The following is a 57,671-nucleotide window of genomic DNA, read 5'->3' as shown; positions in this document are numbered from 1 at the left end:
CCAAACGATGTATTGGCTGAAATGGTCAGGGGTCTCGAGCCCGGTCAGGCCATTTTTAAAGGTGAGGAAGTGATAGCTTTCTTTACACAGGATACGCAGGAGGAAGTTGATTTTGATGCTTATGAAATCACGGAGTTCCATGACGATTGCCTGACGGTCGCCCATCCGTGGGATATATTTGCGAAAAATGATGCTGCACTGCGCGAGGATTTTGATCTGATTACAGAAGACCGCCAGTCGCAGCCGATTCCAAATAGTGTGAACGTCATCGCCGCTGAAAATATATTTATTGAAGAGGGGGCGAAACTGGAATTTGTAACACTTAATGCATCAACAGGGCCAATATACATTGGAAAAAACGCTGAGATTATGGAAGGCTCCATCATACGCGGGCCATTTGCCCTCTGTGAAGGCGCGCAGGTGAAACTCGGTGCTAAAGTGTACGGTGCAACCACTGTCGGACCATTTTCGAGAATTGGTGGCGAAGTCAGCAATTCCGTTTTATTTGCTTATTCCAATAAGGGTCACGATGGGTTTTTAGGGAATTCGGTTTTGGGCGAATGGTGTAATCTTGGTGCCGACACGAACAATTCCAATCTTAAGAACAATTACGAAGAAGTAAAGCTTTGGAGTTATGAAACGGAAGGTTTTGCCAAAACCGGATTGCAATTCTGCGGACTGATGATGGGTGACCACAGCAAGTGCGGGATCAATACGATGTTTAATACCGGAACCGTTGTGGGCGTGAGCGCCAATATTTTTGGAAGCGGATTCCCGCGCAATTTCGTCCCTAGTTTCTCCTGGGGCGGTGCGTCCGGATTTACCACTTATATTACCAAAAAAGCTTTCGAGACTGCTAAAATCGTCATGTCACGCCGCAACGTCGAGTTTGACGAAAAGGAAGCCCGGATTCTGGAGCACGTATTTGAGGAAACCAAAAAGTGGCGGAAAGAATAAATAGACGATTGCCATTGAAACCTAACCATTCGATCAGTTTGTGCACACCTTTCCCAACAAGCCACTATGGAAATCATTGATTCGGTGGTACTGGTCGGCCTGAACTTGTTTATCGCAAAATTCCTTTTAAAAAGAAACCCGAGGCTTTTGGTGTATGCGCTATGTTGCGCTGCCGGCTTTGTGCTGATCAATCTTTTTTCAAATCTGCTGGCGTTCCGATTGACCCTCGTGGTGTTGTTTTATTCGGTTTCGATCCTGGTCATTGATTTGCTGAGCAGCCGTGCGACAGTGGTTAAAAACAGTTCCCATATTTCCGAACCGGCACGCCTGAAATTCATCAAAATAAAATCTTTCATCATTACGGTCTTGTTCCCGATAATGATTACCGTATTTCAAATCATTGTGCTGTACGACAAAGAGATACAAAAAGGATTGCTCGAATAAGTGAATGAATGGAATGGTTATGCCGATTGCTGACCGTATTGTCTCTTTTACAAAGGTTTGCCTTTCTTAACCCGTTTCAAATTCACCAAATTCAACGGGTTGATGCCCAATCCCTGCACATTTTTCAAGGTAAACCGCGCCACCTTATCATAAAATAACGGGATTACCGGTGCTTCGTCAATGACCAGTTTGTCCATTTGTTCATAAAGCGCATAACGTTTTTCGTTGTCGGTTTCCTTTGATGCGAGTTCGTACAGGCGATCAAATTCCGCACTTTTGAAATGGGTGTAATTGGGGCCATCAGGAGCGAAGTTCTTGCTGTAAAACAGCGACAGGTAATTTTCGGCGTCAGGATAATCTGCAATCCAGCTCGCGCGGAAGAACGATACTTTTCCGGTGGAGATTGCGGTGCGTAAAGTGGCAGGCGGACTCACATCAACCTCGACGGTCAAACCGGTTTTCTGCCATTCGCGCTGCAGGAACTCGCCGATGTCAATATAAGACGCATTAGTGCTTAACGTAATTTTCGGGTTTTTGTCACCAGTTGTTTTTTTATAATCTGCCACCAACTGACGTGCTTTTTCCAGATCATAATCATACCCTCTAATATTGTTGAAACCCGGAAGACCAGCGGGAATCATACCGTTTACTGCCGGAATTCCCATGTTATTGCGCAAATACAAAAGCATTTTATGACGGTCAAAACCATAATTCAGCGCTTGGCGGATGCGTTTGTCTAAAACTGCCTTATCGCCGCCATCCATACGAAACCCAAGATATTCGGTATTGAGATACGGGCTCGTCACAAGATTGACCTTGTCTTTATATTTTGGCTGCAGCTGTCCTTTCTGGGTCAGGATTTCATTGGTGTAAGAAGGATCGAGACCCGAAGTAAAGTCGATGTTGCCCTGCACGAATTGCAGGAAACCGCTTTGGCGGTCGGGAAGAAATGTAATCGCGACGGCTTCGAGGTAGGGGAGGCGGACGCCGTTTTCATCCTTTTCAAAATAGATCGGGTTTTTGCGCAATACGAGTTTCACATTTTCCTCCCAGAATTTAAACCGGAACGGGCCGGTGCCCACGGGATGTGAACGGAAATCACTACCGTAATGTGCCACCGCTTCTTTGGGTACAACAGATGCATATTTCATCGCAAGCAAACCTAAAAATGCCGGAAATGCTTTCGTCAGTCTGATTTCAAAAACGGAATCGTTAACGGTTTTAAGGCTTTCGACATTTTGCATGATCCAGCTTCCGGGTGAGGCGACTTTTTCGTCAGTCAGTCTTTTCAGGCTGTATTCAAAATCTGCGGCTCTGACAGTGCGGGTGGAGTCTTTGCCAAACGCAGCATCTTTATGGAAATACACATCGTTGCGTATTGTAAAAGTGTAGGTTTTGCCATCGTCTGAAATCTGCCATGATTTGGCAATATCGGGCTGGATGTGCAGGCTGTCGTCGAGCTGTACGAGTCCGTTGTATAATTGATTGCACGGCCAGATCATGGCCTGGTTTTTTGAAAAAGCCGGATCGAGTGAGCTGATGGTCGCAATTTCGTTATACCGGAAAACGAGGAGGTCTTTTCCGGACTGATCGGTTTTGTTGCAGGCGAAAAACGTTAAGGTGATACAAAATATTGATATGTAACGGATTATAAATTTCATCAAACCGATTTTTGTGTGTAAATTTGCCCGCTTTTCAGCGCGTTGTAAATATAGTAAAATCGGACTGCAAAATGTCAATTTTTGCAGGGACCGCGTGAGGGATAGAGGCAAGGTACCGCGTACCGCCGAAAGCCCGACCTCGTTGCTGCAGGGATTTTAATTTGGATTGGCGGATTTCCGCAACGAGGGCACGCCCGCATTAAAATATGGAAAAGAGGAAAGTTGCTTTTTATACTTTAGGCTGTAAACTGAATTTTTCGGAAACGTCTACTATTGCCCGAAGTTTTCAGGACGAAGGTTTTGAGCGTGTTGATTTTGAGGAAGTTGCTGATATTTATGTGATCAATACCTGTTCGGTTACGGAGAACGCCGACAAGCAGTTTAAGCAGTATGTGAAGAAGGCGATGAAGCTGAATGACAAGGCATTTGTCGCGGCTGTTGGCTGTTATGCGCAGTTGAAACCTGAGGAATTGGCGGCTGTAGATGGCGTTGACCTGGTGTTGGGAGCGACTGAAAAATTTAAGATTACGGATTATATCAACGATTTGTCCAAGAATGATATGGGCGAGGTGCATTCGTGTGAGATTGCCGAAGCCGATTTTTATGTGGGCAGTTACTCGATTGGCGACCGTACGCGTGCGTTCCTGAAAGTACAGGACGGTTGTGATTATAAATGTACCTATTGCACGATTCCGTTGGCGCGTGGGATTTCGCGCAGCGATGCTTTGGAAAATGTGCTGAAGAATGCAAAAGAGATTTCTGAGCAAAATATTAAGGAAATCGTGCTGACGGGTGTCAATATTGGGGATTATGGTAAAGGCGAGTTTGGGAATAAGAAACACGAGCATACGTTTTTAGAATTGGTGCAGGCTTTGGATGACGTGGACGGGATTGAGCGGCTGCGTATTTCCTCGATTGAACCGAATTTACTTCGGAATGAAACCATCGAATTCGTTTCAAAAAGCCGCACTTTTGTGCCGCATTTCCATATTCCCCTGCAATCCGGAAGCAATGACATCCTGAAGAAAATGAAGCGCCGTTATCTGCGCGAGGTGTACACGGAGCGGGTGAATAAAATCCGTGAAGTGATGCCGCATGCGTGCATTGGCGTGGATGTGATTGTGGGATTTCCGGGTGAAACCGATGAACATTTCCTTGAGACGTATCATTTCCTGAATGACCTTGATATTTCGTATTTGCATGTTTTCACTTACTCGGAGCGCGACAATACGGAAGCGGCTTTAATGGATGGCGTCGTTCCGGCAAATGTACGGGCAAAACGCAGTAAGATGTTACGTGGTTTGTCTGTCAAAAAACGCCGTGCTTTTTATGAAAGTCAGCTTGGCACTTCAAGAACGGTCTTATTCGAAGGCGAAAATAAGGAAGGTTACATTCATGGCTTTACCGAAAACTACGTCAAGGTGAAAACCCCTTGGAACCCGGAATTGGTGAACACTTTACACGACATTACGTTGACGAGGATTGACGAGGACGGTAGTGTAAGGATGGAGTTTAATGAGGTTTTGCCCTAAACGCCCGAAGGGAAAGGCGACACTAATACCTGTAGTGAAACCTGATTTTCGTAATCCGGAAAACAGTTTGCCCGTACTGTTCGACAAATTCAAATGAATTCCTTCCCGGCTGTTTAAAATCGATGATGATGCTGGCCGAAATCTCATAATACATTTTCTCCCCTTCCATCATCAACCGCGCGCCGTTGTTGCGATAGGCAGAGCGCACGAGCGTAAATTCAGAAAGGTTCCAGGTCGTTTGCTCGGCTTCAAGATTGCCGTTATCGGTGTACAATCCTTCCGTGATTTCAGTTTTACAGCCGTAATATTTGCTGATGTTTTCGAAAAAATCGATAATCTTATTCCGGCTTTCTTCCGAGATCATGAATGGGAATTTTGTTGGGTGAAAATACAAAAAAGCCGCTGTGTATCACAACGGCAAAATGAGGTTTAAATTTTTATGCCGGGCGGCAGCAGCTCCTTATAAACCGGATTTTTCCTAAAGAAGGCAGCGATTTTCGGTAATATGGGAACCACGCGGAATTTTCGTTCTGCGGCATTTTCAAGTATCGCGCGGAGAAAGTCATCGATAAATCCTTCGTTATTATAGCCCTCGGGCGCAATGATCTTTGTGAGGAAGATCTTCTTTTCCTGGAAAGAGTATTCCACCGAAATCAATTTTCCGTCATCCGAAGCCTCAAATTGCCTTAAAAAAGTGTTGTCCTTGATGTCCATATTGTAGCGTTTAATTCATGGGTACTTCAACCATTAATATTTTGCATTGCTGGGTGGTATTCGCCGTAAAACTGTCCGTCCCAGTAATTCCCGCGGCATCACGCCGTCCCAATAATTTGCCCTCGATCTCCAGTTCGCCCTCGATCAGGAATAGATACACACCGTGGTTTGGCGAATGCAGTTCGTAGCTCAGTTCCCGGCCGGCTTCAAAAATCCCAAGGCTGAACCACGTTTGCTGGTATACCCACAGCGAATTGAGTTCGGGTTTGTCATGCGGACTGACCACCGTCGTCAGTTTGTTTATATCTTGCTCAAGATTGAAAGCCTTCTGGTCATAGCGCGGTTCGACATTTTCCATTTCAGAAAAAATCCAAAGTTGGAGCGTTTTGGCGATTTCAGTGGCGCTGGCATTCATTTCGGAATGTAAGATACCGCTTCCGGCGCTCATTACCTGGACTTCTCCAAATTGTATTACGCCTTCATTTCCGATGCTGTCTTTATGCTTCAATCCGCCTTCGAGCGGGATGGTGACGATTTCCATATTGTCGTGCGGATGTGTCCCGAAACCTGCGCCGGGTGCAATGCTGTCATCGTTCAATACACGCAGCGCGCCGAACTGTATTTTTTCCGGATTGTAGTAATTTCCGAAAGAAAAAGAAAAATTGGCCTTCAGCCATCCGAAATCAGCTTGGCCTCTTTGGGCTGCAGGGAATAAGGTAACCATCATGGTGTGGGTAAAATAAATTTGAAAGAAAATTGTTTAAGGTTAAAAACAATTAATTTTATACAAATTTCGTAAGAATTCGCCGAAGTTGCTGTTAGCAGAGCGTTAAAACAACAAAATGAGTAAGATACCGGTTTACTTTATGCCCGGATTGGCCGCCAGTCCTGCAATTTTTGAAAGGATTGCGCTTCCCGAAGCGGAATTTGAAGTCGTGCTGCTCGAATGGGAAATTCCGCTTGACCATGAAAGTCTGGAAGCTTACGCCAAAAGGATTTCGCGCAGGATTGTGCACCCTGACCCGGTTTTGATCGGTGTATCCTTCGGTGGCATCCTGGTTCAGGAAATATCGAAATTTGTGGCGGCGCGTAAAGTCATCATCATTTCCAGTGTGAAGTGCAACACGGAGTTCCCGCGCCGGTTTAAAGTCGCCAAAGCCACAAAAGCATACAAACTCATACCGATGGATTTGCTGATTAATGTGGAGAAGCTCGCAAAGTTTTCGTTTGGCAGCAAGATCAACCAGCGGCTCAAATTGTATGAAAAATTTCTTTCGGTGCGGGACAAGCGCTACCTTGAGTGGGCGGTTGAAAATGTGATTTTGTGGGAGCGCTGCGAGGCTGATCCCAATGTGATTCACATCCATGGCGATGCCGATGAGGTGTTTCCGATAAAATATATTTCAAACCCGATTGTGGTCAAGGGCGGTACGCACATCATGATTCTCAATAAATACAAATGGCTGAACGAAAATCTGCCAAAAATCATAAAAGCATAGCATAGCAAAACAGTTTTTTGTAGGTTTACAAATATGAAAATGATTATGAAAACACTTCACAGATTCGGGTTGATTTTTTCACTGGTGCTGGTCAGCGGATTGCTTGTATATGGGATTTCAAAAGAAAAGGGGGACGTCTCCGCGCGTAAAGGTACCGCCATGTATTTTCCGGAAAGCGTCGATTTTGCGGGCGAAAACACGCCATTGAATATCAGCGATGTAAAAGAGCGTTTCGAACGCGAATTATTGGTGAATGCGAATTTAGACGCTACGACTTTGCTGATCATAAAAAGGGCAAACAGGGCATTTCCGGTGATTGAACCGATACTAAGGCAATACAATGTTCCGGATGATTTCAAATACCTTGCCGTGATTGAAAGCGGACTGGTCAACGCGGTTTCTCCTGCGGGCGCGCGTGGTGTCTGGCAGTTTATGCCGCAAACCGCCAAAGAATACAATATGGAGGTCAATGACATCGTAGACGAACGCTATCATTTGGAAAAATCTACCGAAGCGGCCTGCAGGTATCTCGTAAACGCCAAAGCGAGGTTCGGGTCATGGACACTGGCCGCAGCATCCTACAACGGCGGCGTGAGCGGCGTTAACAAGCAGATTGAAATCCAGAAAGTGAAAAATTATTATGATTTGCTGCTGAACGATGAGACTTCGCGCTACGTGTTCCGGATACTTGCCCTTAAGGAAATCATGAAAAATCCGCAGTTGTACGGCTTCAACATTTCCCCAACCGACCTGTATGCAAACATCCCTACACGCAAGATAGAGGTGGATACGACCATTAATGACCTGGCCTCATTTGCTCTGGATCAGGGCATTAACTACAAAATCCTGAAAATCCACAATCCGTGGCTGCGCGACCGAAAATTGCTTAATGCCTCAAGGAAGAAGTACACCATCGAAATCCCAACCAGCGGTTATTAAAACATGAAAGGTATGACTACAGGCGTTTTTTTAGTGTTGATCTGCATCGGACTTATAGCCGGGATGCTCAGCGGATTGATCGGTATCGGAGGCGGGATCATCATTGTACCCATGCTGCTTATCATTGGGCTCACGCAACAGCAGGCTCAGGGCACGAGCCTTGCCGTAATGCTTCCCCCGATTGCGTTTCTCGCCGTCTTAAATTACCATCAGGCAGGTCAGATCAACTGGAAATACGCCATTATCATTTCGCTTTGCTTTATTATCGGAAGTTATTTCGGCAGTAAGATCGCGATTACAATCGACCAAAAGATGCTCAAGCGCATATTTGGCGTCGTGTTGCTGATTGTGGCAGGAAAAATGCTCTTCGGGAAATAGATCAGTGGGTCGCGAGGATCTCTTTCCTGATCCCTGATTTGACAAGCAGGCTGCTCAACGCTTCGTTATACACATCAAATTGCTGCTTTATCGCCTCTTTAAGCGGTGTCTTCTTTGGGGTTTGTACCAAAGCGCCTTTTTTTATCGAAATGACTTTCAGGTTTCCGTCAATGTAGTAGGAGGTCAGGAAACCGATGGCGTATTTGAGCGTGGCGACCATCGCCTCGTCTTTTTTGTAATTTTCATTGGCATAACATACTTCGATATACCCGTTAAACTGTGACGCGAGGCTTTTGGCTGCCTGCTTCCTGTCCCAGAACACGACAACAATCTGGAGGTCCTTATGGTATTTGCGGGCGAGCTTATTGAGTGCAGGTATCTCGCCTTTGTTCATGACGCACCAGGAAGAGTACGTCTGGATCATGATGGGTTTTTTAATGCTGCTGAGCTTGAGTTTCCCGCCGCTGAATCTTTTTAGCGTGTAATCCTCGAATTTGGTGCCTGCGAGTTGGTTTGAGACTAAAGTATCAAACAGGAACTGGCCCTGCTCGATATCGCCGTTTTCGTAAGCCTTGTTACTTAAGGTATTATACTTCTTAATATTCTGCTTTACGGCAACACTGAAAGTTTTTTCCTGCGGCTGCGCGTGAACAGCACACGACAAAACTATCACAATCATAAAAAATAAAATATTTTTCATTTCGATAGTTAAATATTTTCAGATTATTTCCAAAAATAGGAAAAAATAGTATTCAATTTTGATTTGTAGCGAAAATACGTCTTTTATCCATAAAAAAAGCCGTTTGTGATAAACGGCTTGTTACTATTGGGTTGTAAGAAGGTTAGATTTTTTTAAGCTGCTCCTTCATCATTTTGATCTGATCTTTCAATAAGCCCTGCTTGTCAAGTTTTTTGGCTTCGTTCATCAGGTTCGTCGCTTCCAGTTTTCTGCGGCGACTCATCGCAACACCTGCCAGGTTAAGTTTGGCGATGGCCAGGTCTGTGTCCATGGATAAGCCGAGTTCCACCGCTTTCTTAAAATGCTTTTCGGCCTGCATCAGGTTGGTCTGCGACAGCATCAATCCGTGGAGGTATTCATAATAGCCCTGCTGTTTCCTCACCAATGCGGCCTGCGGGTCCTTGATTTTGGAGAGCCATTTCTGTGCGCCCGGAAAGTCCTGCTTACGCAATTTGAGGAAAGCAAGGATGATGAATTCGTTTTTGAAATAGAAAAGTATGAAAATCAGCGACAAAAGGATCAGAAAAATACCGTTTCCAATCTCGCTTTCCGTAAATTGCCATACTGCAGTTCCGAAGAGGGCTGCGGCAAGGATTAATTTTATATTTTTGTTGTACATCCGATGGTTTTTTAAGGCTGCAAAGATAGTAAAATCAATTAAAAATATTTTTTCAAAAGCACTTGCCAGAAAAAAAAGAGTTTGTATATTTGCACTCGGTTTCAGAAAGACCTGTTTAAAAGAGAATAACAAAGTTTAAAGATATCACACAATGAGCAAAAGAACGTTTCAACCATCGAAAAGAAAAAGAAGAAATAAGCACGGATTTATGGACAGAATGGCTTCTGCGAATGGAAGAAAGGTGCTTGCTCGCCGTAGGGCCAAAGGCCGTCACAAACTGACTGTTTCCTGCGAACCACGACACAAGAAATAATGATTTGAAATCAGTCGATATCAAGCCGCTACTATTTATCAGTAGCGGCTTTTTTTTATATTTTGCAATATAAATGGCATGAAATTTTGTTTTAAATATTTAGTATTCACTGGTATTATGTTTACCGGTTTTTTTTCTCTTTCGCAAGAAAAGAAACAGATTGCCATTTACTTTGAATTTGATAAATATGAGATTACGCCAAAAAGCAAAATTACGCTTGACAGCATCATCAGCCTGGCTAACAATTCCCGTGGATATAGTATTGTCATTAATGCTTATACTGACAGTAAAGGGACAGAACAGTATAATAACACGCTGGCTTATAATAGAAAGAAAATTGTTTTTGACTATTTCCTGCTCAACCAATTAAATGCAAGGCGAATTTCGTATTCAAATTTTACCGAGAATCTGGCTGATGTTCCGGACGATTTAAGAAGAAAAGCGATTATCGATTTTGAATATATCAGGCCTAAAACTTTTTATGGCAAAAATGGGACTGAAGTGATCGCCGGGGAGAATGACGATCTAACCATCAGCGAGTATTTTTCAGCCAAGGATATGATCAGGGATTCTAAGTTTGCTATAGACGAAAATGACCAGATCATCAGAAGTGACGGAATGTTTACTATTTGTTATGGAAAGGCAACACTTGATGAGACTGGGAACTTTTACCTGATAAAAATGCCAAGCAGGGCGGGACAGGTTAATCCTTCAATGAATGTTTACTTGGAGATTACCAATGAAAACGGGCAGAGAAGATGGCGGCGAACCGAATTAAAGCCCGAAGCAGACCAAACCAATAAATTCTATATATTTAAAATTCCGATAGAAAGTAAGGGATGCGTTACCTTTAATGTTGATTGTGCATTGCCGGATGATGATAAAATAACCTTCATATCCACAAAAGAAAGTTATGACAATGTTGAGGTGAAAGATGCTGAAAACAAACTGCTTTTTTCTGCTTATAGTAATAGGACGGGTAACCAATATGTTTTTTTGAGTGGTGGTATACAGACCAAGAATATGGTTTTTTATGGCTATGTTGATAAAAAGAGAACAGTGATGAGGTTGCGCGACCTTAATTACGACAGCGAGCCAGCAAAAGACGGTGTACCAGCAAAAGAATATTACACTCCGATTCTCGCTGCCGGAAAACATGAATCCGATGGCAGGGAAGAAAAAAGAGGTTTCTGGCCATGGCTAAGGAAAGTATTTACCGGAAAGAAAACTTATATCACAAAAGACAACGATAAACAACTAACAATAAACTAACTACTAGATAAATGCCAAAAGACAACTCCATCAAATCCGTACTCATCATCGGGTCAGGGCCTATTGTGATAGGTCAGGCCTGCGAATTCGATTATGCCGGTTCACAGGCCGCGCGTTCCATCCGCGAGGAAGGAATCGAAGTCATCCTGATCAACTCAAATCCCGCGACCATCATGACCGACCCTTCAATGGCCGATCATGTATACCTGCTGCCGTTAACGACAAAATCAATCATACAAATCCTCAGGGAGCATCCGCAGATTGATGCCGTTTTGCCTACGATGGGCGGGCAAACGGCATTGAACCTTTGCCTTGAGGCGGACGAAAAAGGCATCTGGGAAGATTTCGGCGTCAGGCTGATCGGGGTCGACATCAACGCAATCAACATTACCGAAGACCGGGAGCAGTTCAAGCAACTGCTGGAGAAAATCGGGGTTCCGGCTGCACCCGCTAAAACGGCAACATCGTTCCTTAAAGGAAAGGAAATCGCGCAGGAGTTCGGATTCCCGCTGGTCATTCGCCCGTCGTTTACATTGGGCGGCACCGGGGCGGCTTTTGTACACAGAAAAGAGGATTTTGACGAATTGCTTACGCGTGGCCTCGAGGCGTCGCCGATTCATGAAGTCCTGATCGATAAGGCATTGCTGGGCTGGAAAGAATATGAATTGGAACTTTTGCGGGATAAGAACGACAATGTCGTAATCATCTGTTCGATTGAAAACATGGATCCGATGGGCATCCATACCGGGGATTCGATTACCGTCGCCCCTGCAATGACATTATCTGATACTACTTTTCAGAAAATGCGCGACATGGCGATTTTGATGATGCGTTCCATCGGGAATTTTGCCGGGGGCTGCAACGTGCAGTTTGCCGTGTCACCTGATGAAAAGGAAGATATCGTTGCCATCGAGATCAACCCGCGTGTGTCCAGATCTTCGGCATTGGCTTCAAAAGCGACCGGTTATCCGATTGCAAAGATTGCCTCAAAATTGGCTTTGGGCTACCACCTCGACGAATTGCAGAATCAAATCACCAAATCCACTTCGGCCTTATTTGAACCGACGCTGGATTACGTGATCGTCAAAATACCACGCTGGAACTTCGATAAATTTGAAGGCGCGGACCGGACTTTAGGGCTACAGATGAAATCTGTAGGCGAAGTCATGGGCATCGGGCGTTCTTTTCAGGAAGCGTTGCACAAAGCCACGCAGTCGCTGGAAATCAAACGCAACGGAATCGGGGCAGACGGAAAGGGTTACCGCAATTACGAGCAGATTATCGAGAAACTGACCTTTGCGAGTTGGGACCGTGTCTTCGTCATTTACGATGCGATTGCCATGGGCATTCCGCTAAGCCGCATCCACGAGATTACAAAAATCGACATGTGGTTTCTCAGGCAATATGAAGAACTGCACGTGCTTGAGAAGGAAATATCCACTTACAAGATCGACACGCTTCCCAGGGAATTGTTGCTTGAAGCCAAGCAGAAAGGATACGGCGATAGGCAGATTGCACACATGATGGGCTGTCTGGAAAGCCAGGTGTACAAACTCCGCGAGCAGATGAATGTGAATCGCGTGTACAAACTCGTCGATACCTGCGCGGCTGAATTTAAGGCGCAGACGCCTTACTATTATTCTACTTTCGAGGCTGAAATCGAAACGGCGGACGGTAAGAGATATGTTGCCAATGAAAGCATTGTTTCCGACAGGAAAAAAGTTGTCGTGTTAGGATCAGGGCCAAACCGCATCGGACAGGGCATCGAATTCGACTATTCCTGCGTGCACGGCGTTTTGGCTGCAAAAGAGTGCGGTTACGAAACAATCATGATCAACTGCAATCCCGAAACTGTTTCCACAGATTTTGATACGGCTGATAAATTGTACTTCGAACCCGTATTCTGGGAGCATATTTACGACATCATCCGACATGAAAAACCCGAAGGCGTTATTGTACAATTGGGCGGGCAGACTGCGCTGAAGCTCGCAGAGAAATTATCCAAATACGGCATTAAGATCCTGGGCACGTCGTTTGATGCGCTTGATTTGGCCGAAGACCGCGGGCGTTTCTCGGAATTGCTGACCGAATTAAAAATTCCGTTCCCACAGTTTGGTGTGGCTGAAAATGCAGACCAGGCTTCGGCATTGGCTGATGTACTTGATTTTCCACTGCTCGTAAGGCCTTCTTATGTATTGGGCGGGCAGGGCATGAAAATCGTCATCAACAAGCAGGAACTGGAGGAGCATGTGATTGATTTGCTCAAGAACATTCCCGGCAATAAATTGCTGCTCGACCATTATCTGGACGGTGCCATCGAAGCCGAGGCGGATGCGATTTGTGACGGTGAAAACGTCTACATCATCGGAATTATGGAGCATATCGAACCGTGCGGCATCCATTCAGGTGATTCTAACGCGACGTTGCCACCATTCAACCTCGGCGAGTTTGTCATGCAGCAAATTAAGGACCATACGAAGAAAATCGCACTCGCCTTACGGACCGTGGGCTTAATCAACATACAGTTTGCCATTAAGGACGACACCGTGTACATCATCGAGGCCAATCCAAGGGCGTCGCGCACCGTGCCGTTTATTGCGAAGGCTTATGGTGAGCCTTATGTGAATTATGCGACCAAAGTCATGCTGGGTGCCAAAAAAGTCACCGATTTCACTTTCAATCCGCAATTGAAAGGCTTTGCCATCAAGCAACCGGTGTTCTCATTCAGCAAATTCCATAATGTAAACAAGGCTTTAGGCCCTGAAATGAAATCGACTGGTGAAAGCATTCTTTTTATTGATGATCTGAAGGATGATCAGTTTTATGAATTGTATTCGAGAAGGAAGATGTATTTGAGTAAGTAAACAGTCGCAGTCACAGTTTTCAGTATAAAAAAATCCCTTCGTCATGTAAGGGATTTTTATTTGAGATAGTTTATAGATTGGTTGATTCTCAGCGAAATATAATTTTCAATGGACGGCAGACAATCCGATTAGAAAAGTTACTGTTTGATAAACTTGATTGGGTTGTAAGATTCGGTGAGTAGGAAATAAATTCCTTCTGCCAGGGTTTCAACCGCTATTCCTTGGTTCCCGAAAAATCCATTAGCAACGATTCTGCCATTGAGGTCAGCAATTTTATAATGCTCGTCGAATGCTGGGAGGGGATTGAGATAAAGTACTTTTGAAACTGGATTTGGATATAAAGTAATGACAGGTTTATTTTGGGATTCTGTATCCAGTCCAACGTCGTTAAGTAATCGCAAAACATGTATATTAGAACCTGCTCCCTGTCCAAACCCTGCACCGATAATCTTACCATTTGCCAGCATTACTATTGAACTAATAACTTCCTGATTATTAGTATCTATAATGAATTGACCGTTTATCCCGAAATTCTCATCTAAAGTTCCATCACTATTGAAACGAACAATCAGGCCATCAGAAGAGTTGTCTGCTATCAGTCTTTTCTGTCCCGAAAAGATAATCTTACCGTCAGGTTGTACAATAGGGTAATAATTAATACCCAGGCTATATTCGGGTAAAAGGTTCCAGTAGGCTTTCCCGTCGATACCATAGGTCATGTCAGGTGTACCATCACTATCAAATTGTGCCAATAGATAAGTTCTCACGTAAGGAGCAGTAGTTGGGTTGGGTATAGAGAGCCCTCCGATCAATATTTTATTATTTGGCATAAATACTATGGAAACGGCTGCGTCATCCGAAATATTGCCGTTTGGATTGTGCACATAAGAATAGCCATTTGTTCCAAAAGTAGTGTCTGTGCTGCCATCCGCATTAAGGCGCATAACTACCATGTCCTGGCCTGTGCCCGTTGAATTGATCTTTCTGTATCCTGCAACAAGAATTCTGTCATCTGCAAGCACTCTTATAGTGTTTACTAAACTACTGTCAGAAGAAGATGTTAATGGACTGATAGTGTTAAGGAGTTGAATCGTAGTGCCTTCCGGATTTAGTTTAAGGATCATCCCGTTAAGCGGGCTATACCGGTTTGCACCTATAATAATGTTGTTGTTACTATCCAATGCCAAGGTAACCGCATCAAAATAACTGTAGAGCTCGCTGATAAACATCCCCTCATTACCAAATGTACTGTCAAGGGTCCCATCCCCATTAATTCTAAATACCATAAGGCTTTGTGAAGAAGGGTTTTCCGGGTGATTATGAATGGTTCCTGCAACAATAATTTTCCCATCGGCCTGTAGTAATGTAGCATTTGCAAACTGACTGTAATTGTTATAATCAAAAATAACAGAACCGTTATTGCCGAATGAAGTATCTATAGAACCATCAGCATTGAACCGGGTGAAAAAGGTATCAAAACCGTTAACCGCGCCGCCTGTGTAACCACATGTAAAAATCTTATTGTCATCATTTACTATTAAGGAACTTACAAACTGCTGATTCAAGGGGTTGACATCTGCAATTGTTACGCCATTGGTTCCAAAAGTTATATCAGGTGTTCCGTCTTGGGCCGATGTGATACAATATGAAGTCAGGATGAAAAGAGTGGGAAGTAATCTTAGTTTCATTGTTTTTGTCTTTTCGGCTAATATAATGAGTTTACAGTCGCAGTCACAGTTTTCAATATTAAAAAATCCCTTCGTTATGTAAGGGATTTTTTTTCGGTTGGGTTGATGGCAAATATCCGAGAGGGCGAAAACCCGTACGATATTCCATTCAACTGTGTAAATATTGTAAAAATATCCGAAGTCCGTGATACGCATTTTTAAACAAAAAATGTAACTTGTGCTACTTGTTGTGTATTGAATTGATTCCTGGAATTTATAAAATGGCCCAAAAACCTGTTTTAACGAATGACATTTTCCATAGCCTTTTCCACTCCATGGATGAAGGATTCTGCGTGCTGGAAATGCTGTATGATGACAATAAAAAACCGGCAGACCTGCTTTATATCGAGGCCAATCCGGCTTTTGAGCGCATTGCGGGCATGCCCGTCACCGGTAAAAAAGTCAGTGAAATTGTAGGCGACCTGCAGCCATTTTGGTTTGAAACTTACGAAACCGTCATCCAGACCGGCGCGCCTTTGCGAATAGAATATCAGGGTTCCCAAACGGGGCATTGGTATTCGGTATTTGCTTCACGTATCGGCGGGGACGGCAGCATACGCATTACTGGAATTTTCAATGATATCACTGAACGAAAGCGCGCGGACGAACGCCAGGCGTATTTCCTAAAGCTCAACGACGCGATCCGTTACATACAGGATCCCGTGATGCTGCAACAGGCGGCGATGCGGGTATTGGGTGAATATCTGGATGTAAACCGGGCATTTTACGGAGAGCTTCAGGGCGATGACTTATTGGTTATCGGGCCGGGTTATGCCAATGGATTGCCTCTGATTGAAGGCCGACTCAGCGTCGACGATTTCGGGCAGGAACTGATGGGTATCTTCCATTCGGGGCAAAATGTCCTGATCAATGACCTGCATGCTGACGCCTCAATGTTGCCGGCAGTCAAGGCATCGTTCGAGGGGATCGGTATACGCGCGGCCATAGGGGTGCCATTGGTGAAAAATGGAAAGGCGCATGCCGTGCTCAGCGTTCACCAATCCGCGCCGAGGCATTGGACCGAAAACGAAATCAAACTTGTCGAGGAAACTGCAGAACGTACCTGGGCCGCTGTAGAATGGGCCAAAGCCGAAGAAGAACTTCGGGAATCAGAAGAAAAATACCGCACGCTGTTTGAAACTATTGACGATGGTTTTGCACTTTTTGAGCTTGAGCGTGATGCTTCAGGCAAAGTCATCGATATCATTTACCGGGAAACCAATGCCGCATTCGCTGTACACACGGGATGGAAGGATGCGGTCGGGAAACGGGTCACCGAATTGCTGCCGAATATGAGGCATGGCGTATTGGAACGAATACAGGCTGTGGCCGACACCGGACTGCCGCAAAGACACGAAAGCTATCAACCCGATCTGGACCGTTGGTACGACGTGAGGCATTCCAGGGTAGGCGGCCCCGGAAGTTCGTACGGGGTTGCTGTGTTCAGGGATATTACGGCCCGCAAGAAGGCGGAAGCGGAGTTGAACGAATTCAACACCATGCTTGAAAGCCAGGTAACTGAACGTACCGCGACCATTCGTAAAAATGAAGAGGAGTTGCGAGACACCAACAAGCATTTGCAACTGATTATTAACCAGCTGGAGTCGTTCAACCACATTGCAAGCCACGATTTGCAGGAACCGTTGCGTAAAATACAGATTTTCGCAAGCCGCCTCGGTGAAACAGGACAGGATGACCTGCGCAAGGCCGTGTTTCTTGAAGGCATACAGAACGCGTCAGGCCGGATGCGCAACCTTATCGACGACCTGCTGGCGTACTCACGGCTGGGCAGTAAGGAAACCTTCAGGCGCGTAGATCTCAATAAGATACTGGAGCAGGTCCGCAACGATTATGAATTGCTGATTGCCGACAAGAAAGCCATTATCGAAAGTGATGATTTGCCCATTGTCAGTGCGGTGCCTTTCCAGATGCGCCAGCTTTTCTCGAACCTGGTATCCAACTCGCTTAAATTTTCGATGCGCCACCCCGTAATCACAATCAGGTCGAAAGTGGGCAAAGGGCAGGATTTTACGACGGCATTTCCACTAAAGGCAGACATGGAGTATGTAGAGCTCATTGTTGCTGACAACGGCATTGGTTTCGATAACGAGTATAAGGACAAGATATTCAATCTTTTTCAGCGTTTGCCCGCACAGGAAAAGATTTCAGGTACCGGTATTGGCCTGAGTATCGTAGAAAAAGCGGTAAAGGAACACAAAGGTTTTATCGACGCTTCGGGTGAAAAGGGCAAAGGCGCCGTATTTACGATTTACCTCCCCCTGAAACAGTCAAAATAGGGTCAGTGAAAATGGTTCACCTGTTCTGTTCCCTGTACGCTGAAATAAACGCTGCAGATTCTGGATCATAATCCTAAAAAACCTATTTTTGGGAAAGCTTGATCGCGTATGGACAGAGACTACACAACCATCCACAACGGCATCGCCACACTGCTTCTCGTATCGGGTATCGTTTTTGTGCCTTCCGCTTTGCTGGCCACAATACCCGCTACGGTTGGATTATGGGTAATCGGTAAGGTCCTGACAAAATACGAAGTGCGCATGCACGACGCCTTTATTGCAGCCTTTTGGGCGGCGTTTACCTACCTGGCGGTATCAATGCTGATGTCAATCGTGCTGTACTTCCGTGCGGTCCACCTGCAGGATTATAAGTTGTCATTTTACCCTTCGTGGCTGCTGAATTACTATACGCCGCGGCACGTACCCATATACTACAAAATTATGCTGGCGCTGCACAGCGTTTGTATCCTGGCTTCAGCCTTTGTGCTGTCACGCAAACTGAAGTCGAGGACGCGCCAGCGCATCCCATACCTGTATTCGGTGTTGTGGGTGATGGCGGTATTACTGCCCTGCCTGCTGTTCGGGTTGTACTGTGTCGTGATTGCCATGAACCTGTTCTTTCCGGTCCAGATGCAGTCTATAATTAACTACGCATTAATCAAATAAGATGGCCAGACTGCTTGCTATAGATTACGGACTCAGGCGCACCGGGATTGCCATTACGGATGAATTGCAGCTCATTGCGTCCGGACTGACCACGATTGCATCAGACACGGTGATTGATTTCCTTCAGGGTTATTTTGCGGAAGAGAAAGTCGAGAAAGTCATTATCGGAAAACCTTTGCAAATGAATGGGCAGCCTTCAGAAAGTACCGAAATCATCGAGAAATTTGTGCTGATGTTCCAGAAAAAGTTTCCCGCGATGCCGGTCGTGCGCGCCGACGAAAGGTTTACCTCGAAGATGGCTTTCCAGACGATGATAGACAGCGGGCTTAATAAAAAACAGCGCCGCAACAAGGCCCTGGTGGACGAGATTGCCGCGACGATTATGCTACAGGGCTACATGGCAGCGAATTAGTGCTTCTCTTCAAGTTTCAGGATGGCTTTCACAATACTTTCCGATAAATTGATCAGCCATACCAGTTGTTCAATAACGAGTTGGGATTCCTGCATTCTCAGATAAAACTCGTCGTCATCATTGGCGAGGGCGCGCAGCTCTTTCGCACGCAGGTTCTTAAGTTCCGTGAACCGAAGGTCGAGTTCATGATCCCTTGATTCGGTGTTCACCGACGACGGGGCTACTTCATGGTTGAGCACCTTGATGGCATTGTCGAGGTTCCGGATGACGGTGTTCATCACGACGTTAAATGCTTCCGACGATTTCGTGGTATGGTGCGTCTGTATGTAAGTTCCAATCGATGCGGATGCCGACAGCAGGGTGTGGTTCAACTCCACGATCTTGTAGAGCAGCTGGATCTGTTTTTGCTTTGATTTGGGTTCCTGGGACATGCGCTGGAAGGATGCCATCAAATTGCCCGTTTCTACGAAGGCATTTTTTCGCGCAACCCGGTAAGCCGGGGTAGTATCACCCTTAGCGGCGTAGTAGGTTTTGATTTCACGCAGGTAATTTGCATTGGCATTGACCGATTTGCGGATGTAGGCCGGAAGGCTCAGGAACTCCCACGACGGCCATAGCAGGTAATTTGCGATAAACGCAAGGGCGCCGCCAATCGCTGTGTCGAGGATTCGGAACTCGGCCACTTTGGTGTTTTCGGGCATCAGCAAGGCATAGATAAAGACCACGTACATCGTGACGAACGTGGCGCCTACCTTATAATTAATTTGCGTAAACGCAAAACCCAATAGCATCGAAACCACCGCAATTGTCCCGATTACGGCGTGGTTGTGTATGAAATGCAGCGCGGCAAAAGCAATCACGCCACCAAGGACCGTACCGACGATGCGGTTGTAGGAGCGCTCTTTGGTGAGTCCGTACCCCGGGCGCATAATTACGATGATGGTCAGCAGGATCCAGTACGGATTCTGCAGCGGCAAAAGATTACCGACAATCAGGCCGAGCAGGATGGTGGCGGTTATCCGGAGTGAATGCCGGAAGATGAGCGACGAAAAACTCAGGTTCTCCTTAAAGGTATTGAACGGATAATATACCGGTGTGATGAGTTTTTCGAGTTCGCGGTCCTTAACCGTGAGCTCCCTGACGTCATTTTTGGTCGAAAAGGCGCGTTCGATAACCCGTATCTTCTCAATCTGTTTTTCGGCATAGTGCAGCATGTTGGAAAGCATCAGTACACCTTCGGATGCTGCGGTTTCGCCGAATTCAGTCCGGTAGGAAGCAATCACCTGTTCCAACGCTTCCAGCGCATCGTTGAGCGTTTGCCGTTGTTTTTGCTGGTATTGTTTGTTGTTGGAAATGCTTTTGGAGATCCGCTTCAGCGTTGCCGCAAGATGGTAGGCCAACTGTTGGTACGTGGGCAGCGCTTTGGGGAAGTTGCTGAATTTTTGGTGCAATTCGTTGTGGTTGAACGCGGTTGACAAACCCAGTTCCAGGATTTCGACGCAGGATACAAATACAAGCAGCATTTTGCGGTTCTCATTGGACGCGCCGGATTGCGAACGGTACCGGATCAGGATTTCGCGTAAATTTTCGTGGATGGTATTGAGTTCGACCTGAAGGTGCAATTGCTTTTCGATGATTTTGGTACGATCGGCACCGACATCCCACAAGTCGCCGCGCAGTTTCATGTATTTTGCCGTAAGTCGGATGCATTCCGCTATCTGTTGCTGCACGTAACGGTGCGGCCAGATCAGGTCGTAGGCTATGGAAATGAGCAGGTAAAAAAGCCCTCCGGCAAGCATCAGCCCGGCATTGACCAGCATGTCAGTTCCTTTGTGGATGTGTGCGAATGCCAGCGACAGCGCAAGCAGGCCGGAAAATGATACCATGTTAGCCCGTTGCCCATACACCGAAATCATGGCCAGGAAAAAGATGAGGAACGTGAAGACCGGATACAGCAAATACGGGAAAGGATGCAGGACATTGACCAGCAGGTTTGAGCCGGCGACAATCAATGCCGCAATAGAGACCCCGCGGATTTTGTGCGTCTTGTTGCTTGGGATGTCCGACGGATAGGTAAGCAGCGCCCCGACGGCGATGGTAAAACCGTATTCAAAATACCCGACGCCGTTCAGTAAAATAACCGGAATGACTGCGGCCAAAGTAATCTTCATCGCATTTGCAAAATTCATGCCGCCCGTAAATTCCCTGATTTTCGCTATCATTGGTATCGATTCCTTACAAAGGTAAAAAATGTTAAACCGATAAATGATGCCTGTCCCGGCTTTTACGCTGAAATTGTAAAAAAATGTCAATTATGCGCGCGGCTTTAGGTGATGATGGATTTTTCATTATTTTTGCTGACCCAAAAGGAATCCATTGGTTGCTCAGGGATTAAATGTAAGAACATGATTTTACCAGTCGTAGGTTACGGTGACCCGGTTTTACGGAAAGTGTGTGAAGAGATTTCAGCCGATTATCCCAACCTGAAGCAGCTTGTCGCCGATATGTTTGAGACCATGTATAATGCATCGGGTGTTGGACTTGCCGCGCCGCAGGTCGGACTGGCGATACGTTTGTTTATAGTAGACACGGAGCCGTTCAGCGATGACGACGATTTGCCCGAGGACGAACGCAAAAGCCTGGGCGATTTCAGGAAAATCTTTATCAACGCCAAAATGCTCAAGGAAGAAGGTGAGGAGTGGGCTTTTAACGAAGGCTGCCTGAGTATACCCGATGTGCGTGAGGATGTCTACCGGCATGAGCGCATCACCATCGAATACTATGATGAGAATTTCGTAAAGAAAACGGAGGAATTTGATGGTATGGCGGCCCGTGTAATCCAACATGAGTATGACCACATCGAAGGCATACTGTTTACCGATCATGTATCGACGCTGAAAAAGCAAATGATTAAAAAAAGGCTCCTCAATATTATGGAAGGAAAAATCAGGGCCGATTATAAAATGAAATTCTTTGCCAAAAAAGGCAGATAAGATATACCGATTTTAACGATTAACATATAAAACATGAATTTAGAGAAAATATTGGCCATTTCCGGAAAACCGGGTTTATATGCACTGAAGATCCAAACCCGAACAGGTTTCGTCGCTGAGTCGTTGCTGGATGGCAAAAAAATTACTGTCGGCCTACGTAGTAACGTCAGCCTGCTTTCCGAAATTTCAATGTATACACATTCCGAGGAGAAGCCTTTGGCAGAAGTCATGCGCAGTATCGCGCAGAAGGAAGACAATGGCCCGGCGCTGTCCCACAAGGAAGACAACGACAAGTTGGTGGCATATTTTGCTGAAATCCTTCCTGATTACGATGAAGACCGTGTGTATGTTTCTGACATCAAGAAGGTTTTGAATTGGTACAACCAGCTTCAGGCAAAAGGTTTGGTTTCCAAGGAAGCGCCTGTAAAATCAAAAGAGGAAGCGGTTTCGGAAGAATAGTTAACATCTTTTTATAAAATATAATCCCGTCATTCAATTGCAGTGGCGGGATTTTCTATTTTTATGCAAAACTAAATTTATGGCAGACCGGCAGTTACAACTTCAGGCGTTCGGGAGATTGCTCGACATCATGGACGACTTACGCGAAAAATGCCCGTGGGACAGGAAACAGACGTTGCAGTCGTTACGCCACCTGACCATTGAGGAGACGTACGAACTTGGTGACGCCATCCTCGACAATAATCTGCAGGAGGTAAAAAAAGAGTTGGGTGACCTGTTGCTGCACATTGTTTTTTACGCTAAAATCGGCAGTGAGACGAACGACTTTGACATCGCTGAGGTGTGTAATGAAATCTGTGACAAGCTCATCCACCGCCATCCGCATATTTATTCCGATACGGTAGTGAAAGATGAAGAGGAAGTGAAACAGAATTGGGAAAAACTTAAGCTCAAAGAAGGGAAAAAATCGGTTTTGGAAGGTGTTCCCAAAAGTTTACCCGCATTGGTGAAAGCGAGTCGTATCCAGGATAAGGCGAAAGGTGTAGGGTTTGACTGGGAAGAACCGTCGCAGGTTTGGGAAAAAGTGCAGGAGGAATTGCAGGAGCTGTCCGATGAGGTACAGGCTGGCAATCAGGATAAGATGGAAAGCGAGTTCGGAGACGTGTTATTCTCGATGATCAATTATGCCCGGTTTTTGAACATCAATCCTGAGGACGCCCTGGAAAGGACCAATAAGAAATTTATCAAAAGATTCCAGTATCTAGAGGGCAAGGCTAACGCATTGGGCAAACCGCTGAGCGACATGACATTGGCCGAAATGGATGTGTTCTGGAATGAAGCGAAGAAAATTTAACACGTTCGCGCGATAAGTCCGAACCGTTGTTCCGTACAAATCGTTATAAATTATGATTTGGTGTGGATTTTACGCAATGGAGTTATTCCGGGAATTTGTATCTTACCTTCAGGGAAGGGGAAAATGCGTCCCTACGAATTTCCCGAATGTATCTGTTACTGAAAATGCCTACCAATTGTTAAAATTGAATTTATTTTAACTTGCATTGAAACCCATTGCCATGACATATATAATATTAATAAAAGCTAACCAAAAACATGCCTGAAACAAAACACCATTTGCAACGTTCACTCGGACTCGTCGATGCCACCAGCCTGGTTGCAGGATCGATGATCGGTTCGGGTATTTTTATAGTAACCTCGGCCATGGCGCGTGACATTGGGTCAGCAGGCTGGATCCTGTTGTTGTGGCTCATCACCGGTTTTCTCACCATGACGGCGGCCTTAAGCTACGGCGAGCTCGCTGGCATGATGCCGACGGCAGGCGGGCAGTTCGTCTACATACAGCGTGCTTACGGCAGATTGCTGTCTTTCCTCTACGGATGGACCGTTTTCACCGTCATACAGACTGGGGTAATCGCTGCAGTGGCGGTGGCTTTTGCAAAGTATACCGCCGTATTTTTTCCTGAACTTGATACCGAAATCTTTGCGATCGGAGCGGCTTGGACGTTTACGTACAAACAGATTTTGGCGATGATAAGCATCGTCTTGCTGACCTACATCAACACCAAGGGGGTGAAGACCGGCAAAACGATTCAGTTGATTTTTACGCTGGCCAAACTGGTGGCCCTATTCTCTATTATCATCTTCGGTTTGTACGTCGGTTTGAAATCCGATGTGCTTTCCCAGAACTTCGCCAACATGTGGGAGGCTTCCAAAACCGTCGTCAATCCCGATGGTACAATTACCGTCACCAAGCTTGCAGGCATGGCCGTACTCGGTGCTGCCGGCGCGACAATCATCAATTCGCTTTTTTCGAGCGATGCGTGGAATAACGTTACTTTCATTGCAGGGGAAATCAAAGATCCCAAGAAAAATATACCAAGAAGCCTGTTCCTTGGAACCTTGATTGTCACCATCATTTACATCCTTGCAAATATCGCCTATCTTGCCTTACTGCCAATCGGCGGTTCAGTCGACGGGGCGACGGTGGTCCAGAAGGGGATTGCATTTGCCAGTGAAGACCGCGTTGGCGCCGCTGCAGCAAGCGTTTTTATGGGCAATATCGGTGTGTTTGTCATGGCGGGCCTGATCATGGTATCGACTTTCGGATGCAACAGCGGGCTGGTTTTATCAGGCGGCAGGCTGTTTTATGCAATGGCCAAAGACAGGCAGTTTTTTAAGTCCGCCGGACAGCTCAATGCACACGACGTGCCGGCAAAAGCGCTTTGGGTACAATGCCTGTGGGCTTGTGTCCTGTGTGTTTCAGGAAAATACGGCGATTTGCTGACCTACGCGACGTTTGCCTCATTGTTGTTTTACATGCTTACGATTGGAGGTATATTCATTTTACGAAAAAGGGAACCGGATGCGGAACGCCCGTACAAGGCATTCGGCTACCCGTTCATTCCTGCGCTCTATATTGTCGTCACTACGGCCATTTGCGTGGCGCTGCTGCGGTACGATACGTTGAATACCGGATTGGGATTGTGTATTGTTGCGCTTGGGATTCCGGTGTATTACCTGTTTATGAAGAAGGGCGAAATATAGCACCCACTTTTATCCCATAAAAAAATCCCGCCGGAAAGCGGGATTTTTTTATTTTATGAAAAAGCGGTTATTCCTGGTTCAGGCTCCTGACTTTTTTAAGTTTATCCTTGAGAACCGAAAGTTCTTCTTTGTGCTTTTCAATGTTTTTCCTAACTTCAAGCACGATGGAATTTTCTTTTTTGGCATTCTTGGTATTGGTAAAAAACTGGATGTTGTTTTCCAATTGGAATATTTCGGACTGCACTTCCTCGATCTTGCGCATCAGGAAAATCTTCTCGTTGTCAATTTTCCGCGTGTCATTCGATTCTGAAAGCTGCTCTACCTTATTGGCGAAACGCATCATATCAGTATCTTTCTTGCTCAGGCTTAATTTTTCAAACAGGCCGTCGAGTACCTTATTGAATTTTCCATCGATATGTTTTCTCGAAAATGGCACTTTTCCAAGGGTCTTCCAGGTTTCGATATGGGTTTTAATAGCATCAAGGTCAGTTTTATGGTTTCCGGTAAATTCGAAATCCTTCATGCTTTCAACGTACGCTTTCTTTTTCTCAAAAGCTTCCATTTCCTCCTCATTGGCCTCGTTTCTTTGAGCTTTCAGCCTTTCAAAATAACGGTTGCAGGCATCCTTGAATTCCTTCCATATCTTATCCGAATATTTACGTGGCACGTGCCCAACCTGTTTCCATTCTTCCTGGATCTGCTTCATGATTGGAGTGGTGGATGCAAAATCTTCACTTTCCTGAAGCGCTTTGGCCCTTTCCACCAGGGCTTGCTTCTTATTGAGATTGTCGTTCTGATCTTTCTTGATGTCCTTGTAAAACGAATTTTTCAGCGCGTTGAAATTGCGTACTGCGGTTTTAAAAGCCGACCAGGTTTCCTCATTCACTTCTGAAGGGACTTTGCCTGCCGAGAAGAACTCGTTGCGCAACGCCTCAACTTTTTCAACCTGTCCCTGCCATGATGCATGCGCTGACATTTTTTCCTGCGCCAATGCTTCAATTTTACCGATGATTTCCTTTTTCTTTTCCAGGTTTTGGTTTTCGCGTTCACGCTGGCTTTCAAAAATCAGTTCGCGCTTGTCGTGCATTTGCTTGGTCAATGCGGAAAAACGGTTCCAGACTTCCTCTCGGTAATCTTTAGAGACCGGCCCGATGTCCTCTTTCCAGATTTTATGCAGGTCCTGCAGCTCGCGGAACGCCTTGTTCACATCCGGCTCGTTGACCAATTCTTCAGCACGTGCAATGATTTTAAGCTTCTGTGTCAGGTTGTGCTTAAAGTCAAGATCGCGTGCATCGCGGTCCAAATGCAGGTAATCGTAGAAATTTTCAAGGTGGAAATGATAATTGTTCCAAACGTGGTTGTATTTATCTTTCGGTATCGGACCTGCATTTTTCCAGCGCTCGCGCAACTCGTTGAAATGCTTGAGTGTGTCCTTGATATTTTCCTGCGCATTGATGAGTTCCTTAAGCTCATTGACTATAGCCAGCCTTTTTTCAAGATTTTCCTGCAGGTTATTCTGCAGGCTCTTGAAATGGACATTGCGCTTGTCACGGAACTGATTGTACAGTGTGTCAAACTTTGCCTTCAACGGATAGTGGTAATGGAATTCTTCCGTCGTGTCCGGGTTTTCGGCAAGAAATTCTTCTTTTTTCTCGTCTATGAAATGATTGTATTTTGAAAGGAATGCAGTTTTTACCTGCTCAACATGGTCTTTCACCGACATGACCTTTTCAACGGCTACGAGTTTGTCAAGTTCGGAAACCAGCCTGTCCATAGGCATTGCCTCATAATCCTCCATCGGGATATCGTGGCGTGCCGCTAAGGTTTCGTCTTCGCCTTCTTCAGCATTGGTCTGTGCAATCGCGGCCACGGCAGCCTGATCTGAATCGGCTTCAGGTGCCGGTTCAGCCTGGGTTTCAGCCACCATCTCCTGTTCGGCGCGGGCAGCCTCATTGTCTTCCTCAGCAGCAATCATAGGTTCGTCTGCAACCGATTCGCCGTTTTCATGTTCGGCCATAATAGCCTCTTCAAGGGTATTTTGCTGCGCATCTGCGTTTTCCTGGTTTGTTTCAGGCTGTTCAGGATCGGCAGCTTTCTCAGATGAAACAGCATTTGCAGGCGCTTCGTACCTGGCATTGGTGTCAAGCCCACGGTCATAATCTACCGGCTCTTCTTCCTGCAATTCCCCATTTTCATGCTCAGCCACAATCGCCTCCCCTAACGGTTCTTCCGTCTGTGGTGTAACTACATCCTCAGTCGTTTCAGGCGAGCCGTCATTTTTTATGGCATTTTCCTGATTTTGATCCGCTGTGCTTCCGTCTGCTTCGTGCAGGTTGTCATTCTTTTCTTCTAACATTTTTTAAAATGTATAACGTTCGTAATTTTTGAGGGCGTAAGGTAGTAAAGGCAGTTCAAAATTCAAAGAAAAACCTTGATATAAAAGCCTCAGGCCCTACATTTAATCAAATTCTTACAGGCAAACAAACTCAGGCCGGATCACGAATTCCAGATTTCCCATGCTTTCTCCGCCTGGAAAACCAACATGTCATAACCATTTTTGGTCACCGCCCCGAACGCGGCCGCTTTCCTGAGAAATGTCGTTTCGGAGGGGTTGTAAATCAGGTCGTAAGCGATATGCGAGGGCGTGAAACAATCATACGGTATGTTAGGATACTTATCCACTTCAGGGCTGGTGCCCAATGGCGTGCAATGGATTACAAGCAGGTATTCGCCCATCATATAAGGCGATACTTGTTCATAAGTTATGGTATTCGGGCCTTCGTTGCGGGATACAAATACATGCCCGATGCCGAGATTTTCCAAAGCAAACGAGACCGCTTTTGCAGCGCCTCCGGTGCCCAGGATCAGGGCCTTTTGATGTTCGGGTTTTAGCAGCGGTTCGATGGACTTGGTGAATCCGTACCAATCGGTGTTGTACCCCTTGAGTTTCCCTTTTTTGGTAAATTTTATCGTATTGACGGCACCGATGGCATTGGCCTTTTTCGACAATTTATCAAGGAATGGAATAACCGATGATTTGTAAGGTATCGTGACATTGAGTCCGCTCAGGTCCGGGTTGTTTTCAATGACATCCTGGAAATCTGTAATGTCAGGGATGTCGAAGTTTTGATACGTGTTGCCCTCGAGGCCTTCGCTGAGGAACTTTTCCGTAAAATAGGATTTTGAAAACGAGTAATCGATGTTCCGGCCAATAAGGCCGAACTGCCTGAAATCTGACATGGTGATGGGCTATAAAAAAACTATCCTTTGGCTAAGGATTCACCAAAGAATAGTTCTCAATGTATAAAAATATTATTTTCTGTATTTGTTGATGGCATTCTGCACGATTTTCCGCGTCCAGATCACCGGGAAAAGCTCCTCAAGCATGACATGATTTTCGAAGCTGTGGCGCAAGGCGTTTGCGATGTGGAATTTACCTTTGGTGTCCTCATGCAACATAAAATACAATCCGGCGAGGCGGTATTCCACTTCATAAGAGTCGGTGAAATACTCCGAAGCCTGCAACAACGTATCAATAGCAGTCTCAAATTCGCCAAGGAACTGCAGTATGTCTACCCAAAACAGCCAGGTGTCCAGCTCGGTATCGCCAAATTCAACTGCTTTCCGGTACCCGAATTCTGCCTCTTCAAAGAAGTTCATTTCCCTGTTGATTGTGGCGTAACGCTTCCAGTACAGGCGATTCTGGTTGTCGATATTCAGTGCCTTATTGACGTAGAACAACGCTTTCTGGAAATTTTTCTGGCGTACGTAAAAGTCGGTGATTGCGATCCAGCCTTTGTCCAGCAGCGGATCTTCATGCACGGTCTTGTTGTAAAATTTCAATGCCAGTGCCTTATTGCCCAGCCGTTCATGGCACTTGCCGATGCGCAGCAAAGCATAAGATGTCGGATCTTCCAATTCGATAGTGCGGCTATATGCCTCAATCGCCTCTTCGAAGCGCTTAAGCCTTTCAAGCGATTTGGCCTTTTCCATGAACGCGCCAAGGAATTCGTCATCAATCAGCGTGGCATAATCGAATGCGCGCAATGCCTTTTCATACTCCTTGAGTCCGTAATGGAGCCGGCCCGTCTGATGCCAGGCGATTTCACTGTATGGATTGCGTTCGATATATTTGGCAAGATAATCAATGGCCTCCTGGTTTTGATCCAGGAATTCGAAGCAGTACACCACATTATACAAGGCGGCCTGGTCTTCAAAATCCTCCTCAAGGCATCGGATAAAACTGTCTTTTGCCATTTCAAGGTTGTCCATAAAAAGGTATTCCATGCCCATGAGATTGTACACATCGGCATAGTCGTCAGTATATTGCAGCGCGGTTTTTAGAAATTCGACCGCTTTTTCGTGATCATCGCGTTTCGAGTAAATGCTTGCTTTCTGTATATAGATTTCTTCGTTATGCGGTTCAATCGCAAACAGTTCGTTCAACAGCTTTTCGGCTGCATCGAGTTTATCATCATAGACCAGCATTTCTACCTGCACAAGCTTGAGGCCTGTGGATTTGGGATGCTGTTCCAGTGCTAATTTTAAGGCTTTTTTTGCTAACGACGCTTTACCCATGTCGAGGTAATGAAGGATAATTTCTTCAAATTCCTCAGAGTCAAAAAAGAGTACCTTGTTGGTTTTCAACATTGACTCGAATCTGGATAAGGATAAATTGTAGTCTTCTTCTTCGTTGCTTAATTGCATACTTCTTATCTTTAAAATTATCCTAACTAAAAGTAGGTAACGATATCGTTAAAACGGTTTTGGAAATTTATTGTTGTGAACAACTTAATTAACAACATCGTTCATTATCTCATCCAATGTGTCAAGGATGATGGCGCAGCCTTTACGGATTTCCGCCTCTGATATCGTCAACGGCGGTGTAATCCTGATCGCACGTCCTTCAAAGAGCAGCCAGAACAGAATGAGCCCTTTTTCCTGGCAGCGTAAAATTACGCGGTTGGTCATCTCAGCCGATGGCGTCATCGCGGCGAGCATCAAACCTTTTCCGCGTATCTCTGTTATCAAAGGATGGACCAAAAGCGACCGTATCAGGGTTTCTTTTTCCAAAGCCTGCGGCATCAGCCCGGTTTCGGTGATTTCGCGGAGGGTGGCGAGGCAGGCTGCCGCTATGACAGGATGTCCGCCGAAGGTCGTGATGTGTCCCAGCTTAGGGTCATGGCTCAGCAAATCCATCATTTTTGAAGAAGCGACGAAACCGCCTACAGGCATGCCGCCGCCCATTCCTTTACCAATAATAATTACGTCGGGGACGGCGTCATAGTTTTCAAAACCGAATAATTTCCCCGTGCGGCCAAACCCGGGCTGGATTTCATCCACGATCAGGATTGCGCCCACCTCGCTACAGCGCTCACGTACCTTTCGCAGGAAGCCGTTTTCAGGCTGTATAAAACCGGCACCACCCTGTATGCTTTCGAGGATGACGCCTGCAGTCTTGTGTGTAATTTTTTGCAAATCCGCTTCGCTGTTGAAATTGATGAAATCGACGTCGGGAACCAATGGCCTGAAAATCTGTTTTCGTTCTTCGAAGCCCATGACGCTCATCGAGCCCATAGTATTGCCATGGTAGGCATTGTGGCATGAGACCAGCTGGCTGCGCCCGGTGACACGTCGGGCGAGTTTTAAAGCGCCTTCCGTGGCTTCGGTACCTGAATTGACGAGATAGACTTTATCGAGAGTTGCGGGCAGGTGGGAGACGAGCATTTTGCAATAGGCTACCGCCGGATCCTGCGCGTATTCGCCATACACCATGACATGCGAATACTTATCGAGTTGCGCTTTGATCGCGTCATTCACACGCGGGTTCCGATGCCCGACGGAAACCGCAGACACTCCGGCGACAAAATCGAGAAATGGCTTGCCGTTTACATCATATATATAGGAACCGTCGGCATGCGACACTTCCATCCCGAGCGGGTATGGGGAGGTTTGTGCCTGATATTTGAGGAAATCATTAAGCATGGTGATCGTAATTAAAATAGGTAATCGTCAGAAAATAGGGCAGCCATTATTTTGTGGCTGTATTGTTAGCCTGTATCGATAGGTTGATAACCTGCTGTTTCCTACGGCTGTTTGGGATTGTTCTTGTCATAATCCTTCGTCTCCTTCCGTACTTTCATGGGCTGGTCAGGCTTCAGCTCCTGTTTCTTTTTATCAGCCTGGATTTTGGCATCCAGTTCATTTTCCTCTGCGGGAAAGATGTCGTCTTTCGACTTGATGCGCTCGTCTTCGCGCCAGATAAATCCACGGAGTTTACGCGCGTTTTCAGGTAATTTGCTTTCGGGATACAAATCGCTGTCCGGCTTGTCGAATTGCGTAATCTCATCAATCTCATTATCCTTGAGCCTGAGGTTTATTCTGCTGCTGACGCTTTTATTGATGCCAATGAGTTCCTGCTGGTCATTTCGCATGAAATAGACGATTTCAGTATTTTTGACCACATCGGCCTCATCCAGCTTATTGTCCTTAAACTTTCCATAAAGATTGACACCCTTCACCTGGTTGAAACCATTGCCGACCGTATCTTTCGCAATAATAAACGCATTGTTGAGCACCTTGAGGGAGTCAAGTTTTTCGGTGTTGTTGTTTCCGATTAAATGCATCACATCGCCGGTAAGCTGGTTTTTGCCATTCCAGATAATCGGCCTGCCGATGAGTTTGGTCAGCGCGTCCTTCTGACTCGAATGAATTGAGTCGCACTTGCCGCTCATGTCGCTTTTGTAGAAACGCGCATTATCGAACGCACGGATGACACGGTTTTCCGGTTTTCCGGTAATGAGGAGCCTCTTGCCGTGTATGTATACCGAATCATTCTCCAGCAGGTTGATGGCTACGGCGCGCCTGGTGACGAACATCGAATCCTTGGCCTTGAAAATTTCGGCATAATGGCCTTTTACAAGTCCTTTGTTAATCGAATCGGTGATTTTTACATTGCGGCTCGCCGACGCGAATTCCCTGGTACGGTCATAATACAAACTATCGCCTTCGATGAGGCGGTCCTTATACCTGATGTACGATTTGGACAGGAAATGCCCGACATTTTTCTTGTTGTCATAAAATCCCTTTTCGGTATAAATATAATCCTTGTCGCTCGTGATGGTCGAAGGCCCGAAAAGGTAAGCGTGTCCCGAATTGCTGTAGTAGTCCAGGTGGTTGGATTTGATTACGTATTTCGGATTGGTAATGGTAACCGCGGTCAGGAACTGGAACTTCTTTTCCTTTGCATAATAACGGCCGGACTTACTTTTAAGCGTGTTTTCCTTATTGACTATGGTTCCCGGGGTGTTGTAATAGGCCTGCTGGATATTGCGGTCAAAATGAATCGTGTCGGTCGTCAGGGTCATGTCAGGCGTGCGTAAAACCGGATTACCGGTCGCGAGGGCCTGTTTCACATTGCCATTGTATTCGGCGTAGTCGCTGGTCATGTGCAGCGTGTCGCCCTGGACCATGTGGAACGCGCCAAATGCTTTGAGATAGTTTTCCTTCTTGAAAAAATAAGCCTTATTGCACGTCATGATAACACCGTCGTGGTTTACGCGGACATTGCCGGTCAGCAACGCCACATCCGGAAGTTTCGCTTCATCGATGTCAAAATGATCTGCGTATTCGATCACGATGGGCTTGCCTTTTTGTGCAAAAGCAGGCATGACCGACAATAAAAACAGGGAACAGGCCAGGAAGAAAAAGTAATTTTTCAACGGATCTTATTTTTTCGCCAAATTTAAGTAAAATGTACCAATACGCATTTTTATTGGGAAAGAATTAAGGAACTACTGGCGCACAGTATCGTAAGCCAAAAAAATCGTTCACGATACTTCTCAGCACCCCGGACGGAGAACTTCCGATCTTTCTCCTATATTTGCATCCAACACATGCATTACAATGAAAAAAATTCTGACTGCTGCGCTGATCCTGTGTGCCATCACGGCCTCAGCACAGGATAAAAAGACAAAAGCTATGCCGGATAAGAAAAAGGAAGCTGCCGCCCCGCAAAGGAAAGCGGTCGTGTATCAGGTTTTTACCAGACTTTTCGGAAATAAGAAAACACTGAACAGGGCCTGGGGTACCAAGGAGCAAAACGGCGTAGGCAAGTTCAGCGATTTTACCGACCGTGCATTGTCTGAAATTAAAAAATTAGGCGTCACGCACATATGGTATACCGGTGTGCCACATCATGCGATGGTGTCCGATTATACGGCCTACGGCATTTCCAATGATGACCCGGACGTCGTCAAAGGACGCGCCGGATCACCGTATGCCGTGAAGGATTACTATAATGTCGACCCGGATCTCGCCGACGACCCTTCGCAAAGGCTGCAGGAATTCCAGGCACTGATTGCCCGTACGCACAAGCACGGCATGAAAGTCATCATCGACATTGTGCCAAACCACATTGCCCGCAAATATGAAGGAAAATCAAATCCCAAAGGCGTCAGGGATTTCGGAGCGGATGACGACACCTCGGTAGAATACAAGCGCGACAACAATTTTTATTACATTCCGGGCAAGGCGTTCCAGGTGCCGGTTTCGGAAAGCTACAAGCCGCTTAATGGCGAGAAGAACCCGTTGTCAGACAGGAAATTTAACGAGAACCCGGCCAAATGGACCGGCAATGGGTCGCGCGAGCCGCAACCCGGGATCGACGATTGGTACGAAACCGTAAAAGTCAATTATGGCGTGCGGCCTGACGGACGGAAAGATTTTCCGGAAATGCCGCAGGCACTCGGCGGTCGGCCATATGAAGAGCACTATCGGTTCTGGGAAGGTAAGGATGTACCGGATTCCTGGAAGAAGTTCCGTGACATTGCCTTGTATTGGACCGCAATGGGCGTAGACGGTTTCCGTTACGACATGGCGGAAATGGTGCCTTATGAATTCTGGAGCTACATGAATTCCGCCATAAAAATGCGCAATCCGGAGGCTTTCCTGATGGCTGAAGTCTACAATCCGAAAGAATACCGTAATTACATACAGTTCGGTAAAATGGATTACCTGTATGATAAGGTCGAAACCTACGACAGGCTAAAAGCGGTGATTCAGGGCAAAAGCCTCCCGGATCCGCTGGCTGAAATCCAATTGGGACTGGGAGACATCGAGCAACACATGCTGCATTTCCTCGATAACCACGATGAGCAACGACTGGCCAGTGATGCATTTGCAGGCACTGCTGAAAAGGGCAAGCCGCTGATGGTGTATTCGGCTACCGTGGGAAGTTCACCCACGATGATATATTTTGGTCAGGAGGTAGGTGAGGCGGCCAATGAGGATGCCGGATTCGGAAAACCGACGCGCACGTCTATCTTCGATTATATCGGCGTTCCGAGCCACCAGCGATGGATGAATAATGGGGAATTTGACGGTGGGCAACTGTCGGCCGAGGAAAAGCAGCTGCGCGATTTTTATTCAAGGTTGCTGAACTTTACCATTGCCAGCGAGGCGTTGATGGGGAAGTACCAGGACATCCAAAGCATCAACAGGAAGAAAACAAAAGGATACAGTGAAGGGATTTATTCGTTCGTAAGATGGTCCGACAATGAAGAACTCGTGATCATCAATAATTTTTCGTGGGTTACAAAAAGCCAGTTCAACCTGATTATCCCTGCGGATGTCATCCGGAACTGGTCGTTGCGCGACGGTACTTACAGGCTGCAGGACCAATTGTACCTCAAGGAAGGTGCCACGCTCTTCGTCAACAACGGTGTGGGTACGATTGCAGTGACCATCAACCCGTCAGAATCATTCGTGTTTAAGCTGCTGAAGTAATTGCCGGATTTCATAATTTTACAGGCGATCAAACGTTATGTGTCAGGATGAAGCATTTGGTGTACTTTTTATTGGTTTGCAGCTGCGGGATCTACGCTCAGGGTGATGTCGGGAAGAAGTTTACCCCGATATTGCCTGCAAGGACCTCAACCAATGCACCCGTGAATGAAAATCCCGTACCGCCGGCGCCCAGTATTTTCGACAAGAAGCCGGAACCCGTGAAACCCTGGCCGGAAATGCCAAAAAAGGGGATGATGGACCAACCTGACTTTGTGGATCCGGGGAAACCTTACGAGGACAAACTCAATAGGCAGCATGCGCTTTCCGAAGACCAACAGGCCATCCGTAAAGACCAATATCTGGGCGACGTAAAGACCAGTTCGGGATCGGTCAACATCATGTATCGTGACCATGAGTTCGTCGATGGCGACCAGATCCGCATTTTTGCCAACGGGATCATTGCACGGTCGATTGTGACCTTAGGCGGGGAATTCCAGGGATTTGAACTGGCTTTGGTTCCCGGCTTCAATACCATCGAATTTGAGGCACTCAACCAGGGAACTTCCGGTCCCAATACTGCACAGCTCGTCGTTTACAATGATAAAGGCGAAGTGATTTCGGCAAAAAACTGGAACCTTGCCACAGGATTTAAAGCTACGATTATCGTAGTGAAGGAATAGCGCCTGACGTTTTAAATAGTAATAGATTAGCTGCCATCGGGCGGCTTTTTTGTTTATGAATATGTTGATAAAATGGAGTATAAAATCTCATAAAAGGAATTTTATTAAACAATTAATTTTGGATATTGCGACTAATTAATTGAAATAAGGAAATGCCTATGAAACAAAGTCGGAAATAGTGAAACAGCGACTCTAAAAACTGCTTACACCCCAATCCCCTAAATCCTACTATTTATGAAAACCATTACAAACGCAATTTTTTTGCTTGCGCTTGCCTGTTCCTGCCTTACCTACGGGCAAACAGGTTGTGCTGGCTCCGTCTCGGTCATGAGCCGCGACAAAAAAACACTGTATTCCGAGACAGTCTATGACGCTTCCGGCCAGGTGCAGTCGGCTACAGGTGCAATACCCTGGGATACGCCGGTACATTTTAAGATCATGTCGTCCTGCGGTGCGGCGTCTTATTTCCTTTCGCCAGAACTTGAGGGTGGTTACGACCACTATGACACCGGCAGCAGCCGTTTCAACGCTGACAATCGTCTGCTGGAATTCGACACTTCTTTTTCCAATCCGATGCAGCAGGAGAATCCGAGGATTGCCATCCTGGCCGTCATGAATGGTACGCTTTCAACCATCAGGATGGATTTCGCGGCCGTTCCCCCGCCACCGCCGCCGGCCAACTGCCTCAGTTACGAAACCACAAAATGTGGGGATCTGGAGTGCATACGCTTCAAAAGGTTTGCTGACGAGTGTCACATGTGCTACAAGGTGTTTGTCAAGTATGACGACGGCAGTATGGGATCATTTCCGATCAGTTTCACCACAGGCAATACGGTGATGATTTGTTCTGAGAAACCGATATATGCCGTAATCAGTTCAATCGCCATTGACTGCAGGGAAAGCGGGTTTGAGCGCAAGGCTCCCGTCACCGAAGCCACCGAAAGTTCCAAACGGGTGAATTTATCTCCCAATCCGGCACAGTCCCAGATTTTCTTCGAAGGGGAGAACCTGGGTGCCTATAAAATTTCTGTTTTCGATGCCAACGGCAGGACGATTATCGATGCGGCTACGCCCGACCATCCGGTCAACATTTCAGGCTATGCGCCGGGCATCTATTTTTACACACTGACAGATGGTAGCGGCTATTTACAGCGTGGAAAAGTAGTCAAACAATAATTCCTTTTTTCTTTATTTCAATTAATGCTTTATAATGGATCATCACAAACCGCCTCAAGGGGCGGTTTTTTTATTGCCGTTTTCTCTGTAAAATTTTAGACATTTGCAGCATGACCGGGAACCCGCTTACCAAATATCGCGCTATAATCCTTTACGGGCTGAGCCTGGCCTTGCTGATGTTTTTGCTGCGTTGGCTCGAATTGCGGTTCATTATCTTCAGCAATGCATTCGAAGTCTATGCCGGCATCATCGCGCTGGTCTTTACCGCACTCGGGATTTGGCTGGCCCTCAAGCTGTCAAAACCCAAAGTACATACGCTCGTTGTGGAAAAACCGGTCTACGTCAGTAATGATTCGTTCGTACAGGACGTCGCTTTGGTTTCGCGGCTTGAATTGAGCAAACGCGAAATGGAAATTTTAAGTCTGCTGGCATCCGGCCACAGCAACCAGGAAATCGCAGGGTCACTGTTCATCTCGTTAAGCACCGTGAAGACTCATCTGCAAAACCTTTTTGAGAAACTGGATGTCAAACGCAGGACACAGGCTGTCGACAAAGCGCGGCGCCTGAAACTGATCCCGTAACCGCCATACTTTAGTATGAATTACGGTGATGAACCGAAAAATGGCCGAAAGTATGAGCCTGTTTTCCGAAACAGTAGACACCTTTGCGTCAAACTTTAAAACGAAAGACATGAAAAAAATTGCACTTACTTATGGATTGATTGCCGGCACCGTGGTATCGGCATTTATGCTGTTCTCGATGAATTATTTAAGCCATTGCAACGGCGACGTCGATTACGGCACGAGCATGGCTGTGGGTTACGCGTCGATGCTGATCGCTTTTTCGCTGGTATTTGTAGGGATTAAAAACTACAGGGACAACCACAATGGCGGTATCATCAGTTTCGGGAAGGCGTTTAAGGTCGGATTGTTCATCTCTTTGATTGCCTCCACGATGTATGTTGTGGCGTGGCTCATCGATTTCTTTTACTTTATTCCTGATTTCATTGACAAGTATTCCGCCCACATGCTTGCCGAGCTTAGGGCCAGCGGAGCGAGCCAGGTAAAAATCGCTGCAAAGGCCAGCGAAATTGCTTCCTTTGCGGTACAGTACAGAAATCCATTCTTCACCGCCATCATGACTTACGCCGAAATTTTACCTGTGGGATTGGTAGTCACATTGATCAGTTCGTTAATTTTGAAAAGACAACCGGTAGCGGATGAAAAAGATTTATCAACCGAAATTCATAACCTATGAAAAAAGTAACAGGGATTGGTGGCATATTTTTTAAAAGTAAGGACCCAAAGGCAATGAACGAATGGTACCGAACCCACCTGGGCATCGAAATGAGTCCGTGGGGCGCTAAATTCGAATGGCGCGATGCCGGAAATCCTGAAATTAAGGGCTCGACGGCTTGGCGCATCTTTGACAATGGCACCGACTATTTCGAGCCCTCTGATCGGGATTTTATGGTCAATTACAGGGTGCAGGATATGGAAGCCATGGTCGCACAGCTCAGAAGCGCAGGAGTGACGATCCTGGATGAGATAGTCGTATCTGATTTTGGCAAATTCGTGCACATCCTGGACGCCGAAGGCAACAAGTTGCAATTGTGTGAACCCATTGGCTAAGTTCCAAATCCGTTTCGGCCGCATTTAGGCGACCGCGGACCCGCTGTTATACTTCTCCCGATAACTCACGGGCGACATCCCGGTAATTTTCCTGAAAACGTCGCGGAATGCTTTTACATCGGAGTAACCCACTTCGTACATCACTTCGTTAATGGTTTTCCGCGTGGTTTCAAATGCCTTTTTTGCGGCCTCAATCCGCACACGCTGTACATATTCCACCGGTGTATTTCCCGTGGCCTTGATAAAACGGCGGTCAAAATTGCGCCTCCCGACGGCAAATCGGTCGGCGAGCTGTTCCATTACAATCTTTTCCTGCAGGTGATTCTCTATGAATGCCTGCGCTTGCTGGACCATGCCATCGCCATGCTGTTTTTGGCCGGTGAAGATCATGAACGGTGACTGGCTGTTGCGGTCCATTTCGATCTGGAACATCTTTGAACAAAGGATGGCCGTTTCCCGGTCGTAATATTTTTCAACCAGATAGAGGATCAGGTTTAAGAATGAGAAGGCGCCGCCATTGGTATAAATGCCATTTTCATCCGTGATGAGCAAATTGGTCTGTAGGTTGACTTTCGGGAACATTTGCCGGAAAGTCTCTTCAGCAGCCCAATGGGTGGAGCAGCTTTTCCCGTCAAGGAGTCCCGACGAGGCCAGCAGGAATGCGCCCGTACACATTGTAGCGACCGCTGCGCCTTCCTTGTAGCGCTTTACTACCCAGTCGGTCATCGACTTATTTCGGTCGATCGAACCCGGATAATCATGATTGTTCAGTGCCGACATGATGATGAGGTCAGTCCGGGCAATTTGGGAAATATTGACGTGCGGCTTCACAGAAAATAAGCCGTCATAAAATTCGACTTCCTCGGAAATTCCGGCCAGCTGTATCACAAACCGGTCGCTGCCGTGGGCATTTTTCCAGAACGCGTTTGCCTTCAGGAATACCTTATATGTACAGATAATGCTGGACAGTTTGCTTTGTCCGTCGGGCACTAACAGGGTAAGGTGTTTCATTGTATGATTTTTTTACGAAGATAATACTATTGGTTGTCCAAATCAACCCACGGCAATGTCTCTTTTACACCCCGTCGAAGTGGTAAACAGACGCTAGATTTGTACAAATCAACTAAAAAGAAGAAAAATGACTTTAGAACAAATTATGGTAAAAATGACTTTTGACCGATGGAACGCGCTGATGAAGCAATTCAATACGGTGCTCGAATCACTTTCGGATGAGCAACTACAGCAGGAAATCTCGCCCGGAAGAAATCGCGGGATCTACCTTTTAGGTCACCTGACCGCAGTACACGACAGTATGATTCCGTTGTTGGATCTCGGGGAGAAACTGTATCCGGAGATGGAGGAGACGTTCCTCAGGCAGCCGGACAGGGCCGCGGCTCAAATGCCGTCTGCTGAAACATTAAGACACGCCTGGCAGCAGGTGAGTGCTGTGCTGGATGGGCACTTTGCGCAGATGCAGCCTTCCGATTGGTTCCTGAAGCACACCGCCGTCAGCACGGAGGATTTTGCAAACGAACCTTACCGCAATAAGCTCAACATCATCGTCACCCGCGCCAGCCATCTGGCATACCATCTCGGGCAATTCATCTTAATACGATAATCGTTATGGCAGCGACTGATTTTACCTGCGTTTTAAAAACGAAGAGAAGTCCGGAAGACGTATTCCACGCCATCGGTAACGTGCGTGCCTGGTGGTCAGGTTATTATAATGAGGAAATCACCGGCGACACCGAAAAGCTCGATGACGAGTTCAGTTTCCGGGCGGGCGATGGCGCGCATTACAGCAGGCACAGGCTTGTCGAGGTGGTACCAAGCAAAAGAATCGTATGGCTTACCACTGAAGGCGCACTGAGTTTCGTCGACAAGCAGGACGAGTGGGTGGGTACAAAAATCATTTTTGACATTTCACAAGACGGGGGCGAAACGACACTCACCTTCACGCACGAGGGGCTGACGCCTGAGACGCCTTGCTATGACGCCTGTGCGCCGGCCTGGTCACAATACCTCGAGCATAAATTATTGCCTTTGATCAATTCAGATAACTAAAAACTCCTACCTATGAACAACCAGGATTATACGACCAGTTTTCTCGTAAACGAGTCTCCAAAAGCAGTTTTTGAGGCAATCAACCATGTTAAAGGTTGGTGGAGCGAGAACATTAAAGGCGCTACCGATACTTTGGATTCGGTGTTCCTTTACAATTATAAAGATGTACACGTCTGCAAACTGAAAATCATCGAATTCATCCCCGATGAGATTGTGGTGTGGCACGTGCTGGAGAACCATTTCAACTTTACAACCGATGACAGCGAATGGAAAGACAACAAGATTATTTTTGAAATTTCTGAAAAAGACGGCCAGACACGACTGGTGTTTACGCAAGTCGGCCTGACGCCACAGTACGAATGTTACGAGGTATGTAAAGATGCCTGGACGAGTTACATCCAGGGCAGCCTTAAAAATTTAATCACGACCGGCAAAGGAAATCCAAACACCAAAGAGGAAGATCTGAATCAGGAACTGATTGAGAAGTGGAATTTGCCGAGGAAGTAGGACAAAAAACTTCAATCAAGATCCGAAATCCTGCTCAAAACGGCAAAAAAAGAACTATTTTTTATATATTTAGATCCAAATATATATTTTATGAGAAGGTCATTCGCTGTTATAGCTGTCATATTTATTACTTATACGAAAGTCATTGGGCAATGTTGGCAGTCAGTGTCTCCTGGACATCGATACATCCAAACCATGAAGAATGACGGGACTATGTGGGCATGGGGTTTTAATGGGAATGGTGAGTTGGGGACGGGTAATTACGTTTTTCATGATATTCCAATCCAAGTCAATACGATAAGTGATTTGAGCTCTGTATATGGTGGCGTTAGTCATACCGCTGCTTTAAAGTCAAACGGTACTTTATGGGTTTGGGGACGAAATGTAGATGGTCAGTTGGGAAATGGTACTACGAATATAAATCCTTTACCTCAACAAATTGGAATAGATACTTGGCTCACTATTTCTATAGGCGGCTCGAGTACACACGGCATAAAATCTGACGGAACACTTTGGGGATGGGGAAGCAATTTACACGGGTTTGTAGGTGATGGAACTTATACCACTCGTCTTTCTCCAGTTCAGATTGGTAACGATAACACGTGGATTTCAGTTTTTGAAGGAGTGAATAATACTTTTGCAATAAAGAGCAATGGAACTTTATGGGGATGTGGCTGGAATCAATACGGACAAGTAGGGGTTGGGCAAACGGGAGATTCAGTAAATACAATGACACAAATTGGTTTAGAAAATGATTGGACTTTAGCCCACACGGGACGTACACATACGGTTGCCTTAAAAAATGATGGTAGTCTGTGGGTTTGGGGTGGAAATACTTACGGACAGCTCGGAGATGGTACGATAATTGACAAAAACACCCCTTTTCAAATACAAACCGATCATGCATGGATATCTGTAGGCGCAGGACTTCATCATACAATTGCTGTGAGAAGCGACGGAACTTTATGGAGTTGGGGATTTAATACTAATGGTGAATTAGGCAACGGGAATAATGACGATCAAAATCTGCCACAGCAAATAGGTAGCGATTCAGACTGGGTTTCTGTTTGGGGTATGTACCAGAACAGTGTAGCACAAAAAGCGGATGGAAGTCTATGGATTACGGGCACGAATGTAGTCGGACAATTAGGTATTGGTTATCTTTCAGGACCATCGAATGTATTTATACCTGTCAGTTGCACACCACTAGGAATTACCGACATCGCAGATGAATCAATTTCGATAGGTCCAAATCCTACAGAGGATATTTTGTATATAAATAATCCTGAACAAAGGCCCTTTGATTTGATAATGTACGATATAACCGGAAAAACGATATACGAGCTCCATAACAATGTCACAGAGTTGGATGTTTCAGGATTTGAAAAAGGTTTTTATATTGTCATGGTACACACTGAAACGGGAAATAAAGCATTCAAGATTTTTAAAAAATAAAAAAGCCGCTTCCCAGCGGCTTTCCTTATTTCATAATCGTCTGCTTCCTGTCCGGCCCGACAGATACAATCTTTATCGGCACTTCACATTCCTTTTCGATGAATTCAATATAGGATTTCAGTTCTGAAGGCAGCTCGTCATAGCCTGTCATGCCCGTCAGGTCGGCCTGCCAGCCTTTGAATTCCGTATACACGGGCTGTACATTTTCAGGTTCGATATTGTATGGGAGGTGGTCGATTTGCTTTCCTAAATAATCATAGGCGGTGCATACCTGAAGCGTTGGGAATCCTGAAAGCACGTCGCCTTTCATCATCATGAGCTGGGTCACGCCGTTGACGCGGATTGCGTATTTCAAGGCAACGAGATCCAGCCACCCACAACGCCTTTGCCTGCCTGTCACCGATCCGAATTCGTTACCGATGCGCGCCATATCGGCTCCCGTCTGGTCAAACAGCTCTGTCGGGAACGGGCCGCTGCCGACGCGTGTCGCATAGGCCTTGAAAATCCCGTACACTTCCCCGATGTGGTTCGGCGCGATACCGAGTCCGGTGCAGGCTCCGGCTGCAGTCGTGTTTGATGAGGTAACAAACGGGTAAGTCCCAAAGTCCACATCAAGCAGTGACCCCTGAGCGCCTTCGGCAAGGATGGATTTCCCGGCTTTCTGTGCCTGGTAAAGATACTCCTCGCTGTCAATGAAAGTCAGTTTTTTGAGTTCGGCCACCGCTTCGAAAAATTCCTTTTCGAGTTCTGCCAGGTTATACTGTATGGATACATCGTAAAATTTAATCATGGCCTCATGCTTGTCAGCCAGGTGGCGGTAGCGCTCCCTGAAATCGTCCAGCTCCAGATCGCCCACGCGCAGGCCGTTTCGCCCGGTCTTGTCCATATAAGTCGGTCCGATGCCTTTTAAAGTGGAACCGATTTTAGCCTTGCCCTTGGCCGCTTCCGAAGCCGCGTCCAGCAGACGGTGTGTGGGTAAAATAAGGTGTGCTTTTCGGGAAATGAACAATTTGTTCTTGATGTCGATTTGGAATTTCTCCAGGCCTTCGATTTCCTTCTGGAAGACTACCGGGTCAATGACGACGCCATTCCCGATGATGTTGATCGAATTCTTGTGGAAAATCCCTGAGGGAATCGTACGTAAGACATGCTTGATGCCATCGAATTCCAAAGTGTGTCCGGCGTTCGGGCCGCCCTGGAAGCGTGCGATAATGTCATACTTTGAAGTGAGTACATCGACAATCTTGCCTTTACCTTCGTCGCCCCACTGGAGGCCTAATAATAAATCTACGGTCATTTTGTTAGGAATAATCAATCATTGATAACGGTGTAACGGTTGTGGTTGCTGCCAATGATTTATGGTTGTTGTGTGTTTAAAGTTCTTTTTTCGCGGGACCGCGCCAGGGATCGCAGCAAGGTGCCGTGCACCGCGGAGAGCCCGGGCCGAAGGCGGCGCCCCAATAATTATGTGCCAGACGAGGCTGATCCTTCCTGCGCTTCGGTCTCTGTATCGATTTTCCGTTTGTTGCCATACAGGTACAGCGAATGGTTGTGAATCTCGATGTCGAAGATTTCCTCGATCGTCTTTTTGATCGTCTGGATGCGCGGATCGCAGAATTCAATCACTTCGCCTGTGTCGGTCATGATGATGTGGTCGTGCTGTTTGTCGAAGTATGATTTCTCATAATGCGCCTGGTTTTGCCCGAACTGGTGCTTGCGTACCAGCGCACAGTCCAGCAGCAACTCAATCGTGTTGTACAACGTGGCACGGCTCACCCGATAGTTTTTGTTTTTCATTTTGATGTAGAGGTTTTCTATATCAAAATGCTCCTCGCTGTCGTAAATTTCCTGAAGGATTGCGTACCGTTCCGGCGTTTTGCGGTGGCCTTTCTTCTCCAGGTATTTGGTGAAAACGTTCTTGACGATTTCCTGGTTTTTGCTGTTATCTACCGATATAAGTGTCATGCCGCAAAGATAATGGATAATTGATAATGGGCAATTGATAATTGATAATTAGTGCGCTGCAACAGCGGATCGCTAATCGTGGCTTGCGAGCCGGTCCATTGCCTTGGCCATCCGTTCAATCTTCTCGTCTTCGGTTCTGGCCGAAAAGATGTGGTCGAGCATTTCCTGCTGTTGCTTTTGGGGCAAATTCCTGAATTGGCTGAGGATTTTCGGCTCTTCCTGAAGGCAGAGCATAAAGTCGTCCGGTATGGCTGATTGCGGCTCGTCAAGGTACAGCACCAGTTTTACCGTGTCACCCGATGCTTTACCGATGGCCTTGCGGATTTCCGCTTTTACAGCCAGGAACGTGCCTTTTTTCATCGCCCAGATGTGGATGCCGTCAAGTACATACCCGTCAATCGTACCGCGTACTTTCACGGTGCTGTTTTTCTTTTTGGGCAGGTTCGGCATTACAGGCATGCTGATGAATGTCCAGCCGCCTTTGCCTTCTGATTTCTGGAGTTGGATGTGGTCGTTAAAGAAGGGTTCCTGCATGGTTGTTCATTTTGGTCAGGCTTTTGCTGAAACTGTCTCGCGTTCCATATTGAGTATCCCGATGGATTCCTGAATGCGTTCTGAAAACATCCGATCAGTGCGGGACGTTTACTTGTAAACCCGCGTCACCTTATCGATACCGTCAATTTTCTGGATGTTTTCCACCATGCGCTTCAGGATGGTATTGTTCTGTACGATCACTGTGACCTGCCCTTTGAAGATCCCCGCCTCGCTGCTCAGTGAGATGCTCTGGATGTTTACGTGCATGTTGCTGGAAATGACTTTAGTGAGCTCGTTCGTAAGTCCGAGGCTGTCCATACCCGTGATGTTCAATATCGCCTTGAATTCCTGCTGGGTCGAGTCGATCCATTTCGCCTGGATGATGCGATAGGCATAATTCGACTGCAGGCTGATGGCATTGGGGCAGTCTTTTTTGTGGACTTTAATCCCCTCATTGATCGTAATGAACCCAAATACCTCATCCCCGGGAATCGGGTTGCAGCAGGTCGACAGCTTGTAGTCGAGCTTGTCGTGTTCCGGCCCGAATACCAGCATGTCATAATTGCTTGTGATCTCGTCTTTCTGGATCTGCTCGGGATTGTAATTTGGCGTACGTTTGATCTTGCTCTTGAAGAAATTCATCAGCGTATTGCTCTTCAGCGATGCATATTCCTTCAATTGCGCGTTTTCCAGCGATCCGATCCCTGCACGGTAATACAGGTCGAGGCTGGTCTTGAGCTTAAAAAAGCTCACCAGTTCATTGATCGTATTTTCGTTTACATTGATTTTGAGGTGGCGCAATTTTCGCGTCAGGAGCTCCTTGCCTTCCTCAGCAATCTTCTTGGTGTCTTCGTTCAGGACACTCTTGATTTTATTTTTGGCCCTCGCAGTGGTCACATACTCCAGCCAGTGCATCGTGGGTTTTTGATTTTGGGAAGTGATAACCTCAATCTGGTCACCGCTTTTGAGCTCATAATTCAGCGGAACGAGCTTGCCATTCACGCGTGTGCCACGTGTCCTGATTCCGATCGCGGAGTGGATGCTGAATGCGAAATCCAGCGATGTCGCGCCTTTTGGCAGCGATTTGATCTCGCCCTTGGGGGTGAATACGAAAATTTCCTTCGAATAGAGATTCATCTTAAAATCCTCGACGAAATCCACGGCGTTGGTTTCCTGGTTTTCGAGTGCTTCCTTAAGAAGGTTCAGCCAGATATCCAGCCCGCTTTCCTCATTGGCGCCCTGTTTGTATTTGTAATGCGCGGCGTATCCTTTTTCGGCAATTTCATCCATGCGTTCGCTTCGTACCTGTACTTCTACCCAACGGCCTTTCGGACCCATTACAGTTGTATGCAGCGCTTCGTACCCGGTTGATTTGGGCGAGGATATCCAGTCGCGTAACCGGCTCGGACTTGGACGGAAATGGTCGGTGACTATCGAATAGATTTTCCACGCGATGAACTTTTCATCGTGTACGCTGGACCGGTAGACGATGCGCAGCGCAAACTTGTCATAGACCTCGTCATAACTCACATTCTGCGCTTTCATTTTGCGGCGTATGGAATAGATTGACTTTGGGCGGCCTTTAATGATGTAGTCCAATCCCTCGGTATCGAGCGATTGCTTCAACACGTCAGAAATGCTCTTAATGTATTCGTCCTGCTCTTCCTTGGTTTCCTTCATCTTGCTCAGGATTTCATGATACACCTGTGGTTCCGTATATTTCAGTCCGAGGTCCTCAAGTTTTTGCTTGATGTTGTAAAGGCCAAGGCGGTGGGCGAGCGGGGCATAAATGTATAAGGTTTCCGAGGCGATTTTGGTCTGCTTGTGCTCCGCCATCGACTCCATTGTCTGCATGTTGTGCAGCCTGTCGGCGAGCTTGATCAGGATAACGCGTACATCGTCATTGAGGGTGAGCAGCATTTTTCGAAAATTTTCGGCCTGCATCGAGATATTGAGGTCTTTCTGCACCTGCGAAATCTTCGTGAGTCCTTCGACAATCTGCGCGATTTTGGAATTGAACATTTTCTCAATATCCTCAATCGTCACATCAGTATCCTCGACGACATCGTGCATCAGGGCCGCGGCAATCGCCGTAGCGCCGAGACCGATTTCGGAAGCGACGATTTTTGCTACTGCGATCGGATGGAAGATGTACGCCTCGCCGGATTTGCGCCGCTGGTCCTTGTGCGCGTCGACGGCGACATCAAACGCCTTGCGTATGAGTTTCTTATCTTCTACGCTCAGCGTCTGGTAGCTGATACGCAACAGTTCTTTGTACTCACGGGCAATCGCTTTATTCTCCTGTTCTATTTCAATTTCTGTCATGTGTGAAAACATTCAATTCCTAAAAATAGGACAAAGAATTGGAATGTGCAAACGCGGTTCGCAGTTCTGCTAGCAGGTACGGGTCGCGCGGTGGTTTATGTTTGCCTGACTATCGACTCCACTGGCGCCGTAGCGCCATGCCGGAATTTGGTGTTAATAGCCTGACACATACGTGCTGCCCTTTCTTCAGGATGGTTTCCAATGATTTTTCGGGTTGAAAGCGAAGGCTACTGCTTTGCTTTTTTTGTGAAATACAGATCCTGAAAATCGTAGCTGAAATCCGTCAATGGGGAAATGGCCTTCATTTCGAATTCGGTATTGCCGTTTTTAAACAGCACAAAGGCATCAGCATGGAAGTAGCGGTTGTTCCACCGGACGGCAAACTGATTTTCCTTATAAAGAAACATCTCGCCTGTGAGTTGTGGCGAGCGCTTCGAAGCGAAGTACAGCCTGCCTTTTTTTTCAGTAATCGACACGTCGCCGAACCATTTATCGCTGTATACGCCGGTGTATTTTGAGCCATCCGCGGTCAACTGTCCGTTTTGGTTTTTTGCAACGGCCGCCCAGACTTCATCGGTGATTTTATCGGCATTGTCCTCGCTGGCCCGGTCCTTGTCAGCATAAAATTTTACCCAGTCGCTTGGTGCGATGCCGAGATAACTGTCTTTGATGGTATTCGAAATCGCATTAAACGCAGACCCGGATTGCTGGTTTGTCAGCACGATGATCCCGAGGTTAAGCTCCGGAAACATAATGACCTGTGTCACGATGCCTTCCAAACCTCCGGTATGGGTTACCTGTTTATACCCTTTCACATCGCTCAGGAACCAGCCCAGTCCGTAGGCCTTGAAATGAGAATTGTATGGCGCAGCGGCAGTAACCGGAATGATTGTCTGCGGTGTCCACATCTCGGTTTGCGTTTTTTTGGAAAAGAGTTGGGTGTCGCCATATTTCCCCTGATTGAGCTGCATCAGCACCCATTTGCCAAGGTCGTTTACGCTCGTATAAATACCCGCTGCCGCATCAAATATGTTGTTGCGGTAGCGCTCGATGACTTTAAGTTTGCCGTCAATCGGGACATGAGGCACAATGACGTTCGACGTGTCCCTTAACAGGTTCCAGGACGGCGCGCTGTGATTCATCTCTAACGGCTTCATGATGCGTTGCGACACAAAGTCGTTCCAGCTCGTGCCGCTTACGCGGGCGACGACCTCACCCGCGATCACATACAGCAGGTTGTCGTAGTCATATTTTGTCCGAAAGGCCGAAACAGGTTTTAAGTATTGGATGTTCTTGATGATGTCCTTCGGGGTGAAATCATGCCCGTCGGGCCAGATCATCAGATCGCCCGCGCCGAGTCCGAGGCCGCTGCGGTGGGTGAGCAGGTCGCGTATTGTAAATTCACTCGTCACATAGTCGTTGTACATCTTGAATTCCGGGATGTATTTGATGACCTTGTCGTCCCAGCCCATCTTATTTTCGTCGACGAGCATGGCCAGTGCCGCGCTGGTAAACGCCTTGCTGTTAGAGGCAATTCCAAACAGGGTATTGGCGTCCACGCTTTCCCGGGTTATGATCGAGCGCACGCCGTAGCCTTTTGCAAGCACGACTTTCCCGTCTTTTATGATGCCCACGGCGATACCCGGGACATCAAATGTTTTCAGCGTCCGGTTTACCAGCTCATCAACCTGCGGCTCGCTGAGTTGCGCTGAAAGGCTATTGGCAATCAATAATGTAAAAATCCAAAAAAATGCTCTCATAATTTTTAAGTCTGAATTAAAACCCGCGCTGCCGTTTCGCCTCAAATATCAAGACCGCCGCTGCGACGGAAACATTCATTGAATCGATTTCGCCCTGCATCGGGATGATGATATTTTGTGTAGCGGCGTCGCGCCAGGGTTGTGTGAGGCCCGTTGCCTCGGTCCCGACTACCAAAGCGCTTGGCGCAGTGTAGTCCTGGGTGTGGTATGGGGTCGCATCCTGTAAGGTGGCGCAGTAAATGGCGATATTTTTCTCTTTGAGAAAGGCAATGACTTCCAGTGTACTGCCCACGGCGACAGTGTTGGTGAAAATACAGCCTACGCTGGAGCGCACGACATTGGGATTATACAAATCCGCTTTGGCATCGGCGATGATGACAGCGTCGAGTCCGGCGGCGTCTGCAGTGCGCAGCAACGCACCGATATTTCCGGGTTTTTCGGGCGACTCGGCCACGAGGATAAGCGGGTTGTCGGGCAGATTCAAAGCGTCGAGCGACAAATCCCTGCTTTGGGCAACGGCAAGGATGCCTTCAGTAGTGTCCCGGTAAGCGAGTTTTTGGTATACTTCCCTGTTGATTTCAATCGGCTGGGTATGCAATTTGCGCGCTTCGGCTTCGGGGCAGATTTCAGGCCAGAATAACAGTGCTTCAAGGGAAAAGCCACCCTTCAGCGCCAGTTCGATCTCACGTTTGCCTTCAATCAGGAAAGTGCCGCTTTGTTTGCGCGCCCTGGATTTTTCCTGGAGCTGCACCAATGATTTTATGAATGGGTTTTGAACCGAAGTGATTTGTTTCAACATGGAAATTTTGGTTAAAAATAGCGAAGATTTTTCAGCCTGCCGCCTTGAGCCTTAAATGTTTGCGGATATCGATAAAAATCCTGTGGTTCAGCGGGAACTCGAGCAGCACATGCGCGATGCTTAAGATGTAAAGCCATTTCAGTCCGGTGTTGTAGTCATACAAATACAGGCCAATGGAAGCCAGCCAGATCGTAAGGATTCCGATCCCCTTGATACGAGAGGTCTTGTGCCATTGAATCACCGACGTTTTTGAAAACCAGTTAAGATAGTGGTAGGTGTAGGCAAAAGCGATGAAACGCATCACCTTAACCCCGGCATCAGAAAAGAAAACCAGCTGGTTTTGGTCGTCGGCTGACGTAAGGCGGGCTTTGATTTCGGTAAAATGCAGAAAATCGAAAAGCTGCGCCATCCGGATGTTCAGGCTTTGGAAAATGCGGTAACTGTCTGTGAGGTATTCAGAAATCACCGATTGATTCCAGGCGCTGCCGGCCATTACCAAACCCAGCGAACAACTCACGAACACCACTATGGAAGCGATACCCATATGGCTTTTCCCGCGGAGTGCCCCCAGTAAAATAAAAAGTCCGGTGAATATAAAGACGTGCACCACCGTAGGCAAAAACATCGAAAACACGATGCGGAAGGGCTTATAAAAAAATACCGTAAGCAGGATTCCGGCGGCAAGGATTCCCGACAGGGCGGCAAGCCGTCTGCGCCAACTCCCGATAAAAAGCAATGCCAAAGAGCCGAAAAATGTAGTAAAGATCAGCAGCGGCGAGTAGCCTTTCAGGTTGAAAATCCCCGTGATCGCCAGCAGCAGAATGAAAAAGGCGATAAAATATTGATCGTTTTTGCGGGTCAGGAAAAAATTCTTCTGCTGCAGCCAATTGATTTCGGTGAGGTAATGCAGCGGGCCGAGCACCGCATATACGAAAAGGAACAACTCAAATGGAATCAGCAGCGCCAGGACCATCGAAAGCAGCATCAGCAGGATATTGAAAAAATCTAAGTTGCGGGTCATGATGCAAAACTACAAAATTCCGCGCGCCTTAATCTCGAGATATTTGTTGATGGTGTCCAAAGTAAGATTTTCAGGCCGGGTCAGCACCGAATGAATGCCGTATTTCCTCAACTCATTGACAATGAGCCGTTTCTCAAAAGCAAATTTCTCAGCGATGGCTTTGTCATACACCTGCCTGATGTTTTCGGATTTTTGCCGGATCATCGCATCCAGTTCGGTATTGTTAAAGAAAATGACCACCAGAAGATGGCTTTTTGAAATCGCTTTCAGGTACGGCAGTTGGCGGTGCAGGCCGTCGAGGCTTTCAAAATTCGTGTACAGCAGGATCAGGCTGCGGTGGCTGATGTTTTTACGGATGTCGGCGTACAGCCGGCTGTAATCACTTTCAAAAAAGTCGGTTTTGACATTATACAGGCTTTCGAGGATCTTTTCCATTTGCGATGACCTTTTCTCAGCCACAACGCGGTTTTCAACTTTTTTGGAAAAGGTAAGCATCCCGGCCTTATCGTGCTTTTTCAGGATGACGTTAGAAAGTACCAGGGTAGCATTGATAGCATAATCCAGCAGGCTCAAGCCGTTAAACGGCATTTTCATCACACGGCCTTTGTCAATCGCCATATAAACCGATTGTGATTTTTCATCCTGGAATTGGTTGACCATCAGTGCATTTTTCTTGGCCGTGGCTTTCCAGTTCAGCGTCCTGATGTCGTCGCCCTGGGTGTATTCCTTAATCTGTTCGAATTCCATCGAATGCCCGATACGCCTGATTTTTTTTACACCGTATTGGAACAGGTTGTTCGAGAAAGCCATCAGGTCGTATTTCCTGAGCTGTACATATGACGGGTATGCAGGAACGATGCGCCCTTTTTCGAAAGTAAACCGCCTTGAGACGATTCCCAGCGGCGATGACACGTAAACATTCAGGTTGCCGAACGAATATTCACCGCGTTCGACCGGTCGCAGCTGGTAGGTAAATTGCTTTTCCGAAGAGGCCGCTATCTTTTTTTCTATATTGAAATTGCGGATCTGGAACTGGAAAGGAATCTCATCTATGATGCGCACCCGGATCGGGAATGTGTAAAAATTCCGGATGGTGACCGTAATGGGATTCTCATCGCCGTTAGACAATTTTTCCGGCATCGCCCGCGTGGCATCAATACCTTTTCCGACAACAAAGACAATGAGGGTGTCCAGGGCTAAAATGAACAGCAGTGCAAAAAACAGGAAACGCGCCGCATCGAACAAAAAAGGAAAAATAAAGGCGCAGATGAATACCAGCATCATCCCCATCAGCATGAAGAAAAACCGGTGGTTGATATACAATCGCCTGAAAAAATGCAATGCGCCCATGTTGTGTTTTTATCTCGGGATTTCTACCGAGTCGAGAATTGTCTTAATAATTTCCGTGCTTGTAATGCCTTCCATTTCGCGTTCCGGAGTGACAATGACGCGGTGCTGCAACACCGGCACCGCAGCTTCCTTGATGTCTTCGGGCGTAACAAAGTCGCGCCCGCGTATCGCGGCAAATCCTTTCGCGGCGTTCAGTATCGCAATCGAGGCACGCGGTGAGGCGCCAAGGTACAGGAATGCATTTTCACGCGTGTTGACGACTATTTTCGCGATGTATTCCAGCAGGTTCGGCTCGACGATCACCTGTTTGACCAGCGATTGGTAATTTTTAATATCTGCTGCCGTAAGCAACATTTTGATATTGTCCAGTTTGCCATGATCCTGCAACTGATGCTCACGCTGGATAATCGAAATTTCCTCATCGAGTTTTGGATAATCAATCGAAATCTTGAACAGGAACCTGTCGAGTTGCGCCTCCGGAAGACGGTAGGTGCCTTCCTGCTCAATCGGGTTTTGCGTGGCAATCACCAGGAAGGGTGCTTCCATCGCAAACGACTGACCGTCAATGGTAATCTGGCGCTCTTCCATCACTTCGAACAGTGCAGCCTGGGTTTTAGCCGGTGCGCGGTTGATCTCGTCGATGAGGATCAGGTTGGCAAAAATCGGTCCTTTCTTAAATTCAAATTCTGATTTCTTGAGGTCAAATACTGATGTTCCCAAAATATCTGACGGCATCAGGTCGGGCGTGAACTGGATGCGTCCAAAATCGATATTGAGCGTACGCGCCAGCAACTTGGCCGTGATGGTTTTGGCCACCCCAGGCACCCCTTCAAGCAGGACATGGCCGTTTGACAAAATGGCGACGAGCAGCTGGTCAACCATTTTGTGCTGGCCCACGATGACCGAAGCCAGCTCTGCCTTTACAGCGGTCAGGCTTTCCTGAAGCGGCTTGAGATCCAGACGCGACTCGAAATTGATGTTTTCACCTTTTGGCTGGTTTTCAGCCCCGTTTTCAAAATTTTCCATACTGTATGATTAGCGCCCTGCGGCATTAACTGACTATTTTTTCGATGGCCTGGCTGATCTCGATCAAATCGCTTTCGACGGCTCTGTAGTCGCTGCGGCTTTTGCGGATCAGGTATACCAGGTGTTCGATGTCTTCAATGTTTTTCCCTGACTTCAGCTGCAGTTTCCGAACAAACTGCTCGTCAAGCACTGCGGTGTCAATCATATAATCCTGACGTACTTTTTCAAGGAAATAAATGATTTTCTTCTCAATGATGTTGTCGTGATCGCCTTCCTGGAAATATAAGTTGCCAATCGTCTTGGCAAAATCAATCGTTGTGTTTTCCAACGGCCTGATAATCGGGACGATCCGCTGTTTTCGTTTGGCGTTGAAAATTAGGAAACCGACCAATCCGAAAAGGAAGATATACCAAGCCCAGGTGAGTTGCGGATTGCCGAGGATAATCCGGAACATCGACTGCGATTTCCTGTCGCCGTCCTGCCCTTTGACGTACCAGAGGATGTCATTTTTCGGGATGTAAGCCAGGACTTTTTCGGCGTATTCGGCATGGTCATCCTTGAGCAGGTGGAAGTTCGTAAAAGCTGCGGGCTGCGTGTGCAGGATGACCGACCCCTTTTTAAATGGCACCTTTACAAAATTCACCTTGGCGGTGTCGCCGCTTTGATAGCCGAGTACCTCGGTGTGCAGCGTGTCCAGCTCTGAAAAATAGCCGTTACAGCGCCCCTCGTAAATGTGATACTTTTTTGTACCCAGATTGGGGTTTGCTACCCAGTTGTATATGCCTTCTGTCGATTCACAGTCATACCGCGCCTTCAACCGGAGCGTGTCCAGCAGCCATACAGGCAGGCGCTTGGCACTGATGAACGCATGGTTCCCATCGGCCACGAAGGCCAGCAGTGCGGAAACCGACTCTTTGTCGAGGAGTTCGCCGCCTGCAATCGATACAAATGTTTTCCGCGGACCGCCGAAATGCTTCGCAGAGTCCCCGGCATAGGTCGGCAGGAAATATTCGTAGGCGGTGACAGAAACAGGCGTTACGGTATTCGGCCTGAAAATGCCGCGGATCTCCTTATCGAAAATGTAGAGTCCGAACGGTTTCTTTTCCGTAATCCCGTACGTGGCCGACCAGTCGATTGGCTTGGGCTGGCTGCTGTCGAGCACGGCAATCAGCACGACCAGCATCACAATCAGGGCGATGTATATCTTGATGGTCCTGCTCATGACGGAATCGTTTTGATGGTTTTCTCAAAGGCCGATGCCGCTTTTTCGAGCGTTTGCTCATCGATGTCGAACTCACCATACCAGATGTAATTGTACAGATAGGACAAATAATCGAAGTCAGGTTTAAAATCACTGTTTCTCAACTCGTCGGCGTAATCGGAATTGGTTTTTTCGGCGTCCCATGTGATGTACCCCTGGGCGGACATTCTCTTCAGCAGCCAAAGATAATAGTATCGGACCATGAGCCTTTTTTCGCCTGAAATCCGCGTCTCACGGATCAGCTTTTCAAAATCTACCGCCTGGAGGTTTTTCTCCATCTCGTCGTAGCGTAAGATGTTTTTATCCGATCTTTTTCCGAAAATCCATTTTCCTTCCTTGTTCATGATGGATTTTACAATCAGGAAAATGACGAAAAAAATGATGGCGCCGGCAACTATCTTCGTGATGACTCCGAGATTGTTCCCCGAGTTGCCGCTTCCCTGACCGCCGAAAATGTCCCGGAGCCATTCCATGAAACGGTCCCAGGCACTCATTTTTTTTGCACGCGCCTCATACACGAATTCGTCTGTGCGGTATTTTTTCCTGAGGTCAGGGAAAGTAGGCTTTACCCTGTTTGATTCGTCCACGAGTACTGTCTTATGGGACAGCTTTTGCGCCGGAGCGTTTTTGGCGAAAGCCAATGCGACATCGCCTCCCGAAAACGAGAGCATGAAAAAGATGCCGATGATCAATAATTTATTCAATGCCGGACCCGATGTTATCAATTTCCAGTTGTGCGGCATTGTTGTAATCATTTTCCTGTGCCGTATAATAGATCAGTCCCTGATTTACGACAAGCAGGTTATTCAGGAAATATCCTGCAAATACAGAGATCACAAATATGGTGGACAATCCGATGGAAATGAACCCGAAGGTCTCGGACGGCGCGTCGTCCTGGATCGTCGTGAAAAAGACGATTACCCCTACAATGTATGGGATCAGGGTCACGGCCGATTGCAGTATCTGTACGATAAAAGATATGATGAGCGTGGAACCGACAATGGGCCAGAAGCGATAGCGGACGACTTCAAAACCACGCCCCAGCGACTGGAAAAAGCCCTGTTTTTCGAGTATGAAAGTGAAGTAACTTACGCTGACCCAGGAAAGGAACGCCGGGCCCAGTATGAAAAACACAGGCAGCAACAGGATTGCCATTTCCTTGACATAGAACAGGATCATAAACACAAAGGCTATGGGGATGACCGTCAGTAACGAGGCAAAGAAAAAGATGAGCATACGGCCCATGACGTTTTTCAAACCGGATACAATGTCTTTTGACGTGAAATCGTTGGTGCGGTGTTTTTCGATAAGTCCGAGGTAAATGACCGTATACGTCACGCTGATCAGCGACAGGAAAGTGAGGAGCAGCATCATCAGGATGACTCCGGGGACAATCACATCCCATTCCTGGTTGTCGGTCGGGCTGCCCATCCCGTTGGTTGCTGCCTCAAGGTTGACGAGCGAATTGTAAATGAAACTCTTGGACAGCAGGAAAATAATCGCCGACAGGAAGATCAGGATCCAGCCGTTGATCTTGAAGTAATTTCCGAAAAAATGCCTGCCGTAAGTTCTCAGGAAGGTGATGGTATCGGAAATATAATCGCCGAAACCTCTTTTTTTGTAAAGGTCAAATTGCTGCATCTTGATAGACTTTTTTGTTTACGATGGTGGGATAAATCAGGAAATAAAACGAAATGGCCGACAACGTCGACAAGATGATGAACACGCTGAGCCAGTGCGGCATATCGACCGAGTACCGCGTAATAAAACCTTCGAGAAACCCTGCTGCGATCGTGAACGGCACGGTGGACAGGAAGATTTTCAGGCTGACCTTAAACCCAATCATGAGAGAATTGATCCTGGAATAGGTCCTTGGAAACAATATCGAGGCGCCGAGGATGAATCCGGCGGCGGTTTCCACCACAATCGCAAAAATCTCCATAGAACCATGGATCCAGATTCCGCGTACGCTGGGCCAGAATACGCCGTGCTGGTAAAAGAAATACTGGAACGAACCCAGCATCACGCCGTTGTTCAGCGCAAAATAGAACGTACCGAAACCGCCAAGTATCCCTGACACAAAGCAAATCGCGCCCACCCGGAGATTGTTCAGCGTAATGGCAATAAATCCGCCCAGGTGGCTGCCGCTCTTGTAAATGGCAACCGGATTGCCGTCGCGGATATTCTGTAAGGTGGTATTCACATAGCCGTCGCCAAGGATCAGCCTGCAAAAAGTCTCGTCATAAGCTGCGGATAATGCGCCGATACCGACCGTGAGAAAGAAAAACACGAAAGCAAACAGCAGATACCGCCGGTATTCATACACCAGCAGCGGCACTTCGGTTTTGAAGAAATACACAATCCTGTTGGTTTCGTGTCGTTTGGTCTTGTAAATCTTCTGGTAGATCGTCGCAGCCAGGTGGTTCAGGTACACCACGGTCTTGCTTTTGGGATAATACGTCTTTGCATAAGAGAGGTCATTCATCAGGTGAATGTAAAGGCTCGCAATCTCATCGGGATTTTTCTTAGTTTTGCCAAAGATGACCTGCTCGAATTCCAGCCATTTTTCCTTATTTTGCTTAATAAACGCAATTTCTCTCATCGCAGGCTAAAATAGAAAATATGACCCAATTATCAATTACGACCACCCAAAATGTTACTATTAATTTCACCGCGGCTTCATTGGGCGTAAGGATTTTGGCATTGCTCGCAGACCTGTTGATCCTCTTTGCCTACCTCACGTTTATCTACTGGCTGCTGTACTCCGTCCTCGACCTGGATGAGCTCATGCTCGACTGGGATTATTGGTCGGTGGCGGCGGTAAACGCGGTGATTCTCCTTCCGGCGATGTTTTACACGCTCACCATGGAAAGTATTTTTGAAGGACAGACGTTCGGGAAGCGTTTGCTCAAACTTAAGGTAGTGAAGATAGAGGGTTACCAGGCGGATTTCGGCGATTACCTGATCCGGTGGCTGCTGCGTACCATCGACCTGTTTTTCCTCTTCGGGCTCATTGGCCTCATCACGGCTTTGGTCACCAAAAATACACAGCGGCTTGGCGACCTTGCGGCCGGGACTGCCGTAATCACGTTGAAAAACAACATCTCGATCGACCATACGATATTGCGGGAAATCGACGCCCGGTATGTGCCCACTTATCCTACGGTGATACAGCTCACAGACAATGACATTAGGATCATCAGGGAAACGTATGACGTCGCCGTAAAGGACCGCGACTATAATATTTTTGCGAAACTGCGCGCCAAGATTGAAGAAGTGACCGG

The 57,671-nt window shown here is 46.8% G+C and carries 54 protein-coding genes (2 of these 54 only partly in view); 27 read left to right on the top strand and 27 right to left on the bottom strand.

All coding sequences use genetic code 11. The features are described 5' to 3' along the window. Together HYN48_RS14910 and HYN48_RS14905 are read left to right on the top strand one after the other, a co-directional pair. On the top strand, window positions 1-957 hold the 3' portion of the coding sequence (locus HYN48_RS14910) for a GlmU family protein (RefSeq protein WP_108373140.1). The gene continues 219 nt to the left of window position 1, outside the view; 957 of the gene's 1,176 nt are visible here — the last part of the coding sequence; the start codon falls outside the window, past its left edge; it ends in the stop codon at window positions 955-957. Window positions 958-1,023: 66 nt separating this feature from the next. Next, window positions 1,024-1,401, top strand: a complete 378-nt coding sequence (locus tag HYN48_RS14905; protein ID WP_108373138.1) for a hypothetical protein — start codon at window positions 1,024-1,026, stop codon at window positions 1,399-1,401. Between the two features lie 47 nt (window positions 1,402-1,448). Here HYN48_RS14905 and HYN48_RS14900 read toward each other — a convergent pair whose 3' ends face one another. Further along, window positions 1,449-3,062, bottom strand: a complete 1,614-nt coding sequence (locus HYN48_RS14900) for an ABC transporter substrate-binding protein (protein WP_108373136.1) — start codon at window positions 3,060-3,062, stop codon at window positions 1,449-1,451. A gap of 206 nt (window positions 3,063-3,268) precedes the next feature. Here HYN48_RS14900 and mtaB point away from each other — a divergent pair, with 206 nt between their 5' ends. After that, window positions 3,269-4,594, top strand: coding sequence for a tRNA (N(6)-L-threonylcarbamoyladenosine(37)-C(2))-methylthiotransferase MtaB (mtaB, locus tag HYN48_RS14895; protein WP_108373134.1), 1,326 nt, complete (start codon window positions 3,269-3,271; stop codon window positions 4,592-4,594). A 22-nt stretch (window positions 4,595-4,616) separates the two neighbouring features. Here mtaB and HYN48_RS14890 read toward each other — a convergent pair whose 3' ends face one another. The 3 genes from HYN48_RS14890 to HYN48_RS14880 form a co-directional block, all read right to left on the bottom strand. Beyond that, window positions 4,617-4,958 (bottom strand): hypothetical protein, encoded by a 342-nt coding sequence (locus tag HYN48_RS14890; RefSeq protein WP_108373132.1) that lies wholly within the window; start codon window positions 4,956-4,958, stop codon window positions 4,617-4,619. A gap of 65 nt (window positions 4,959-5,023) precedes the next feature. Continuing rightward, entirely contained in the window at window positions 5,024-5,308 is a 285-nt protein-coding gene (locus HYN48_RS14885) for a GNAT family N-acetyltransferase (protein WP_108373130.1), read from the bottom strand. Window positions 5,309-5,318: 10 nt separating this feature from the next. Continuing rightward, a complete protein-coding gene (locus tag HYN48_RS14880) occupies window positions 5,319-6,035 on the bottom strand; it encodes a pirin family protein (protein WP_108373127.1) in 717 nt (238 codons plus the stop codon). 115 nt (window positions 6,036-6,150) lie between these two features. Here HYN48_RS14880 and HYN48_RS14875 point away from each other — a divergent pair, with 115 nt between their 5' ends. The 3 genes from HYN48_RS14875 to HYN48_RS14865 are packed head-to-tail and all read left to right on the top strand — an operon-like array spanning window position 6,151 to window position 8,124. Next, window positions 6,151-6,807, top strand: coding sequence for a lipase family protein (locus HYN48_RS14875; protein WP_108373125.1), 657 nt, complete (start codon window positions 6,151-6,153; stop codon window positions 6,805-6,807). 45 nt (window positions 6,808-6,852) lie between these two features. Then, window positions 6,853-7,746 carry a lytic transglycosylase domain-containing protein gene (locus tag HYN48_RS14870; RefSeq protein WP_108373693.1) on the top strand — a complete coding sequence of 298 codons (894 nt, stop codon included), beginning with the start codon at window positions 6,853-6,855 and terminating at the stop codon, window positions 7,744-7,746. 3 nt (window positions 7,747-7,749) lie between these two features. Next, window positions 7,750-8,124 carry a sulfite exporter TauE/SafE family protein gene (locus HYN48_RS14865; protein WP_342747855.1) on the top strand — a complete coding sequence of 125 codons (375 nt, stop codon included), beginning with the start codon at window positions 7,750-7,752 and terminating at the stop codon, window positions 8,122-8,124. 1 nt (window position 8,125) lies between these two features. Here the strand turns inward: HYN48_RS14865 and HYN48_RS14860 are convergent, their stop codons facing one another. Together HYN48_RS14860 and HYN48_RS14855 are read right to left on the bottom strand one after the other, a co-directional pair. Then, window positions 8,126-8,803, bottom strand: a complete 678-nt coding sequence (locus tag HYN48_RS14860; protein WP_181248487.1) for a TlpA family protein disulfide reductase — start codon at window positions 8,801-8,803, stop codon at window positions 8,126-8,128. A gap of 163 nt (window positions 8,804-8,966) precedes the next feature. Continuing rightward, entirely contained in the window at window positions 8,967-9,482 is a 516-nt protein-coding gene (locus HYN48_RS14855; RefSeq protein ID WP_108373121.1) for a hypothetical protein, read from the bottom strand. A gap of 151 nt (window positions 9,483-9,633) precedes the next feature. On the opposite strand from HYN48_RS14855, the gene rpmH reads away from it, so the two are divergent. From rpmH to carB, 3 genes are all read left to right on the top strand, one after another. Beyond that, window positions 9,634-9,795, top strand: coding sequence for a 50S ribosomal protein L34 (gene rpmH, locus HYN48_RS14850; protein WP_007136275.1), 162 nt, complete (start codon window positions 9,634-9,636; stop codon window positions 9,793-9,795). 78 nt (window positions 9,796-9,873) lie between these two features. Continuing rightward, window positions 9,874-11,067 (top strand): OmpA family protein, encoded by a 1,194-nt coding sequence (locus tag HYN48_RS14845; protein WP_108373119.1) that lies wholly within the window; start codon window positions 9,874-9,876, stop codon window positions 11,065-11,067. 11 nt (window positions 11,068-11,078) lie between these two features. Continuing rightward, window positions 11,079-13,931 carry a carbamoyl-phosphate synthase large subunit gene (gene carB, locus HYN48_RS14840; protein ID WP_108373116.1) on the top strand — a complete coding sequence of 951 codons (2,853 nt, stop codon included), beginning with the start codon at window positions 11,079-11,081 and terminating at the stop codon, window positions 13,929-13,931. A gap of 137 nt (window positions 13,932-14,068) precedes the next feature. On the opposite strand, the gene HYN48_RS14835 is transcribed toward carB, so the two are convergent. Then, window positions 14,069-15,814: a T9SS type A sorting domain-containing protein gene (locus HYN48_RS14835; RefSeq protein WP_108373114.1), complete on the bottom strand. Its 1,746-nt coding sequence runs from the start codon at window positions 15,812-15,814 to the stop codon at window positions 14,069-14,071. A gap of 65 nt (window positions 15,815-15,879) precedes the next feature. Between HYN48_RS14835 and HYN48_RS14830 the strand changes: the two genes are divergently transcribed. The 3 genes from HYN48_RS14830 to ruvX all read left to right on the top strand — a co-directional run bounded on the left by HYN48_RS14830 (window position 15,880) and on the right by ruvX (window position 19,033). Beyond that, window positions 15,880-17,955 (top strand): ATP-binding protein, encoded by a 2,076-nt coding sequence (locus tag HYN48_RS14830; RefSeq protein ID WP_108373112.1) that lies wholly within the window; start codon window positions 15,880-15,882, stop codon window positions 17,953-17,955. 108 nt (window positions 17,956-18,063) lie between these two features. Then, complete coding sequence (locus HYN48_RS14825) at window positions 18,064-18,621, top strand: hypothetical protein (RefSeq protein ID WP_108373110.1); 558 nt, start codon at window positions 18,064-18,066, stop codon at window positions 18,619-18,621. Window position 18,622: 1 nt separating this feature from the next. Further along, on the top strand, window positions 18,623-19,033 hold the full coding sequence (gene ruvX / locus HYN48_RS14820; RefSeq protein WP_108373108.1) for a Holliday junction resolvase RuvX: 411 nt from the start codon (window positions 18,623-18,625) through the stop codon (window positions 19,031-19,033). Here ruvX and HYN48_RS14815 read toward each other — a convergent pair. Continuing rightward, a complete protein-coding gene (locus HYN48_RS14815) occupies window positions 19,030-21,255 on the bottom strand; it encodes an FUSC family protein (protein ID WP_108373106.1) in 2,226 nt (741 codons plus the stop codon). The genes ruvX and HYN48_RS14815 overlap by 4 nt on opposite strands. A gap of 183 nt (window positions 21,256-21,438) precedes the next feature. Between HYN48_RS14815 and def the strand changes: the two genes are divergently transcribed. The 4 genes from def to HYN48_RS14795 all read left to right on the top strand — a co-directional run bounded on the left by def (window position 21,439) and on the right by HYN48_RS14795 (window position 25,047). After that, the gene (gene def / locus HYN48_RS14810; RefSeq protein WP_108373689.1) at window positions 21,439-22,026 is read left to right on the top strand and encodes a peptide deformylase; all 588 of its coding nucleotides are present in this window, start codon (window positions 21,439-21,441) and stop codon (window positions 22,024-22,026) included. A 33-nt stretch (window positions 22,027-22,059) separates the two neighbouring features. After that, a complete protein-coding gene (locus tag HYN48_RS14805; RefSeq protein WP_108373104.1) occupies window positions 22,060-22,485 on the top strand; it encodes a DUF5606 family protein in 426 nt (141 codons plus the stop codon). Window positions 22,486-22,564: 79 nt separating this feature from the next. Beyond that, entirely contained in the window at window positions 22,565-23,338 is a 774-nt protein-coding gene (mazG, locus tag HYN48_RS14800; protein WP_108373102.1) for a nucleoside triphosphate pyrophosphohydrolase, read from the top strand. A gap of 257 nt (window positions 23,339-23,595) precedes the next feature. Continuing rightward, window positions 23,596-25,047 (top strand): APC family permease, encoded by a 1,452-nt coding sequence (locus HYN48_RS14795; protein WP_108373100.1) that lies wholly within the window; start codon window positions 23,596-23,598, stop codon window positions 25,045-25,047. 67 nt (window positions 25,048-25,114) lie between these two features. On the opposite strand, the gene HYN48_RS14790 is transcribed toward HYN48_RS14795, so the two are convergent. The 5 genes from HYN48_RS14790 to HYN48_RS14770 form a co-directional block, all read right to left on the bottom strand. Continuing rightward, on the bottom strand, window positions 25,115-26,974 hold the full coding sequence (locus HYN48_RS14790; protein ID WP_245946014.1) for a DUF349 domain-containing protein: 1,860 nt from the start codon (window positions 26,972-26,974) through the stop codon (window positions 25,115-25,117). A gap of 569 nt (window positions 26,975-27,543) precedes the next feature. Beyond that, window positions 27,544-28,287: a shikimate dehydrogenase family protein gene (locus tag HYN48_RS14785; RefSeq protein WP_108373098.1), complete on the bottom strand. Its 744-nt coding sequence runs from the start codon at window positions 28,285-28,287 to the stop codon at window positions 27,544-27,546. A 72-nt stretch (window positions 28,288-28,359) separates the two neighbouring features. Continuing rightward, on the bottom strand, window positions 28,360-29,754 hold the full coding sequence (locus HYN48_RS14780; RefSeq protein WP_108373096.1) for a tetratricopeptide repeat protein: 1,395 nt from the start codon (window positions 29,752-29,754) through the stop codon (window positions 28,360-28,362). Window positions 29,755-29,838: 84 nt separating this feature from the next. Next, window positions 29,839-31,032, bottom strand: coding sequence for an aspartate aminotransferase family protein (locus tag HYN48_RS14775; RefSeq protein ID WP_108373094.1), 1,194 nt, complete (start codon window positions 31,030-31,032; stop codon window positions 29,839-29,841). 101 nt (window positions 31,033-31,133) lie between these two features. Further along, on the bottom strand, window positions 31,134-32,717 hold the full coding sequence (locus tag HYN48_RS14770) for an OstA-like protein (RefSeq protein WP_108373685.1): 1,584 nt from the start codon (window positions 32,715-32,717) through the stop codon (window positions 31,134-31,136). Window positions 32,718-32,952: 235 nt separating this feature from the next. On the opposite strand from HYN48_RS14770, the gene HYN48_RS14765 reads away from it, so the two are divergent. The 6 genes from HYN48_RS14765 (at window position 32,953) to HYN48_RS14740 (ending at window position 38,320) form a co-directional block, all read left to right on the top strand. Next, entirely contained in the window at window positions 32,953-34,833 is a 1,881-nt protein-coding gene (locus HYN48_RS14765) for an alpha-amylase family protein (protein ID WP_108373092.1), read from the top strand. A 47-nt stretch (window positions 34,834-34,880) separates the two neighbouring features. Beyond that, window positions 34,881-35,513 (top strand): hypothetical protein, encoded by a 633-nt coding sequence (locus tag HYN48_RS14760; RefSeq protein WP_108373089.1) that lies wholly within the window; start codon window positions 34,881-34,883, stop codon window positions 35,511-35,513. A gap of 234 nt (window positions 35,514-35,747) precedes the next feature. Then, window positions 35,748-36,689 (top strand): T9SS type A sorting domain-containing protein, encoded by a 942-nt coding sequence (locus HYN48_RS14755; protein WP_108373086.1) that lies wholly within the window; start codon window positions 35,748-35,750, stop codon window positions 36,687-36,689. Between the two features lie 110 nt (window positions 36,690-36,799). After that, window positions 36,800-37,270 carry a response regulator transcription factor gene (locus HYN48_RS14750; RefSeq protein WP_108373084.1) on the top strand — a complete coding sequence of 157 codons (471 nt, stop codon included), beginning with the start codon at window positions 36,800-36,802 and terminating at the stop codon, window positions 37,268-37,270. Window positions 37,271-37,379: 109 nt separating this feature from the next. Further along, window positions 37,380-37,946, top strand: coding sequence for a DUF4199 domain-containing protein (locus HYN48_RS14745; RefSeq protein ID WP_108373683.1), 567 nt, complete (start codon window positions 37,380-37,382; stop codon window positions 37,944-37,946). Continuing rightward, window positions 37,943-38,320: a VOC family protein gene (locus tag HYN48_RS14740; RefSeq protein WP_108373081.1), complete on the top strand. Its 378-nt coding sequence runs from the start codon at window positions 37,943-37,945 to the stop codon at window positions 38,318-38,320. Before HYN48_RS14745 ends, HYN48_RS14740 begins: the two co-directional genes overlap by 4 nt. A gap of 24 nt (window positions 38,321-38,344) precedes the next feature. Here the strand turns inward: HYN48_RS14740 and HYN48_RS14735 are convergent, their stop codons facing one another. Next, window positions 38,345-39,331, bottom strand: a complete 987-nt coding sequence (locus HYN48_RS14735; protein WP_108373079.1) for a GlxA family transcriptional regulator — start codon at window positions 39,329-39,331, stop codon at window positions 38,345-38,347. Window positions 39,332-39,458: 127 nt separating this feature from the next. Between HYN48_RS14735 and HYN48_RS14730 the strand changes: the two genes are divergently transcribed. The 4 genes from HYN48_RS14730 (at window position 39,459) to HYN48_RS14715 (ending at window position 42,346) form a co-directional block, all read left to right on the top strand. After that, complete coding sequence (locus tag HYN48_RS14730; RefSeq protein WP_108373077.1) at window positions 39,459-39,938, top strand: DinB family protein; 480 nt, start codon at window positions 39,459-39,461, stop codon at window positions 39,936-39,938. A 5-nt stretch (window positions 39,939-39,943) separates the two neighbouring features. Beyond that, a complete protein-coding gene (locus HYN48_RS14725) occupies window positions 39,944-40,384 on the top strand; it encodes an SRPBCC family protein (RefSeq protein WP_108373075.1) in 441 nt (146 codons plus the stop codon). 12 nt (window positions 40,385-40,396) lie between these two features. Further along, window positions 40,397-40,891: an SRPBCC family protein gene (locus HYN48_RS14720; RefSeq protein WP_108373073.1), complete on the top strand. Its 495-nt coding sequence runs from the start codon at window positions 40,397-40,399 to the stop codon at window positions 40,889-40,891. 90 nt (window positions 40,892-40,981) lie between these two features. Beyond that, window positions 40,982-42,346, top strand: coding sequence for an RCC1 domain-containing protein (locus tag HYN48_RS14715; RefSeq protein ID WP_108373071.1), 1,365 nt, complete (start codon window positions 40,982-40,984; stop codon window positions 42,344-42,346). Between the two features lie 25 nt (window positions 42,347-42,371). On the opposite strand, the gene HYN48_RS14710 is transcribed toward HYN48_RS14715, so the two are convergent. The 13 genes from HYN48_RS14710 to HYN48_RS14650 all read right to left on the bottom strand — a co-directional run bounded on the left by HYN48_RS14710 (window position 42,372) and on the right by HYN48_RS14650 (window position 56,989). Beyond that, the gene (locus tag HYN48_RS14710; RefSeq protein WP_108373068.1) at window positions 42,372-43,643 is read right to left on the bottom strand and encodes an adenylosuccinate synthase; all 1,272 of its coding nucleotides are present in this window, start codon (window positions 43,641-43,643) and stop codon (window positions 42,372-42,374) included. 167 nt (window positions 43,644-43,810) lie between these two features. Then, window positions 43,811-44,311: a Fur family transcriptional regulator gene (locus HYN48_RS14705; protein WP_108373066.1), complete on the bottom strand. Its 501-nt coding sequence runs from the start codon at window positions 44,309-44,311 to the stop codon at window positions 43,811-43,813. A gap of 72 nt (window positions 44,312-44,383) precedes the next feature. Continuing rightward, entirely contained in the window at window positions 44,384-44,845 is a 462-nt protein-coding gene (locus HYN48_RS14700; RefSeq protein WP_108373064.1) for a DUF1905 domain-containing protein, read from the bottom strand. Window positions 44,846-44,953: 108 nt separating this feature from the next. Next, window positions 44,954-47,170: a RelA/SpoT family protein gene (locus HYN48_RS14695; protein ID WP_108373681.1), complete on the bottom strand. Its 2,217-nt coding sequence runs from the start codon at window positions 47,168-47,170 to the stop codon at window positions 44,954-44,956. A gap of 227 nt (window positions 47,171-47,397) precedes the next feature. After that, a complete protein-coding gene (locus HYN48_RS14690; RefSeq protein WP_108373062.1) occupies window positions 47,398-48,930 on the bottom strand; it encodes a serine hydrolase in 1,533 nt (510 codons plus the stop codon). A 16-nt stretch (window positions 48,931-48,946) separates the two neighbouring features. After that, on the bottom strand, window positions 48,947-49,726 hold the full coding sequence (locus HYN48_RS14685) for a TrmH family RNA methyltransferase (RefSeq protein ID WP_108373679.1): 780 nt from the start codon (window positions 49,724-49,726) through the stop codon (window positions 48,947-48,949). Window positions 49,727-49,760: 34 nt separating this feature from the next. Further along, on the bottom strand, window positions 49,761-50,750 hold the full coding sequence (locus HYN48_RS14680) for a hypothetical protein (protein ID WP_108373060.1): 990 nt from the start codon (window positions 50,748-50,750) through the stop codon (window positions 49,761-49,763). Between the two features lie 9 nt (window positions 50,751-50,759). Next, window positions 50,760-52,100, bottom strand: coding sequence for a DUF58 domain-containing protein (locus HYN48_RS14675; protein ID WP_245945965.1), 1,341 nt, complete (start codon window positions 52,098-52,100; stop codon window positions 50,760-50,762). Window positions 52,101-52,109: 9 nt separating this feature from the next. After that, the gene (locus HYN48_RS14670) at window positions 52,110-53,126 is read right to left on the bottom strand and encodes an AAA family ATPase (RefSeq protein ID WP_108373055.1); all 1,017 of its coding nucleotides are present in this window, start codon (window positions 53,124-53,126) and stop codon (window positions 52,110-52,112) included. Window positions 53,127-53,151: 25 nt separating this feature from the next. Continuing rightward, window positions 53,152-54,348, bottom strand: a complete 1,197-nt coding sequence (locus HYN48_RS14665) for a DUF4350 domain-containing protein (protein WP_108373053.1) — start codon at window positions 54,346-54,348, stop codon at window positions 53,152-53,154. Further along, on the bottom strand, window positions 54,345-55,091 hold the full coding sequence (locus HYN48_RS14660) for a DUF4129 domain-containing protein (protein ID WP_146171831.1): 747 nt from the start codon (window positions 55,089-55,091) through the stop codon (window positions 54,345-54,347). The genes HYN48_RS14665 and HYN48_RS14660 overlap by 4 nt, the downstream gene beginning before the upstream one ends. Then, a complete protein-coding gene (locus HYN48_RS14655; RefSeq protein ID WP_108373048.1) occupies window positions 55,084-56,028 on the bottom strand; it encodes a hypothetical protein in 945 nt (314 codons plus the stop codon). The genes HYN48_RS14660 and HYN48_RS14655 overlap by 8 nt, the downstream gene beginning before the upstream one ends. Further along, complete coding sequence (locus HYN48_RS14650) at window positions 56,015-56,989, bottom strand: stage II sporulation protein M (RefSeq protein WP_108373046.1); 975 nt, start codon at window positions 56,987-56,989, stop codon at window positions 56,015-56,017. The genes HYN48_RS14655 and HYN48_RS14650 overlap by 14 nt, the downstream gene beginning before the upstream one ends. A gap of 20 nt (window positions 56,990-57,009) precedes the next feature. Between HYN48_RS14650 and HYN48_RS14645 the strand changes: the two genes are divergently transcribed. After that, window positions 57,010-57,671, top strand: partial view of an RDD family protein gene (locus HYN48_RS14645; RefSeq protein WP_108373044.1) — the 5' portion only. The gene runs 82 nt beyond the window's last position; the window shows 662 of its 744 coding nt (coding positions 1-662); it begins with the start codon at window positions 57,010-57,012; its stop codon lies off the right edge, out of view.

Source organism: Flavobacterium magnum, assembly GCF_003055625.1.
In the GTDB taxonomy this organism is placed as follows: Bacteria; Bacteroidota; Bacteroidia; order Flavobacteriales; family Flavobacteriaceae; genus Flavobacterium; species Flavobacterium magnum.
Note: the sequence above shows the minus strand (reverse complement) of the source record. Positions and strands in the feature narration are given on the sequence as shown.

Bases quoted from the DNA above. Each gene is read 5' to 3' on its own strand.
- HYN48_RS14905 (WP_108373138.1), top strand. From the start codon at position 1,024: ATGGAAATCATTGATTCGGTGGTACTGGTCGGCCTGAACTTGTTTATC.
- HYN48_RS14900 (WP_108373136.1), bottom strand. From the start codon at position 3,062: ATGAAATTTATAATCCGTTACATATCAATATTTTGTATCACCTTAACG.
- mtaB (WP_108373134.1), top strand. From the start codon at position 3,269: ATGGAAAAGAGGAAAGTTGCTTTTTATACTTTAGGCTGTAAACTGAAT.
- HYN48_RS14890 (WP_108373132.1), bottom strand. From the start codon at position 4,958: ATGATCTCGGAAGAAAGCCGGAATAAGATTATCGATTTTTTCGAAAAC.
- HYN48_RS14885 (WP_108373130.1), bottom strand. From the start codon at position 5,308: ATGGACATCAAGGACAACACTTTTTTAAGGCAATTTGAGGCTTCGGAT.
- HYN48_RS14880 (WP_108373127.1), bottom strand. From the start codon at position 6,035: ATGATGGTTACCTTATTCCCTGCAGCCCAAAGAGGCCAAGCTGATTTC.
- HYN48_RS14875 (WP_108373125.1), top strand. From the start codon at position 6,151: ATGAGTAAGATACCGGTTTACTTTATGCCCGGATTGGCCGCCAGTCCT.
- HYN48_RS14870 (WP_108373693.1), top strand. From the start codon at position 6,853: ATGAAAACACTTCACAGATTCGGGTTGATTTTTTCACTGGTGCTGGTC.
- HYN48_RS14865 (WP_342747855.1), top strand. From the start codon at position 7,750: ATGAAAGGTATGACTACAGGCGTTTTTTTAGTGTTGATCTGCATCGGA.
- HYN48_RS14860 (WP_181248487.1), bottom strand. From the start codon at position 8,803: ATGATTGTGATAGTTTTGTCGTGTGCTGTTCACGCGCAGCCGCAGGAA.
- HYN48_RS14855 (WP_108373121.1), bottom strand. From the start codon at position 9,482: ATGTACAACAAAAATATAAAATTAATCCTTGCCGCAGCCCTCTTCGGA.
- rpmH (WP_007136275.1), top strand. From the start codon at position 9,634: ATGAGCAAAAGAACGTTTCAACCATCGAAAAGAAAAAGAAGAAATAAG.
- HYN48_RS14845 (WP_108373119.1), top strand. From the start codon at position 9,874: ATGAAATTTTGTTTTAAATATTTAGTATTCACTGGTATTATGTTTACC.
- carB (WP_108373116.1), top strand. From the start codon at position 11,079: ATGCCAAAAGACAACTCCATCAAATCCGTACTCATCATCGGGTCAGGG.
- HYN48_RS14835 (WP_108373114.1), bottom strand. From the start codon at position 15,814: ATGCGTATCACGGACTTCGGATATTTTTACAATATTTACACAGTTGAA.
- HYN48_RS14830 (WP_108373112.1), top strand. From the start codon at position 15,880: ATGGCCCAAAAACCTGTTTTAACGAATGACATTTTCCATAGCCTTTTC.
- HYN48_RS14825 (WP_108373110.1), top strand. From the start codon at position 18,064: ATGGACAGAGACTACACAACCATCCACAACGGCATCGCCACACTGCTT.
- ruvX (WP_108373108.1), top strand. From the start codon at position 18,623: ATGGCCAGACTGCTTGCTATAGATTACGGACTCAGGCGCACCGGGATT.
- HYN48_RS14815 (WP_108373106.1), bottom strand. From the start codon at position 21,255: ATGATAGCGAAAATCAGGGAATTTACGGGCGGCATGAATTTTGCAAAT.
- def (WP_108373689.1), top strand. From the start codon at position 21,439: ATGATTTTACCAGTCGTAGGTTACGGTGACCCGGTTTTACGGAAAGTG.
- HYN48_RS14805 (WP_108373104.1), top strand. From the start codon at position 22,060: ATGAATTTAGAGAAAATATTGGCCATTTCCGGAAAACCGGGTTTATAT.
- mazG (WP_108373102.1), top strand. From the start codon at position 22,565: ATGGCAGACCGGCAGTTACAACTTCAGGCGTTCGGGAGATTGCTCGAC.
- HYN48_RS14795 (WP_108373100.1), top strand. From the start codon at position 23,596: ATGCCTGAAACAAAACACCATTTGCAACGTTCACTCGGACTCGTCGAT.
- HYN48_RS14790 (WP_245946014.1), bottom strand. From the start codon at position 26,974: ATGGTGGCTGAAACCCAGGCTGAACCGGCACCTGAAGCCGATTCAGAT.
- HYN48_RS14785 (WP_108373098.1), bottom strand. From the start codon at position 28,287: ATGTCAGATTTCAGGCAGTTCGGCCTTATTGGCCGGAACATCGATTAC.
- HYN48_RS14780 (WP_108373096.1), bottom strand. From the start codon at position 29,754: ATGCAATTAAGCAACGAAGAAGAAGACTACAATTTATCCTTATCCAGA.
- HYN48_RS14775 (WP_108373094.1), bottom strand. From the start codon at position 31,032: ATGCTTAATGATTTCCTCAAATATCAGGCACAAACCTCCCCATACCCG.
- HYN48_RS14770 (WP_108373685.1), bottom strand. From the start codon at position 32,717: ATGCCTGCTTTTGCACAAAAAGGCAAGCCCATCGTGATCGAATACGCA.
- HYN48_RS14765 (WP_108373092.1), top strand. From the start codon at position 32,953: ATGAAAAAAATTCTGACTGCTGCGCTGATCCTGTGTGCCATCACGGCC.
- HYN48_RS14760 (WP_108373089.1), top strand. From the start codon at position 34,881: ATGAAGCATTTGGTGTACTTTTTATTGGTTTGCAGCTGCGGGATCTAC.
- HYN48_RS14755 (WP_108373086.1), top strand. From the start codon at position 35,748: ATGAAAACCATTACAAACGCAATTTTTTTGCTTGCGCTTGCCTGTTCC.
- HYN48_RS14750 (WP_108373084.1), top strand. From the start codon at position 36,800: ATGACCGGGAACCCGCTTACCAAATATCGCGCTATAATCCTTTACGGG.
- HYN48_RS14745 (WP_108373683.1), top strand. From the start codon at position 37,380: ATGAAAAAAATTGCACTTACTTATGGATTGATTGCCGGCACCGTGGTA.
- HYN48_RS14740 (WP_108373081.1), top strand. From the start codon at position 37,943: ATGAAAAAAGTAACAGGGATTGGTGGCATATTTTTTAAAAGTAAGGAC.
- HYN48_RS14735 (WP_108373079.1), bottom strand. From the start codon at position 39,331: ATGAAACACCTTACCCTGTTAGTGCCCGACGGACAAAGCAAACTGTCC.
- HYN48_RS14730 (WP_108373077.1), top strand. From the start codon at position 39,459: ATGACTTTAGAACAAATTATGGTAAAAATGACTTTTGACCGATGGAAC.
- HYN48_RS14725 (WP_108373075.1), top strand. From the start codon at position 39,944: ATGGCAGCGACTGATTTTACCTGCGTTTTAAAAACGAAGAGAAGTCCG.
- HYN48_RS14720 (WP_108373073.1), top strand. From the start codon at position 40,397: ATGAACAACCAGGATTATACGACCAGTTTTCTCGTAAACGAGTCTCCA.
- HYN48_RS14715 (WP_108373071.1), top strand. From the start codon at position 40,982: ATGAGAAGGTCATTCGCTGTTATAGCTGTCATATTTATTACTTATACG.
- HYN48_RS14710 (WP_108373068.1), bottom strand. From the start codon at position 43,643: ATGACCGTAGATTTATTATTAGGCCTCCAGTGGGGCGACGAAGGTAAA.
- HYN48_RS14705 (WP_108373066.1), bottom strand. From the start codon at position 44,311: ATGACACTTATATCGGTAGATAACAGCAAAAACCAGGAAATCGTCAAG.
- HYN48_RS14700 (WP_108373064.1), bottom strand. From the start codon at position 44,845: ATGCAGGAACCCTTCTTTAACGACCACATCCAACTCCAGAAATCAGAA.
- HYN48_RS14695 (WP_108373681.1), bottom strand. From the start codon at position 47,170: ATGACAGAAATTGAAATAGAACAGGAGAATAAAGCGATTGCCCGTGAG.
- HYN48_RS14690 (WP_108373062.1), bottom strand. From the start codon at position 48,930: ATGAGAGCATTTTTTTGGATTTTTACATTATTGATTGCCAATAGCCTT.
- HYN48_RS14680 (WP_108373060.1), bottom strand. From the start codon at position 50,750: ATGACCCGCAACTTAGATTTTTTCAATATCCTGCTGATGCTGCTTTCG.
- HYN48_RS14675 (WP_245945965.1), bottom strand. From the start codon at position 52,100: ATGGGCGCATTGCATTTTTTCAGGCGATTGTATATCAACCACCGGTTT.
- HYN48_RS14670 (WP_108373055.1), bottom strand. From the start codon at position 53,126: ATGGAAAATTTTGAAAACGGGGCTGAAAACCAGCCAAAAGGTGAAAAC.
- HYN48_RS14665 (WP_108373053.1), bottom strand. From the start codon at position 54,348: ATGAGCAGGACCATCAAGATATACATCGCCCTGATTGTGATGCTGGTC.
- HYN48_RS14655 (WP_108373048.1), bottom strand. From the start codon at position 56,028: ATGCAGCAATTTGACCTTTACAAAAAAAGAGGTTTCGGCGATTATATT.
- HYN48_RS14650 (WP_108373046.1), bottom strand. From the start codon at position 56,989: ATGAGAGAAATTGCGTTTATTAAGCAAAATAAGGAAAAATGGCTGGAA.